Genomic DNA, 57,671 nt, shown 5'->3' with positions numbered 1-57,671 from the left:
TTGAAGTGGTTGCGGGCAGAGTTGGAGTTACAACGGATTGAGTATGCTTGATTGAATTTTATGGTGTACGCTCCCCTCTCCCCTTGGGAGAGGGCTAGGGTGAGGGTGAGGGCAAATTAAAATGGTCTTGGCAATAGTTTTGTGTCGCTATCGCGACGGATTGTTTTAATGCCGGTTCCCGCACCGGCGGGCGGGTTTCTTTTCTTTGCTTGTCCAAAGAAAAGAAACCAAAAGAAAAGACACCCGGATGCCGCTTTAATCCTGCGCGGCATAACGGGAATGGAATTACTCCAACGGTTATTTTGGTATAACAACGATATTTTGTAGTTTTGTAGGCTGGGTTGAAACGATAGTGTAAACCCAGCATTAATCAATTATTGCTGGGTTTCGCTCCGCTTTACCCAGCCTACGCCCCCCGCCGGCGCGGGAACCGGCATTAAAAACCCGTCGTAATAGCGACACAATTAAACAAAGTTCGCGTAGCTCCGATTAGCAAAGCGTAATCGGAGGAATGTTAAATAATCCTGTTCGTGCGATTGCTATCGCTAATCGCACCTACACAAGTAATTGCACGGGATGGTTTTCGTAGCGAAAGTATCCCGCCCGCCGGTGCGGGAACCGGCATTAAAATAAACCGTCGCATAGCGACACAATTAAACAAAGGCAAAACCATGTGCTTAGCCCTCCCCGCTCAAATCACCAAACTCCACCCCGACACCGGCATGGCCACCGCCTCGGTGGACGGCGTTAAAGTTGAAGTCTCGCTGGCCTTGGTCGACGACGTACAAGTCGGCGACTATGTGCTGGTTCATGTCGGCTACGCGCTGAACAAGATCGACGAAGACGAGGCCATCAAGACCCTGGCTCTGTTCGCCGAAGCCGGTTTAATGAGCACGCCATGAAATACATCAGCGAATTTCGCCAGCACGATCTGGCGCAACAACTGGCGCAGGCCATCGCCCAAACCGTGCATCCCGATCGCCATTACCGGCTGATGGAGTTTTGCGGCGGTCATACGCACGCGATTTTCCGCTACGGGGTGCAGGATTTGATGCCGGCCAATGTCGAATTCATTCACGGCCCCGGCTGCCCGGTCTGCGTGCTGCCGACCGGGCGCATCGATAATGCGATTCAATTGGTCGAGCAACACAACGTCATTTTATGTACCTATGCCGATTTAATGCGAGTGCCGGCCACCGGCCGTAACAGTTTGTTAAAAGCCAAGGCCGGCGGCGCCGATATCCGCATGGTGTATTCCACCCAGGATGTGTTGAAAATCGCCCGCGACAACCCGGAGCGGCAGGTGGTGTTTTTTGCCATCGGTTTCGAAACCACCACCCCGCCGACTGCGGTGGTGATCAAACAGGCGCAAGCTGAAGGACTGACGAACTTCTCCGTATTCTGCAACCACGTGCTGACACCAGCCGCCATGCAGGCCATATTGGACGCGCCGGTGCCGGTCGCCATCGACGCTTTTCTCGGCCCGTCTCATGTCAGCAGCGTGATCGGCAGCCGACCTTACGAAATTTTTGCCGAACAGTACGACAAACCCATCGTCATTGCCGGCTTCGAACCGCTTGACGTAATGCAATCCGCCTTGATGCTGATCCGCCAGCTCAACGACAAGCGTCATGTGGTGGAAAACGAATACAGCCGCGCGGTCACCCGCGACGGCAATCAAAAAGCCCAGGCTTTGACCGCCGAGGTATTGGAACTGCGGCCACAATTCGAATGGCGCGGCTTGGGCCTTATCCCCAACAGCGCCTTAAAAATCAAGGCCGCTTATGCCGATTTCGATGCCGAACAGCGCTTCGACATGCCGGCGATTCAGGCCAGCGATGTCAAAGGCTGCGAATGTCCGGCGATTTTGCGCGGCGCCAAAAAACCGCAGGATTGCAAGTTGTTGGGTACTGTCTGCACCCCGGAAAACCCGATGGGTTCCTGCATGGTGTCATCCGAAGGCGCTTGCGCGGCCTATTGGTCTTATGGGAGGCTTAGAAATAAGTCTGCTAAAAGTTAGAATAACCGTAAAAACTGCATCAGGAGCCATCCATGCCAAACAGTCAAGAAATTTACCAACAAGCCCGCCAGTTGCTGCCGCTGGAAAAATTACGTCTAGCGGAACGGTTACTTGCCGACTTGGATATATCGACTCCAGAAGTCGACAGCGTCTGGCATGACGAGGCTGCCAAACGCTGGCAAGCGTACAAAGATGGACAGCTAAAAACCATTAGTTATGAAGCCGTGATGCAGAAATATAAACCATGAGTGTTGAGTTCCTGGAGGCAGCTGAAATCGAACTTGATCAAGCTGTTGAATGGTACGAAACCCAGTAAGGCAATTTGGGCCTGCAGTTTTTGAACGAGCTGGATGCAGCAATAAGACGAATCGTTGCTTACCCTGACGCTTATGTTTCCATAGGTTATGGTTTGAGACGTTGTTTGGTAAATCGCTTCCCTTATGCGATTTTGTACGGCATCGACTCTAACAAAATCGTAATTGTTGCAGTTGCCCACTTACATCGGAAACCCCATTTCTGGCTGAACAGAATAACAAGCTAAGAGTGAATTCGATTTAGCAAACAATTTCTTCCCTCCAACCTGCATAACCGACACTAATTCCGTGCTTAAAGCTTACACCTCTTCTCTAAATCTAAAATCCGGTCACGTCGATCTCAGTCATGGCGGCGGCGGCCGGGCCATGGCGCAGTTGATCGACGACTTGTTCATCAAGCATTTCGATAATGCCTTGTTGCGCCAGCATAACGACCAAGCCCTATTCAACGTCCCAGCCGGCAGAATGGTGATCAGCACCGACGGCCATGTGATTTCGCCGTTGTTTTTTCCGGGCGGCGATATTGGTTCCTTGGCCGTGCACGGCACCGTCAACGATGTAGCCATGTCGGGGGCCAAACCCTTGTACCTGGCGGCGGGCTTTATTCTGGAAGAAGGCCTGCCGCTGGCCGATCTGGAACGCATCGTCATCAGCATGGCAGCCGCCGCCAAAGCCTGCGGCACGCTAATTGTCACGGGGGATACTAAAGTCGTCGAGCGCGGCAAAGGCGATGGCGTATTCATCACCACCACCGGAGTGGGTTTGGTGCCGGATGCGGTGAGGATTTCCGGCGACCGCGCCCAAGCAGGCCATGCCATCTTGGTCAGTGGAACTATGGGCGATCACGGCGTGGCAATCATGGCCGGGCGGGAAAATTTGCAATTCCAGACCAGCATCGTGTCCGATTCTGCCGCACTTAACGGCCTGGTTTCTGACATGGTAACTGCTGCGCCAGCCGATATTCACTGCCTGCGCGACCCAACACGCGGCGGCTTGGCCACGGCCTTGAACGAACTGGCCAAGCAGTCCGGGGTGGGCATGCTGATCGATGAAACCTGCATTCCAATGAAAGCCGAAGTCAAAGCCGCCTGCGAAATTCTGGGCCTGGACCCGTTGTATGTCGCCAACGAAGGCAAGCTGGTGTGCATTTGCTCCGCGCATATCGCCGAGCAACTGTTACAAGTCATGCGGGCGCATCCGCTGGGCCGGGATGCGGCCATCATTGGCGAAGTGATAGACGATCCGCACGGTTTCGTGCAAATGACCACCGACTTCGGCGGCCGGCGCATCGTCGATTGGCCGGTGGGCGAGCAGTTGCCGCGCATCTGCTAATGCCGGGCAAAGCCATCCGTGCTCGCGGCGTGGTGCAAGGGGTGGGTTTTCGACCGACCATCTGGCATTTGGCGCGCCAGCATCGCTTAACGGGTGAAGTGTGGAACGATGGCGAAGGTGTGATGATTCATGCCTTTGGCAGCGATGCCGACTTAAACGAATTCATCCGCCAAATCCCCCTGCAATTACCCCCTTTAGCCCTACTCGACAGCCTGGAGGTACAGGCTTTTGAGGGGGCTGCTAGCAGCACGGAATTTCGTATCATCAACAGTCAACACAATGACGTACAAACGCCGATTGCCGCCGACGCCGCCACCTGCCCGGCTTGCCTGGCCGAGATTGCCGATCCCAACAACCGTCGCTATGGTTATCCGTTCACTAACTGCACCCATTGCGGGCCGCGCTTGTCCATCGTTAAGCAAATGCCTTACGACCGCTGCCATACCAGTATGGCGGCATTTGCGCTGTGCCCTGAATGTCAAGGCGAGTATGACGATCCAGCCGACCGACGCTTTCACGCCCAGGCCAATTGCTGCCCAAGCTGCGGCCCCAGTTTGTGGCTTGAAGATAAGCAAGGACGCTTAACTAACCTATCAGACCCCATCAGTCACACGGCCGAACTGATTCGCCTAGGTTACATTGTCGCCATCAAAGGCCTGGGCGGGTTTCATCTGGCTTGCCATGCCGCCGATGCCGAGGCTGTCAACAGACTACGGCAACGCAAGCGCCGCTATGCCAAACCCTTTGCCTTGATGGCCCGGGATATTCAAACCATTGCTCGTTATGCCACTGTCAATGCGCTGGAATCAGCCGCTTTACAGGATAAAGCCGCCCCCATCGTGTTGCTGCACGCGCAATGCGATACATTGGCGCCAGGCATTGCGCCGGACGACGACAAGCTGGGCTTCATGCTGCCCTACACCCCGCTGCATAGCTTGTTGTTACAACATTTGTCGGCCCCCATCGTACTAACCTCGGGCAACATCAGCGACGAACCACAATGCATCGCCAATGAAGACGCTAAAAGCAAGCTGGCCGGCATTGCCGATTATTGGTTGCTGCATGACCGCGCCATCATCAATCGACTAGACGATTCGGTAGCCCGCCTGATGGATAATAAAATCCGCCTGTTGCGCCGCGCCCGCGGCTATAGCCCGCAAGCGTTGCAGCTACCAGCCGGCTTTGAAAAAACCGGCAACATTTTGGCCATGGGGGCCGAGCTGAAAAATAGTTTTTGTCTGCTAAAAAAGGGTCAAGCCGTGGTGTCTCAGCATATCGGCGACCTGGAAAGTGCTGCAGTGCAACATGATTATCGAAACGCCATCGCGTTATATAGACAGTTATACCAATTTGAGCCCGAGCACATCGTGATCGATCGACATCCGGGCTATTTATCCAGCCAATATGGCCAGTCGCTGTCTGCGCATGAAAACTGCGGTTTAAGCGCCGTTCAGCATCATCACGCTCATCTGGTAGCCTGCCTGGCTGAGCATGGCATTGGCTTGGACACTAAGCCGGTATTGGCTGCGATTTTCGATGGTTTGGGTATGGGGAATGACGGTGAATTATGGGGCGGCGAATTTCTGCTGGGCGATTATCGTGAATTTACCCGTCTCGGTCATTTCCAGCCCATCGCCCTGCCGGGGGGCAACCAGGCCATGCGCGAACCCTGGCGCAATTTATACGCACAATTGCAGCACTATTTCGCTTGGTCGACCTTGCAACAAGACTATGCCGAATTGGAGATGTTGAAATTTCTGCTCAACAAACCTCTAGCCACCCTGGATACCATGCTGGCGAAAAATCTCAATGCGCCGCTGTGCAGTTCCTGCGGGCGGTGGTTCGATGCCTTTGCCGCCGCGCTAGGCTTGCACGCCGCACAAATCGATTACGAAGGCCAGGCCGCCATCGCTCTGGAAACCCTGGCAACAACTCGCTTTGCAGGCCAGCAGGCCTATCAGGACGCCTGGGCGATCAGCAGCGATAACAGCATGGCGGTATTGGGTTGGCGGGGGCTCTGGCTGGCGGTACTGAACGATTTGAAAGGCGGCATCGATACAGCCGACATCGCTGCCCGCATTCATCACAGTCTGATTGAGGCCAGTGTGTCGCTGCTGATTAAATTCAGCACGGAAACCGGCACGGACTGCATCGTATTAAGCGGCGGTGCCTTCCAAAACCACTTGCTGTTGGAAGGCGTCAGCGGGCAGTTGCGCGCCATGGGTAAAACCGTACTGACGCCGCAAAGTTATCCGCTGAATGACGGCGGCCTGGCCTTGGGCCAAGCCGCGATTGCCGCGGCTAAATCGCTAACATGACCTCAGCCTTATGCGGCTGCCGGTTTGCAATAGGTCGGTATCCAGGTGCGTTCGAACATATGCTCGTGTAAACCATTAAAGTCGAAAGTTTCACCGTCCCGGATCATTTGTGGAATGTCGAATAATTCGGCGGTTTCCGGTATGTCTTTAAAGAACCCGGTGTAAAACGGCTTGACCAGATATTTAGCTATTTTGATGCCTAGCGAACCGATGTAATTTCGGCGCTGGCCCACATGCGCCACTTCATCAATAGTGATTTCGTCCAGCAACTGTTTCAGCCTGTCTCTGACTTCGGGTTCGTCGGCCAGAATGTCGTCGAACTTGTCGTACAAATGGAAATAAAAAGTAACGCCCATTAATTCGGTCACAAAGGCCGGGGCGTTGAGGATGAAACCCGGTAATTTCGGAAACATCCGGTAAATTTTTTCTTTAACCGGCGACAGCGGCACCCATTCCACTTTATCCAGGCCGCAGGTTTTCAACATTTCGTCGAATAAGCGTACATGGCAAAACTCTTCCGCCAAATGCACCCGGGAGATTTTAGTCTGCACCGTATGGCAATCCGCCATGTCGGGATGCACATCCCAGGCGGCCTTGATACCCACCCATTCATGGCGGGCAAATTTATAAATGGCGCAAAGTAGCAGTGTCCGCCGATCCAGGGTTTTTGGATCGTCGTGGAGTTCTACATAATTGCGGTAGAACGCCTCCGGATCAGCCAAAGGCCGCCTTAAACTGACCGGGTTATCCTGAAAATATTCCAGACGGGCGCGTTTTTTCTGCAAATCTTTTTTAGCTTCAAACAATTCACCGCCATGGTTTTGAGTAAATAGCCAATAATCGTCAAAGTTATGATTACGTTGCTGCTGAGTGGCATCCGTAAACACCGATCGATATTGCGTTTCAGTCATGATTCGTCCGTTTGTTATGATATTGGCCGACTCACTATACCGATTCAGGCCCGTTGCTGACATTACTTTCTAACTTCTGTAAGTCCGACAGCGTGTTAATGTTGGTAAAAATATCCGTTGCCAGGCTTAAGTCCACCTTAACGGTGTTATGCCGCAACAGCCAGTTTTGTAGTTTACGTTCGCCTTGCCGCAGATAAGCCTGTAAATCTATTTGCAAATGCGTTTTTAACGCCACGAATACCGGATGCAAACGCTCACCGTCAAAAGCAACCGCAACATCGGTCTCATCGCTAAGCGCGTCCAATAACTGTTGCAAATATTGGCAGGTAAAAAATGGGGAGTCGCACGGCATAACCAGTAATAACGGATAATGTGCGGCTTGCATGGCGGCTAACATGCCCGCGAGCGGGCCATCGAAATTGACGTTACTATCACTGATTACCGGAAACCCAAATAGTTCATACTGATTTCGATTTCGGTTGGCGCTGATAAACAGCTCGTCCGTAACCGGTTGCATGGCCGCCAAAGCATAACTAATCAGCGGACGCTGTTTAAATATCACCAATCCTTTGTCCCGCTGCTGCATGCGACTGGCCATGCCGCCGGCCAATACCACGCCACTGACTTTGTTTTGCCCGCTCATAATGATAAGCTTTTATGATGTTAAGAAAAGCCGCCATTTTCGCAAGCCTACCGCTGATTGCAAGCTGCGCCGCGCAGCCGGAATATAAGCAGTTGACCAGCGAGCGCGTCGACCATTACCAGGTAGAAACCGACAAACCCTACGACGAAGTGCTAGCCGAACTTGAAATTGCCATTGCCGAACATAATTTTCGCATCACCGGCCATAGTCGGGTCGGCAAAGTGATCCGCGATAGGGGCGCCAAGGCGTTTCCGGAATACGACACCGTGCAGTTTTGCAACCTGACCCTGGCCAAGACCATGCTGGAAATTACCCCGCACGCCATCGGTTACATGCCTTGCAACGTCGTAACCTATCAATTTTCCGGCAAAACCCGCATCAAAACCCATTTACTCCCGGAACACAGCGATAATCCGGCCTTCAATCGATTTGCCGCGCAAATGAACTCGCAACTGAAACAGATTGTCGATTTTGCCGCCGAACAATAATTTTTATCACTTAAGCTATCAGACACCATGAAACAGACATTATTACTCAGCGCTTTATTCATTGCATTAGCTGGTTGTGCCACCACACCAGAAAACGCTGCCGAAACAGCGGTTTCGGTCAACGACTACCCTACCCGCGACCGGGTCGATTACGTGCTGGAATGCATAGCCAAACACGGCGGCCTCAGTTACATCAACCAGTATGCCTGCGGCTGTAAAATCGACAAAATCGCCGAAAAGCTTAGCTTTGCCGAATACGAATCCGCCCGAACCTTTGTACAAATGCAAAAAACACCGGGCGAAGCCGGCTCGGCGTTCCGCGACCCCAAGCATGGAAAGGATTTACGCAAGCAATTGAAAGAAGCCGATGCCGCGGCCGAGAAAGCGTGTTTCGTGAAGTAACCCGTCAGCGTGCGATATGGGTATCGAGCCGAGATAAGCAAGGCATCGATACCCATAAAACCGCCGCTAAACCAAGCAAATCGTCATAATTTCCAGCGTTTTGCCCGCGCATGTCAAACCCACTATCCAGCCTGCAATACCCAAAATCCAAATTACTGATTCTGGCCTTGCTGAGTTTAAACGCCGTCATCTATGCCATCTTCGACACGCTGACCACCGCCATAGACGCCCTGACCTGGCTGATTTTACTGGTAATTTACGAACTGGAAACCCATGGCAACCAGCTGCCGGTGACCGAAAAGACCTTGCAGCGAGCCCGCAACGCACTGATCACGGTAATTATCTGGGTATTTTTTAGCTATTTACACGACAGCGAGTGGCTGGATGTGGGCAATTCCTTACTGTGGTTTGCACTTATCGCCTTGATGGAACTGGAAGTCCGCCGTCCGGATATCGTAATCCGCCACGCCAGCGTATGCTGGATATTGACCATCGGCCTCTTTGCCGGCCTGCTTGTCATGGCCGGCCTTTGGCTTTGGCAACAAGCCTGGCTGGATGCATATGACGCGTTGTTATGGATAGCCGCTTTCGGCTTTATTGAAGCCGATATTTTTCAATTGCTGAAACGCAAGCTGCCCAAGATAAATCCTCAATAACAAAACAGACTAAAGTCGGTGACGCAACGGCGGGGCACTTGAGGGTAGGCTTGGCGTAATGATCGCTATCCGCCTGAAACGCAGGCCAGCCGCTAAAACTCCATACGCGCGCCGACTGTAAACAAATGGCTTTCCACGCTTCTGTATCCCAGCAGCGCATCGTAATTGAAGAAGCCGCTGACTCCGTGCGCAAAGGTACCGGACACCCCGGTTCCGACCGTGAAATAATTGCGATCCGGCGAAGTAGTCACGGTATTAAAGTTCAAACCGCTAGCGGTATCGCCCAAGAAACGTACCGCAATATTGCGGCTGCCGTCTTTATATTGATGATGCCATTCGCCGCGAATGTTAGGCATTAACACGCCCCATGAAGTGCTCATCGCGTAGGAAACCTGCGTGCCAAGCGTGGTGGTGACCGACTCGACCGATTGATCGTTATACGCCATCCCCCAACCGGCACCGCCGGTTTCGCTAAAGCCGTCTACGTCCAGCTTAAGGTAATTGACTTTCGCGTAGGGATTAAACGTCCATTGTTGCATCGCATAGTTGTAACCGCTGCCGAAACTGATCGAATACTGATTACCGCCGGGCGTGCCTTTTGCCAATGTATTCACTGTCTCCGCGGGCACGCTGTATTGGATGTGCCGGGTGGATTCGTAATTGACGCCACCGACGCTGGCGATCCCGTCGAAATAAAGATTATCGGTAGCGTAGTAAGTGCCGTAAAACGCCCCGGTGTAGGCATTGCTGTTTAGACTGCCACCACTTCGATCGAAGCTGGATTCGCTGCGCATATAGGTAAATGCGGTACCGATCACCAAGGCATCGCTGAATCGGTAATCAAGACCGAAATTGACGCTGCCGCTATTGAAGTTATAGCCCAGCTGATTGAATTCCGTATCGACACTACCGGTATTGAAATTACCGTTAATAAAGCCGCCCAGCTTATCCCATCCGCTATCGATATCCCCGGCAGCGCCGCCGGCCGCGGAGGGAAGCGAGGCCAGATTGACCGGCAACACGGTTTTCCCCAGACCCGCCACTTGAAAGCCCCTGGCCCCGGACCGCAGTGCGGCTAACCGGCCAGCAATCACATTAAACGACGTGCGGGTGGCCGAAATACCTTGGGAAGGAATCTGCTCGGGCGACACTTGTTGCAGTGAATTTAACACATCGGATGTCGCTCCCTGAGATGCGGCATTTACAACAGCATTACAACGGGTCTGAAAGTCAGCCAGATTGGTTTGGGCAGGACAAGCGATTTCAATGACATCCGCCATACTTTGTTGCGAACTATCCAGCTGCGGTATCGTTTGCAGTAATCCTTCGATTGGCGATTGGGCGTGGCTGGATGCCGCAAAAACCACGCTCAAAACTATAGCGCTCGGTTTTAAAACTACTAACGGGCGACTACCCAAACTTGAATATTGGCTACTCGTATAGAGCGTAAGAACATTGGACATAAACTTTACCTGCTAAATAACGATCTCTGAAATATCGGCTCCGGGCGGCGGCGAGCAAACAAGCATTGACGGGCCTCTTGATCGGTAAGCTTAGCCGAAAAATGATTATGTGACCAATTTCACATCGGCGAATCCTTTGAACGAATTCGCCGGGACGAATGTAGCTAGCCCTCGGACTTTTCAGCGTCAACGGTAAAAATCGGATTATTTTTATCTTCTTCGGTCAGTTTGGCTTTTTCTTCCGGATAAATGTGCCAGAAGGATTGGTCGATGGCACCTTCGGTGTAGCTGTTTTTGCGGCTGTGTCCGAACGGGCACCACCAGTTTTCGACCACTTTTACTAGGTAGGCGTGCCATTCGAACAGGCCGACGCTATAGGGGCAGTACCAAGTGCAGTTCAGGATCCAGAATAATTTGGATTGCGCCATGCTGAGCTTAAACGAACCATCCATGACAATCTGATTTTTCATGCTGTAACGATGACTGGCCCGGTCCGGCAGAAAATCGCCCCATTTTTTGACATTTTGCGCGCCTACGAACTTCAGGCTGAAATAAGTCAAATAAGCGCTGGTAATCACAAACGGCAGGGTTAAGATCGGCAAATAGACGAACAATAGACCGATTGCTCTGGATGCCACTGACATTTGTTGATGATGGCAACCGATATTGACGCGGTCTCCACAGGATTCACAGGCTTTTATGCCCCCTTGGGTGTTCATGAAGTTTTCTCCGTTGATTGAGGGTTTAAGGGCTGCTCGGGATCGAGCAATTGAAAAATACGTAAACAACCTTCGCAACAAAATTGCTTTAACCCGGTTGGATGGTTGAAACTGAAGCCGGTCATTTTTACCGGTTGGCCGCAAAGGTCGCAGGAGTAGTGATTTTTTTTCATGTCGCCAGACTCTATATCCGCCCGGATACCGCGCAAAAAAAAGTTTTCAGATATTCCGTTTCCGGCATGGCAGGCAATACGGGATGGTCCGGCCCCTGGCCGCCGCTGGCAAAAAACACCAAATGCCGGTCTATATGTCGCGCCGAGGAACGCAAAATTTCGTGCAAATCCGACCGGCTCAAATGGTGCGAACAAGACGCTGAAACCAGCAGGCCGTCGTTGGCCAATACCTGCAATGCCAAATGATTGAGGCGCCGATAAGCTTCATAGCCGGCTTTGTAATCTTTCTTGCGTTTGATCAAAGCAGGCGGGTCCAACACAATGGCGTCGAAGTGCAGACCTTGTTCCCTGGCCTGTTTCAAAAAATCAAATGCATCGCTACGCACGAACTGCATGATGTCCCGCACACCATTCAAAGCAGCGCTTTCGGTCGCCAACGCCAACGCGGTTTCCGAACTATCCACGCAAGTCACTTCCGCCGCCCCCGCAACCGCGGCAGTAATACCCCAAGCTCCGGCATAACTGAACAAATCGAGCACTTTAAGCCCCTTAGACCAGCCGGCAAATTGAGCCCGGCTGCAACGATGATCATAAAACCAGCCGGTTTTTTGGCCTTCCGCGACGTCGATCAAAAATCGGGCGTCATTTTCTTCGATCACCAAGGTTTCCGGCAATTCGCCGTAGGCCACTTCCGGTTCTAAACACAGGTTTTCCAATTGCCGCTGGCTGGTGTCGTTTTTTAACAAAATAGCGGCCGGTTGAATCAAATCTGTCAACACTTTCACCAGCAATTGTTTGTGCACTTCCATGCCGGCCGTAGTGATTTGCACCGACAGCACCTCACCATAGCGGTCGATGACCAAACCCGGCAGGCCATCGCTTTCGCCGAATACCAGTCGGTAAAACGGCCGCTCGAACAAACGCTGCCGCAAGGCCAACGCCTGCATCAACCGGGTTTTAAAAAATTTTTCTCCGATATTGATAGCGGGTTTGCGAGTCAGTAACCGCGCGCAGATCAGCGCATTGGGGTTGACGTAAGCTAAACCCAGCGCCTTACCGCCACTATCGTTGACCACCGCCACATCACCGGCGCCGAAGCCATCCAGCGGACTGCGTTTGGTATCGACTTCATTACTAAACACCCACAGATGACCTTGCCGCAGGCGTTTGTCTTCGTGTTTTTTAAGGAATAACGCTGGATAATCCATGCTTTACATCGCAGTGAGAGTGAAACCGGCCACTTCGGGGACGGAGACGACTAAAGGTAAGTGTATCTGCTCGGTGCGACTGGCGGCCAATACAGAATCCCGCGCATAGCTTTTTGGCCCGAACACCCGCTCCGCCAACGGTTGACCGCTGAAATCAGTCAGCGTCAGCTTCAAGGCCGGAAAGGCTTGAGCAATCTCGGCTTGATTGGTCAAGGCGGCGGTCAGCAGATAACGATTATCTAAATGGGCGTGCCACTCGCTATGCGATATCGACCAATCCGCCGGGTTACTATACGCCGGCAAGCCGCAGCCTATAACCTGGCAAAATTGCGCTAACCCGCTATACAGCTGCGGCTGCCGCATCAATCTATCCCTTTCAAAATAACCCGCTTGCCCGAACAAAACCATTAACAGCAAGGCATTGCCTATCCGCCATCCCCGGACTGCAGGTTTATCCGGCACGGAAAGAACCAAATCCGCATGTTGCCGCGTATCGACGTGCTCTTCGGCCATTTCAGTCAATGAGGGCAAGGCGTCGAAAGCTTTGCCGCAGGAAACGCAATTCAATAACCCCCGGCAATCGCGCAATTGCCGGGTCGTGACCTGTTGCTGGCAATCGCAATGCTGACAACGGCTAAACATGTTTATGCCGGCTTCTCGGCATCCAAACGGCACCAGTCTTCCTGGCTGACCGGCTCGGCGACAGTAAGCCCCCGCGCCCGATAGGCCTCAGCTACTGCCTGGGCCTGTTCATTCAAGATACCGGATAAAACCAACCTTCCCCCCGGTTTCACCAAAGCGGCAATGACGGCGGATAATTCGATCAGCGGTTTCGCCAAAATATTCGCTACCACGATGTCGGCATCGGCTAGGGAAAGCTGTTCAGGCAAATAATAACTGATGCGGTCCAATACCCGATTTTTCTCGGCATTGTATTGCGTGGCGGTTAATGCCTGCGGATCGATGTCCACCCCATGAGCATGCTCGGCGCCCAGTAATAAAGCCGCTACCGCCAAAATGCCGGAACCGCAACCGTAATCGATCATGACTTTACTGTGCAAGTCATGTCCCGCCAGCCACTCCAGACACAGTGCCGTGGTGGGATGGGTGCCGGTACCGAACGCCAGGCCCGGATCGAGCGTCATGCAAACCTGATCGGGTTCATCAATTTCCTGACCGCTGGGACACACCCACAATGTGCCGGCGAACTGCATCGGCTGAAAATGCTCCATCCAAGCCCGTTCCCAAACCTGGTCCTGAATCACTTCGGCGACCCATTGCCGCAGGGGCTGGCCGATGAATTGATTCGCCACCAGGGTTTGCACCACATCGAGATCGGCATCCAGTTCAAATAAGGCGGTCACCCGGGTATTGCTCCATATTTGGGTCTGGTCGATGGCCGGCTCATAGACCGGTTCGTCCTCAGCATCGCTGTATGTCACGGAAACCGCACCCAGTTCGCTAAAAAAATCCGACAACTCCGGAGCGGTATGCTCGTCAGTCACCACTGAAAGCTGATGCCATGCCATAGTTTGCTTTGGAAAATAAGTAAGTAATGCACGCCGTACCTGGCGCGCAACATACTTTATTAATGAATACCCAGTTTCTTTTCCAGATAATGGATGTTTTGACTGCCCGCAGCAAAAGCCGAATCGGCCATGATACTTTGTTGCAGAGGAATATTGGTTTTAATACCGTCGATCACCATTTCGCTGAGCGCGGTTTTCATGCGGGCAATCGCGCTATCGCGGTCGTCGCCGTGCGCGATCAGCTTGCCTATCATGGAATCATAATAAGGCGGTACCGTATAACCATTATAGATGTGCGTTTCGCAACGGATACCCGGCCCACCCGGCATGTGGAACTGGTCTATCAAGCCCGGACTAGGCATAAAGGTTTTCGGGTCTTCCGCATTCAAGCGGCATTCGATGGCGTGACCGGTGAAGCGAACCTGCTCCTGAGTGACGGACAAAGGCAGGCCGGCGGCAATCCGTAATTGTTCCTTAACGATATCGAAGCCGGTAATCATTTCCGTGACGGGATGTTCCACCTGCACCCGGGTGTTCATCTCGATGAAGAAAAACTCGCCCTTTTCATATAAAAACTCGAAAGTACCCGCGCCTAAATAACCTATATCTATGCAAGCACGCGCGCAACGCTCGCCTATTTGTTTACGTTGCTCCGCAGTGATACCCGGCGCTGGCGCTTCTTCCACCACTTTTTGATGCCGACGTTGCATCGAGCAATCGCGTTCGCCCAAATGAATGGCATTGCCGTGCGAATCGGCCAGAACCTGAAATTCGATGTGTCGCGGATCTTCCAGAAATTTTTCCATGTAGACCGTGCCGTTACCGAAAGCCGACATTGCTTCGGCTTTAGTCAGCTCGATCGCATTGACCAGCGCCGCTTCGGTATGCACGACCCGCATGCCTCTCCCGCCGCCGCCGCCGGCCGCCTTGATAATCACCGGATACCCAACTTCTCTGGCCAATTTCAGATTGGCCTCGTCATTATTGGACAAGGGATCGCCATTGCCGGGCACGCAGGGTATGCCAGCCGCTATCATGGCTTTTTTTGCGGAAATTTTGTCACCCATCATGCGGATGGTTTCCGGTCTGGGACCAATAAACACAAATCCGCTTTGGCTGACTTTTTCCGAAAAATCGGCGTTCTCGGACAAAAACCCGTAACCGGGGTGAATGGCTTGCGCATCCGTCACTTCGGCGGCACTAATGATGGCCGGAATATTCAAATAACTTTGCGCGGACGGCGCGGGCCCAATACAGACGGCTTCGTCCGCTAAACGAACATGTTTTAAATCACGATCGGCTTCCGAGAACACCGCGACGGTCTTAATACCCAGCTCACGGCAAGCACGCAATACGCGCAACGCTATCTCGCCCCGGTTGGCTATAACAATTTTTTCAAACATAGTAGTCACCTGGCCTGTTATTCAATAATGAATAAAGGCTGACCGTATTCAACCGGGTGGGCATTTTCAACCAGAATTTGTTTGATCTTACCGCTTTTATCGGCTTCAATCTGGTTAAGAATTTTCATGGCTTCGATGATGCACAAGGTTTGGCCTACCGCAACCGACTGGCCGACTTCTACAAACGATGGCGAGCCCGGCGATGCCGAACGGTAAAAAGTACCGACCATGGGCGATTTAACCACGTGACCGCTGATTTTTTCTTCCGCCGGCACTACAGCCGCAGGGGCAAGCGATGCCGGAGCGGCAACAGGCGCGGCGGTGTATTGAAGCTGCGCGGCAGCTGAATAACGGCTAATTCTGACCGACTCCTCTCCCTCGCGAATTTCAATCTCAGCAATATCGGATTCCTCGATAAGATCGATGAGTTTTTTTATTTTTCTAATATCCATTGTTCTGAGTTCTCTCTTGTAATATCTGATGAGCGGCTTGTAAAGCCAGTTCGTAACCGCGTGCTCCCAGACCACAGATAACGCCTACGGCGATATCCGAGAAATAAGAATGTCGCCTGAAAGCTTCGCGGGCATGCACATTGGACAAATGTACTTCAATGAATGCAATCTTGGTGGCCAGCAAGGCGTCGCGTAGCGCCACGCTGGTATGTGTAAATGCCGCCGGATTGATCAGGATAAAATCGACACCTTGGCTATAAGCCTGGTGAATTTGATCGATAATCTCGAACTCGGCGTTACTTTGAAAAAAATTCAAATCATGACCAAGCGTCGCGGCTAGCTGTTCGAGACTGTCTTGAATATCCCGCAAGGTTTTATTGCCATATAAACCCGGCTCCCGTACACCTAACAGATTTAAATTGGGGCCGTTGAGAACGGTAATAGTCGCCATGCAATTATTAAACGGTCAAGAATTTTGAAGGTGCGAATTCTGCCTAATTTGTAGGTTTTTGTCCAGATAAACCAGCATTTTATAGTCATTTATCGCCTATTTAGTTATTGACCGCCATCAGCGGCTCTATAACTTGCAGAAACTGCTCTTTAGTCAACTCGCCCGGCTGGCGGTGTACTATTCGACCTTGTTGATCAACGATAACGGTAAATGGCACGGCATTGATAATATTTCCCAGTTGATGCGCCAACACGCTGCCTTCATCACCAGCGATTAAAATCGGATAATTTATGGCAATACCTTGCAAGTAGACGGAAACCGCGTCCCTATCCTCTATGGCGATACCGACAAATTGCAGGTTTTTCGCCCGATAGGCCTGTTGCCATTGGATAAATTCCGGAATTTCCTTTAAACAAGGCGGACACCAAGTCGCCCAAAAGTTGATGACTAAAATTTTGCCCCGCCACTGGGATACCGCTTGCAGCCGCCCATCCGCATCGGGAAACTGAAAATGCAGCCCGGGACTCGCCGTTTCCACGGCAACAGCCGGCCTATTTTGCTGATGCCATAAAAAACCAGCCGCCAAGGCGATACCGGCAACGATCAGAATCATTAGCGTGGTCTTCATAACTGCTTTAAGGTATTTAAGAAAGTAGCGGTATCTTGATAACCGATGACCCGCTTATTGCCGCGTTCCTGGCCGGCAGGGTCAAAAAAGATGATGCCCGGCGGACCGACCAGATTAAAGCGTTGTAATAAGGCTTTATCGTCATCGTTGTTTTCCGTGACATCGATCTGAATCAACACAAAGTTTTGTAATTGCTGCTTAACCCGCGCATCGGTAAATGTATAGGCCTCCATTTCCTTGCAGGACACACACCAGTCGGCATAAAAATCCAGCATCAGCCATTGTTGGTTGGCTTTGGCTTGCTGCAATGCTTGCTCCAGCGCCGCAATGCTGCGTACCCGCTGAAAGCGAATACCGGCATTAGCGGGCGTTTCGCCACCAACCGTCACGCCCACCAAGGGCTGCAAGGGATTGGTGTTTCCGGCGCTCAAGCCGATTAACTGCATCACACCGAACAGCAACATCATTATCCCCACCCCTTTCCATAATTTCTTCCAACCGGAACAGGGATGCGGTAGCGGTTCTACGGCATTCAAATAAATCGCCGGGATAATCAGCAACATCGCCGCCAACAGCATGGTAATCGTCGGCGGCAAAATTCGCGACAGCATCCATACCGCCACCGCCAGCATAATGACGCCGAATACCGCCTTGGTGGCGTTCATCCATTCCCCGGCCTTAGGCAGCAACTTGCCGGCGGAAGCCCCAACCAGCAAAAGCGGCAGCCCCATACCCAGCCCCATCACGAATAAAGCCGATCCGCCCAATACCACATCGCCGGTCTGGCCGATATAAATCAAAGCAGCCGCCAGCGGCGCCGCCACGCATGGCCCGACAATCAGCGACGACAAAGCCCCCATGATACCGGCCCCCCAATAAGAGCCATCCCGGTGCTGGTCGCTGGAATGATGTAATTTCGACTGTAACGCTGCGGGCATTTGCAGGTTATAAAAGCCGAACATCGACAATGACAGCAATACAAACAAGCCGGCAAAGGTAGAAATCACCCAGGGCTCTTGAAAGGCGGCCTGCAAATTACTACCGAACAAGGCGGCCAATATGCCGAACACGGTGTACATTAAAGCCGAAGCGAACACAAAACTGGCGGACAGCAGAAAGGCTTTGCGGGTGCTGATGCGATGACCATGCCCGACGATGATGCCCGACAAAATCGGAATCATCGGAAACACGCAGGGCGTCAGCGACAATAACACCCCAAAGCCGAAGAAACTTATCAGGGTTAACACCAGGCTATCGCTTTTTAATGCATTGACGATCTGATCCTGTTCGGATGCCGCCTCGGGCTCGGATTCGATTAGCGGGACCCGTGTTTGCGTTGCCGGTAATTGCAAAACCACCTTGCTGGTCATGGGCGGGTAACAAACCCCTCTGTCCGCGCAACCTTGAAACTTGGCGGTCAATTCCACGCTCTCGGCCGCCAGCGATTGTCTTTGCAAGGGTACATCAAGGCTAAGTTCGTTACGGTAGACTTCCACTTGGCCGAACTCTTCGTCCAGATGCGTTTCGCCCACCGGTAACGGCAGCTTGGCCAATTGGGTCCGGGTCGACGCATCCAGCTTCAGGTCCAGCTTGTGCTTATACAGATAATAACCGTCGGCGATTAACCAGCTAACATGCACGGTGTGATCGTCTTTTAGCGTGGCAAAAAACTGAAACGCCTGCTCGGGCGGCAGCAATTCGTCCGCAAACAAACTGGGGGTAAGTTTCTTTAGGCCGCCAAAAAATTGATTGACGGCATTCGTTGGCTCAGCCGACGGGGAGTCCGGCAAAGCAACCTCAATGCGTTTCTTTTGCGGCGGATAACACACCCCGATATCCGCGCAACCCTGGTATTTCACCTGCAGCGAGACCAGCGGCAAATTTTGCGGATTGATGATCGGCACGCTCAGCTTGAGGTGATTGCGGTAAACGCTCATGTCGCCAAACACAGCATCATGTTCCACGGTCCCCTCCGGCATTTGGAAGGCACCTATTCGAATAGCGTCGGTTTTGGATTCAACTTTGGTTTTATCACGGTACAAGTGATAACCCGGCTCAATTTGCCATTCAAGCTCAAGCTGTTGCCGGGATTGGCCCACCACGGTTAATTTGAACACCTGATCGGGCGGTAAAATATCCTCGCTGTTTAAAGCCAGGGCCGGCTGGAATACCAGCGACAACAAGCAAAATAAAATCAGTTGGTAGGCAGGCATGAGTCGATCCATTTCAAATACTCGGCTGAGCCGCGCTCAATCGCGACTGCAATGATTTCAGGAAGTTGATAAGGGTGCAGGGCCTTAATGGCTGCTTCGATTGCATCGTAACGGACCGATGGACTTTTGATCAGCAACAAATGTTCCTGCGCGGTCTCGATCCGCTCTTGCCATTCATAAACGGAGAGCACGCCCGGCAATATATTCACACACGCCGCCAATTTTTCGGAGATTAGTCGTCCGGCAATGCTTTCGGCGGTTTCCCGGTTCGGGCAAGTACAATAAATCAAATGATACATGCTGTTATTATCCCGCAAAAACAGAAGAATGCTTAGTTAAGCTAATCGACCATTATCGCTCAATAGTCGCAAACCGGAATAATCAGCGCCTAAATCGGTTAAACTGCAGGTTTTTAGTGATATCCATTCAGCCATTCCCATGAAAGCCATGCGCATACTTTTCTTGTTTTTTCTGATCGTGCCCTTTGTGGAAATTTACGTACTTCTGCAAGTCGGCGGTTTGATCGGCGCATTTCCGACTATTTTCCTGGTGGTGTTTACCGCCGCCTTGGGCGCCTGGCTATTACGCCGCCAAGGTTTTGCCACCTGGCAACGCTTTCAGACTAATCTGGCCCAAGGTACGATTCCCGCTTACGAAATGATAGAAGGTCCGATTCTATTGGTGGGAGGCGCCTTGCTGCTAACGCCGGGGTTTTTTACCGATGCGTTGGGCTTTGCCTGCCTGATCCCGGCATTACGCCGTAAAATCGCCCAATACATCATCGAAAATCATTTATTGGTCACGGAATCCGGCAGCATATTCAGACAACCCGCACGCCGCGATGCCGATGTAATTGAAGGGGAATACAGAAAAGAAGACAGCGATTAGAATCTGACCATCCGGACCCGCTGTAAACGCAAACCCGGATGGCCAAACGGTTTATTAAGCGTCGTTTTCAGTCTCAGACGACGCAGCTGTATCCGCTACTACCGCACCGGCTTCCAGACTATTTTTACCAAACCCGGAGTAAGCAGGGCACCAGCCGAAATAACTGGTGGCGACCAACACTAATCCGACCAGCAGCAATATAACGCTGGCGGTAAATAACGATACCGCCAGCAATACCACGCCTGAAATCAAGCGAATTTTTTTATCTTTTGCGCCGACGTTGTGTTCAAACTTAATCATGCGTTTATAATCAAAATTCATTTCCAACCCTCTCTGTGTAATATTTTTTTTTATTATCCTGACTTAAGGCTTTCCTTTATATAGAGCCAGCAAATATACACAGCTCATTGAAATCTGCAAACAAAAAAAATGGATGTCTCCTCAATTATTGCCCCATTAAACGATGCTCAACGTCTGGCAGTTTCCGCGCCGGAGCAGGCCATGCTGGTACTGGCCGGGGCCGGTAGCGGCAAAACCCGGGTACTGGTACACCGCATCGCCTGGCATATAAAAATCAATCATTTATCGCCCCAGCACATTCTGGCGGTCACCTTCACCAACAAAGCCGCCAATGAAATGCGTGGCCGGGTGGAAGCGTTATTGAACATTTCGGCCCGCTCGATGTGGATAGGCACTTTCCACGGCCTGGCCCATCGTTTGCTGCGCCAGCATGCCAAGCAAGCCAAACTGCCGGATAACTTTCAGGTCATGGATAGCGACGATCAACTACGCATCGTCAAGCGTTTATTAAAAGCCATGAATATCGACGACAGCAAATGGCCGCCTAAACAAGTGCAATGGTTTATCAATGCCCAAAAGGAAGAAGGCATCCGCGCCCGCCACATGGCTGACAACGGGGATTTTTACCACCGGCAAATGCTGACGGTTTATAAAGCGTATGAAGAACTTTGCGACCGCTCCGGTCTAGTGGATTTTGCCGAGCTATTGTTGCGTGCTCATGAATTGCTGCGCGACAACCAGGATTTGCTGAGTTTTTACCGGCAACGCTTTCAACAAGTGCATGTGGATGAATTTCAGGACACCAACACCATTCAATATGCCTGGTTACGCCTATTAACCGAAGGTAACAACAACCTGTTCGTGGTCGGCGATGACGATCAATCCATTTATGGCTGGCGCGGCGCCAAAATCGAAAACATTTTCGCTTTTCAAAAACATTATCCGCAGCACCAAGTGGTGCGGCTCGAGCAAAACTACCGCTCCACCGGACATATATTAAAAGCCGCCAACACCCTGATCGCCAACAACGACAGTCGCATGGGCAAGGAACTCTGGACCGAGGCCGGCGAAGGCCAGGCCATATCACTATACTCGGCCTTCAACGAGCAGGACGAAGCCTACTTCGTGGTGGAAAAAATCCGTCAATGGATCAAGGACGGCGGCTTGCGCAGCGAAGCGGCGATTTTATACCGCTCCAACGCCCAATCCAGACAATTTGAAGAACGCTTGATGACCACCGGCACGCCTTACCGGGTATACGGTGGCCTGCGTTTCTTCGAACGCATGGAAATCAAAAACGCCCTCGCCTATCTGCGTCTGGCCAGCCATCATGACGACGATGCGTCCTTCGAGCGGGTGGTCAACACCCCAACCCGCGGCATCGGCGCCAAAACCCTGGATGACATGCGCCTGCTGGCCCGGGAATTAAACCTGTCTTTGTGGCAGGCATCCGAGCGCATGCTGGCCGAAAACCGTCTGCCGCCCCGCGCCAATACCGCATTAAAGGGCTTTATCCAATTGGTCCTGCAACTGGGCGCGGAAACCAGCGGACTGGATTTGCACGAAACCGTCAAAAAGGTGGTAGAAACAAGCGGCTTGATCGAACTGTACAAAAAGGAAAAGCAGGACAAAGGCGAAACCCGAGTGGAAAACTTGCAGGAGCTGGTCAACGCCGCCCGCCTGTTCGATATTGACAACCAAAACGACGAAAACCTTAGCGAACTGGACATGTTTCTGACCCATGCGGCGCTGGAAGCCGGCGACATGCAGGCCGATGTCGATGAAGATTGCGTGCAGCTAATGACCTTACATTCAGCCAAAGGCCTGGAATTTAAACTGGTGTTTATGGTGGGCCTGGAGGAAGGTTTGTTTCCGTCCCAACAAGCCACCGACGACGCCGGCCGCCTGCAAGAGGAGCGCCGTCTGTGCTACGTCGGCATCACCCGCGCCATGGAACAGCTTTACCTGACCCACGCCGAATCGCGCCGGCTGTACGGTAAGGATAACTACCCCAGTCCATCGCGATTTTTGCGGGAAATTCCGCCGGAAACCCTGCAGGAAATCCGCATGCGCGCCAATATCAGCCGCCCGATAGCCAACAGCTACGCCAAGCAAGGCAACTTTAGCCAAAAGACCGGTAAATATAAGTTGGGACAAAGCGTAAAGCATGAAAAGTTCGGTGAAGGCGTGGTGCTGCAAACCGAAGGCGACGGCGAGCAGGAACGGGTACAAATCAATTTCCGCAATGCCGGCATCAAATGGCTGATGCTGGCTTATGCCAAATTAGAGACGGTGTAGGCTTATCCAAGCATACGACTCGAAGGATGATTGTTGGGTAATTTTACATTGCGCGGCAGCGCCTGCCGGCTTTCTGGAAAGTCATAATTCGAGGCACTGCTTACGTCGAACGAGCAAGATCCGCCCAGATCAAAAGGACGGATTACTCTCTTCCCAGCACTTTTTTGACTTTATCGAGATAATCGATACTCAGACCTGATCTGCCGCAGGTATTGCCTAACAAAGTTGCCTTACCATCCTTGCTTATCTCGCGCACAGCAAAAATATACTCCTGCCCGAACGAAAACAAGCTGATATTTGGCCTTTGATTGACAAAATCATAACTGACTTGCAACGTCTGTTCTTCCGTTTTACCTTTGAGGACTTCTATTACTTGGATACTAAATTGATGTTTGCAAATATCAACGCCACAGTTCGCGGAAACAAGACCGTCGCCATTGGAATGAATGACCTTACCGTGAACGATAAAGGGGATTTCGAAAATGGATTCAAAGAAATTGAAAGGCAAACATCTTGCAGCAGCGGTGCCGGGGCCTAACAAAACGAGCACGAATATAAGCAGCCGCAGCCCCCATCTCCCCGAACAGCGAAACAGTTCAGACACGCGTCACCCTCCCAGACCCGGGGTATAAGGCGTACGAGGATCGTCGACACCGGTTCGAAACTCAGAAAGCCTGCCCAACCCACAATGGGGTAGCGCATCTTCTGCTGCCGTGCTGCTACCGCCAGGTGCCCCATTGCAATGCGCAAGCTCGTGTATCAAGGTTGCCAGCACCGTCCAGCGACCGATTCTGAAGGCGGCTGGTCCAATCGCACACTCCGTAGCAAATCCACTACTCCCCGGCGTTACCCCGAAGTCGGTGAGTGTGGCATGATAGTTAACCCAGATAGAGCTGTCGGCCAGCAAAGCGGTGAGGGAGCGGGCTCCGCTGGTGATCCCGCGAAAATAGACGTCGGCCGACGGAATGTTCCTGGCGATCCAGAGCGCACGCTGCCGCGCCCACCGCATCGTCCCGCGGCGACTGTCTGGAAACGCAATAAATCCCGCATTTGGGCTAGCATGGTCGCCGATATTGATTTGGAAAGTCATAACGCCTCCTCATGAAAATGAGCTATTTGAATTATATATACCCACTTTCCTGTTGAAGTTGAGTCTACGGAGGGGCCGGTTAAATGTCAATCATGAGATTGAGCGCTCTAGATCACTGTGAAAGTCATGGCCACACGGCTTTCATTTGCCGGGGTGACAATGTAATTTAAATGCTTTTGAAAATCGCTTTCGTCCCGCAGACAATGCTCATAAAAACACGGTTGCCAAACCCTTTGAGAACCGTCTTTTTTGACATCAACGCGATAAGGTGCGCATTCCCGATCGAGGTTATGCCGAGCCATGCGAAGCGCAACGGTCGCGATCGATGCGCCTAACAGCGGCATCCTATGTGGCATTGAGATTTAGCGCATTGTATCGGGGTCTACCCATGTTACGAGTTGACTGGATTTTGAATCACTTAAACCACTTAAACACACTTTGGTGTTCAGTATTAACAGACATAAGTAAGGATTTAAAAATTTCAATAGCCTCTTTTAAAGAAATCGTAGCACCCGCTGTATCACCGTTTTTGATTTGACGACGCGCGTTTTTAAGCGCAGTGGAACCGTGTTGTTTTTTTGCTTCAATCGAACAAGCCCCCAAAATGTCGCCGGCAGAGTCCCGCGTGGCATCAATAAAGTCTTGCGCCGCATCCAACTTATTCTCCGTCACCGCTTTCAAGGCCGCTTCAAGGTTTGCAATGGCGGCATTAGTCGCTTGTTTCATCGCAGTTTGAGTTTCTGTAGCCGCTGTAACATGGTTCGCGGTTCCAAGAGACAGCACTAAAAAACTGGCAACCAAGTATTTTTTTAAATTCATGCTCATATTATTTCACCTTTATCTGTGTTGATGTTTTTATACGGCGCCTTTCCAACCCCTTAAATACCCATCCCCATAAGATTCAAGCGTGTCGGAAACGCTGTCACTTATTCCGGTCGACTTGGCTGGTTGGCAACAACAGGTAACCGAAGTACCGCCGGGAATATACAATCGTCGATAATCGCTCACGAGCCAAATTTAATCGGAATACATTAAAACGGGCAGCAGATTAGCCTGGCACAGCTGTTTCCGACAAGCTTGACATGTACAAGTTTAAAAAACTTGTAGGCCAGAATAAGCCGATAGGCATTTCTGGCGATTCAAGCGTGCCGGAAACGCTGTTACTTATTCCGACCTACTTGGCTGTGGGATTGCTACAGCCAACGGGACGGTTTCTCCCCTGATGCCGCGCCGAGCACCGGAGGGTTTGAGCGGATTTGCCCGACAGGGGCGCGGCAGGGAAGCCGCGCGTTTTTCGCAGGGGCTGGATGCCCCTTCGAAAAACCCCGTTCAAGCCCGAGGAGCGCAGGATCAACGCGGCATGGGGTATCGTTTCTTTTGGATACTTTTCTTTGAACAGCCGATAGGCTGGCCCGCAGGGCGAAAACCACGGATGGTTTTCGTAGCGAAAGTATCCCGGCTGCCGGTCCGCGAACCGGCATTAAATTAGGCTTGGCGGCAGCGGAACATCAAAGACAGATATTACTCGATTAAAACATGCGTCCGATTACGCTGCCGCTAATCGGACCTACGGGCCTGGCTAAAACATATTGCTAATCAGGTAAGGAAATAGGGCGCTTTACCATGCTTATGGTCGGTTAGGCTAAGTTATAAAGGCGGCTGGTTCTCGCGACTTGCGTGCCAAAACGCAAGTATATGAAGGAAACCGTCTTCAGCAAGGTAGTAGATGAAGTACCCAACGCGACTGAGAAAAAGTCGGCGTACGCCAACGGTGCGCGAGCCTTTATATTGGGCTCCGATTCCTGGTTGTTCGGCCAACAACGCCACTGCCTCGCCAAAATCAGTGGCTATAGCGTTTGGAGCGCTCGGACGGTTTACCGACCACCACTCAGCTGCCTTGCGAACTTGGTTTGCTGCTCGTGTGGCGATTTTTACCCGAAGCGCCATACTCAATTTTGAGCCGGAAGAGACTGTAACAACTCTTCCAGACTTAAATAATCGCCACGTTCAATTTCAGTCATGGCTGCAAGTAGTTCGTTTTCTTGGGCGTCGGTAAGTAAAAAGCTTTCGTCAGCTCCGCGCGTAACGACGGTTACCACGGCACCCTCGGTAAGAGAGACCCCTTCCAGCACGATTTTTCCGTTGATTACGGTTCCGGTAGCAACTTGCATAATATGAATGATTCTCCAACTGCTCAATTAAGTTGTTTGCTTAATGATACCACCAAGACTTGGTGTCTTAATAAAAGTGCACAACGCGATAAGGTGCGCATCCAGGATAGGTTGTGCCGAGCCATGCGAGGCGCAACGGCCGCGGATTGATGCGCCTAACGGCGGCATCCTATGCGGCATTGAGATTTAGCGCATCGTATCGGGGTAGCGAGACATCAAAAACAGACATTTTTCGATTAAAACATACGTCCGATTATGCTGCCGCTAATCGGACCTACGGACCTCCCCTGATGCTGCGCCGAGCACCGGAGGGTTTGAGCGGATTTGCCCGACAGGGGCGCGGCAGGGAAGCCGCGCGTTTTTCGCAGGGGCTGGGACGCCCCTTCGAAAAACCCCGTTCAAACCCGAGGAGCGCAGGATCAACGCGGCATGGGGTATCGTTTCTTTTGGATACTTTTCTTTGAACAGCCGATAGGCTGGCCCGCGGGGCGAAAACCACGGATGGTTTTCGTAGCGAAAGTATCGCGGCTGCCGGTCCGCGAACCGGCGTTAAATTAGGCTTGGCGGCAGCGGAACATCAAAGACAGATATTACTCGATTAAAACATGCGTCCGATTACGCTGCCGCTAATCGGACCTACGGGCTAGGCATTTGTTGATTCTACGGATTGAAGGAATTGATTCAATTTTTCCTCCATGCGGACAAGTTGCTTATGCATTTCTGCCTCGACTTCAGACAAGTCGCCAAGAAGCGCAAGATCTCGACGAATTTCAACCATGAACTTCATTTGCTGTGGCGCTATGTCCCGTAAACGTGAGAGAAGATGGCGCACGAAGGCTCCGTTGCCCATCCTGAACGATTCCCAGCCTTCTGATCGAGCGGCAGAATATTTGGATGTTTGCTCTTGGCCAAAGGCAAAGCTGCGTTGAAGTGCGTCAAATACTTGTTGATCGGGCTTTCCAGTTTCGTTTTGCTGGGACATCGCAGAGAGAACTCTCTGAACTTCGTTGTTTGCTTTTGTGTAAAGATCATCGGCAATTTGGATATCTGACTTTGCTTTTCCCAAAACCATGAGGTGTTGCATTAGCTCGATAATCAGCTCCCCGTAGGCTGAAGAAAGTCGCATGGCAAGCAGGGTCGTCTTCGGCTCTGCCACCAGTTGTAGCCTTGCAGAAGCTGATTGAAAGCCGACGAAACCTTCCCCAAGATTGCTTTTTGTGATGTCTTGTTGGGGTAATGAACCGAGAAAGGCATTGAGTTTGACAAGTTCTTCCGTGGCTTTGAGGTACACCTCTCGCCTCATGCCAGATGTGCGCTCTTTGGCCTTCTCTTCTCGATCGTGCGTGAGCTGTAGCGTCAAGCGCGTGGTATTGCTTCGATTTGAAATTAGAACGCCGCTAAGCGTCAGGACAGAAGCAATGATCCCAGACCAGATGACATCAGGAACGTTCTGAAAAAACTGTGCGATACACATATAAGAGCCTAACAAGGAATTAAATAGTTAGCCGCATATCTACCGAAAAACTCTCATTTTCAGGATAACATATTGATAAGTATGTAAATTCCATTTCCGTATATCATCGATTAAAACTGATAATGGCCGGTTACGAGAATAATATTCAGCAATTGAACCGGATAGTCCCGTTGTCTTATTAAAAGGACGCAGTCGCCATTCTATCAATCTAACCGCCGGTCCATCTGGAGTTAAAACAGACCCGCATCAAAACCCCGCCAGCCGCTGCTGCCAAACCGCCGCCCGCTGCCGAAGATCCTGCAAATCCAGCGTGGTGAGCTGGCGTTTGTTTAACAGCCGCTTGCCGGCCACCCAGACGTCGCTGACTTGGTGGCGGCTGGCGGCGTAGACCAGTTGCGCCAGCGGGTTGAATACCGGCTGGGTTTCCACGTCGCTTAAATCGATCGCCACCACATCGGCGGCTTTGCCGACGGCCAGCGAGCCGATTTTGTCGTCCAGGCCCAAGGCTTTGGCCCCGTTGAGGGTGGCCATTTGCAGCGCCTGCATGGCGGATACCGCGCTGGCATTGCCGGACACGCCCTTGGCCAGCAAAGCGGCTACCCGCATTTCCGCCAGCATGTCCTGATCGTTGTTGCTGGCGGCGCCGTCGGTGCCCAGCGCCACGTTGATGCCGGCTTCCATGCAGGCGGCAACCGGGCAAAAGCCGCTGGCCAGTTTTAAATTCGATTCCGGGCAATGCACGATGTGGCCGCCGGTTTCGGCATAAAAACGGATGTCGTCCGGACTCAGCTGAGTCATGTGTACCGCCATGAACGACGGCGTCAACAGGCCCAGTTCGTGCAAGCGTTGCAGCGGGGTTTGGCCGTTTTTTTTCAGTTGTTCGTCAACCTCATGCCGGGTTTCGTGTACATGCATGTGGATGGTTAAATCCAGCTCGTCGGCAAAGGTCAGCATTTTCCGTAGCGGTTCGTCGGAAACCGTATACGGCGCGTGCGGAGCGAACGAGGTGGTGATCAAGCGTTCGTGGCGCAGGCGCTCATGCAGGTCCAAGGCCTTGCTTAAATAAGCATCGGCGTTTTCCGCCCACACGGTCGGAAAATCGAACACAATAAGACCGATATTGGCGCGGATGCCGTGCTCGACCGCCTGCTGGGCGGCGATATCCGGGAAAAAATACATGTCGTTAAAGCAGGTGGTGCCGCCGCGCAGCATTTCCGCAATCGCCAAATCGGTGCCGTCGCGCACGAAGGACTCGCTAACCCATTTTTGTTCGGCCGGCCAGATGTGGTTTTGCAGCCAGTCCATCAGCGGCAAATCGTCGGCAATTCCCGACAGTAAGGACATGGCGGCATGGGTGTGACAATTGATCAGGCCGGGAATCAACACATGTTGATCCAGATTTTCCAGAGCGCGCGGCTGGTATTTTTGCGCGGCGGAGGCAGTATCCAGCAAATCGATAATTTTACCGTCGTCAACCACCAGACTGTAGTTTTCGTGGATTACCCCGGCCGGCTCAACAGGTATAATCCAACGCGCTTGAATAAGAAGATCGACTTGCATGTGTTTGCCCGAAAAAAAACTCGATTATACCTATTCACCCCTTTTAATCCTTAGCACAGAATTCAATATCATGAGTAACCCCAAGCAATTATCCGTACAAGCCTTGCAATGGACCGGGCACAGCCTGAGCGTATTGGACCAGCGCTTGTTGCCGGAAACAATCGCTTACGACAACTATCAGGATGCCGCCGGCGTCACCGAAGCGATTGCCTCGATGCGGGTGCGCGGCGCTCCGGCCATTGGTATTGCCGCAGCTTACGGCGTGTTGCTGTCCGCCATGCAACATTATCCGGCCGACAACTGGCAAAACGAGGTTGAGAACGACATACAACGACTTGCCGCGTCTCGCCCCACGGCGGTAAACCTGTTCTGGGCGCTGGACAAAATGCGCCAAGCATTAGCCACGCATAGTGCCGACCCGATCGCGGCATTAACCCAACTAGCCCAAAGAATCCATGCCGACGACATCGCCGCCAACCACGCCATGGGCGAATACGGTGCCGATATTTTGGGCGACGCCAAGGCGGTATTGACTCACTGTAATGCCGGTGCATTGGCCACCGGCGGTTACGGCACGGCGCTGGGCGTGATTCGTAGCGCGCATAAACGGGGGCATTTACAAAACGTCTATGCCGACGAAACCCGCCCCTGGCTGCAAGGCGCGCGGCTGACGGTTTGGGAACTGGCTCAGGATGGTATCCCGGCCACGTTGATAGCCGACGCCGCCGCCGCCTGGCTGATGAAGTCCGGCAAGGTCGACTGGATTGTAGTCGGAGCGGACCGCATCACCGCCAATGGCGATGTCGCCAATAAAATCGGCACCTATTCCCTGGCGGTGTTGGCCAAGCAACACGGGGTTAAAGTCATGGTGGCGGCGCCCTACTCCACCTTCGATTTTAGTTTGGCGTCCGGCGACAGTATCGAAATAGAAGAACGCAACCCCAGGGAGCTGTTGGCCGAGTGTTATCTGCAGGACGATTCCCTGGTCACGGCCTGGAATCCGGTATTCGACGTCACACCCGCCGCATTGATCAGCGCCATCGTCACCGAACGTGGCGTGGTTATCGACCCCGGCAAAAACGGGGTCGGGAGTTTACAGACATGTTAAAAATCAAAAGCGGCAACAATCCGCTGTTCGCCTTGAGCTGTTTGCTGCAAGGTATCAAACTGCTGAATCATCCGCAATTACGCAAATACTTGTTGATTCCTTTATTCATTAATATCGTGCTTTACAGCGGTGCATTCGTGCTGGGTTATCATTCCGTATCGGCCTTGATACATGAATTTATTCCGGACTGGCTGACCTGGTTGAACTGGATTTTATGGCCGTTGTTTTTCATCAGCTTTTTGGTGGTCGGTTTTTTTACCTTCACCTTGTTGGCTAACTTGATTGCCGCGCCCTATTACAGCGTGCTGTCCGCCAAGGTTCTGCAAATCATTACCGATCAGGATGTTCCGATCGTGGAACAAGCCTGGGACAAGGTGTTTGTGGGTGAGCTGAGACGGGTCGGCTACTTGCTGGTGAGAATACTACCGTTGCTTTTTTTATTTCTGATCCCGGTCGTCAACCTGATCGCCCCCATAATTTGGGCAATTTTTGCCGCCTGGGGAATCGCCATGGAATTTATGGCTTATCCACTGGAAAGCCGCGGCCTGACTTTTCCGGCCCAAAAACAGTTTTTACAGCAATCCCGCTGGGGTGCGTTAAGTTTTGGCGGCGTCACCGGCTTTGCCCTGACCCTGCCGGTCATTAATCTTTTTATCGGCCAAGCCGCCGTGATCGGCGCAACCATTTATATTCACAAGTTAGAAGAAGCCGGGCAACTCGATACGTCGAATTAGCTTAGAGAGCATTTGGCCCACCCGTCCGCCCGACCGGTTAGCTTAGACTTGCCGGTTTGGCCTTGCCGTAACATTAGCAGGCAAACCATTAGGCAAATTGAGTATGACTGGTGAAACGGCGCGAAACCCCAAGCCTAGCACTCCCAACTCTCACCCCCCAACGGCGCCCGATTCAACTCATCTCTTTGTCAGCGCCAATTCGGCATATGACTATCCATAAGCGCCATAAATCGATCATTGTGATGGCGTTCCAACAGGTGCATCGTTTCGTGCAACACGATGTATTCAAGGCATGCGGGGGCCTTCTTGGCCGGTTCGCTATTCAGCCGGATACTTTTGGGCATCGGGATTGCAACTGCCCCACTTGGTTTGCATACGCTGCACAAATAGCTTTTTGACCGTTACCGCTAGAATCGACGCCCATTTGGCAATCAAAGGTTGGGCCGCTTATTTCAGAATCTCTCGATACCACGCTTCAAGCATGGCTAGCTTTTTCTCTTGGTCACTATCTGCTGGTAAGAAATGGCTCAAATTGATTCGCCCTACAAATCCACTCGCATCATGCGACTGGATTTGTAGGGTCAATGGTCTTGCCTTATCAGTCAGGGGGAAGATTATTTAAAATGAATAAATTGCATACGCTTGGACCACACTATAAGCTTTATTATCGCCGAATGCTTCCCTTGCGGCTTCGCCTGGAAGAGAGACGCCGCCAAGCAGCACCGTATAGAGACTTTCGGTCGGATACCATTCGGCATACAGATTGATTTCATCTGAAAAATGCCTGTTTTTTACGGGGGTGCCGAGATAGTTGGGTTGATTCAAATAAAAATTATAGTAAACCGCTCCGAAGCCATAAGTCTCGCCTGGATAAATGTCCAGTTTCAACATATGGTTGTTTTGATTGTTGTTGAATAATTGGTAGTTTCCGGCAATTTCTGCTTGATACCAAGTTCCCCAAGCCCCTCTATCGACATTGAGTCCGTAAAAATAAGGATCGAAATCCTGACGCTTGTTGTCATTCGGGTTGTTATCGCCGGAAAATCGGGCATATCGGTAAGTCAATTTAGGCTTCCACGCGATGTCATCGAAAGTGTATTGGGCTTCCGTATACCACGCGTCGGCATCATATTTCGTACTGTCGCCTTGGCCAGTTTGTATGACGTATTCACCCCAGAATGCAAGATTAGGTGACCATGGTGTCTTGATTTCGGTGGCTCTCAAACTGATGACATCCATATCCTGTCTTGCGAGGGCCTTGTTAAAATTTTGGTCGATATCGATCGTTCGGAAATAGGTAGTGGCAAGCGTCCCGTAGTCGTGATCAACATATTCGAGATTGATACCGGCAATTTCGGTATTGCCTTGTTGATTGTCGCCTCGCAGCCAAAATAAATCGGCGCGGACCGGATCGGAGTTGATTTTAAGAATTGCTGTATTGTCGAAAGCAAAGCGCGGCACGCTCCAAAAGGTGCCATCGCCGGCCATATCGAAATCGCCATCGATGATCAAAAATCCATCACCGACCTGAAAACGTTGGCCGCCAAATGAAATATCATATATTGAATTTCGCCATCCTAAATAAACATTTTCTAAATCGATGGCCTCTTCATTGCCGCGAGTAAAGCCCCCGGCATCACCGTCACCCCGGGTCAAAGCGAATACTCCGGATATGCCGCCATAAATAGCGCCGATATCGGCGTGTTTAAACTCAAAATCCAAACCCGGCTTGGCCCATGCCTCAACCCAGGAGGCATCACCAGTGTTTTCACCGGTAAAAATGTCTATTCTTCCGGCACCATAATTGGTATCGTTTGTTATGAACCCTGCTGCAGCTATGTCTCCACCGAAGCTAAGTGAAAAATTGTCCAGATCGATCAACTTAGTTTCAGCGGCGGCGGGGTTCCCCGCGATTGCGCTCAGGATTAGAATACAATGTTTACGAAAGTGTGTGGGTCCTGGCCGGACTCGGCTCTGAGGTGATGGGGGCATACTTATCTCCTGTCACAATTGAATGAATAGAGGCGGGTGTTTCCCCGAATGGAAACGGCCTCCGTATTTCAAGGCAAAGGGCGCGGAACCATGCACTTTGTGCCGCATCGTATCGACGCACGATTGCCTTTAAATTCAGGTTTGGTTCGCGGCAACTGGAATTGGAAACTCTCATTGATACGCATCAACCCGCAATAAACCGCGAATACTCAAACACCTAATTCGAATGGTATTCGTGATCAAATTGAATTATTTTATTCAGTATTATCGGCACCCCCTTGCGCGCCGCAGTAACTGCGCCAGCCACCGAACGCAGTAATTTCCTCGGCATCTTGAATGACGTACGCCTCGCAGATGAAACCGGCAACCCAGCTCCCGCCAGCCGTTTCAATTTTGCCCATGCCCAAAGGGTGCGGTATCGCCGCGACAAATGATCCGAATCGATCGATGGGAAGCGACCAGACCTCGATTTCGATTGCAGCTCCGTATGTTTCGTCTCTGACCAAGCCGGGCCGGCCTAATGAGCTACCGGTCAGAGCGAATAATCGGTAGCGAGGGGCCGTCTGGGTTCGCGCTAACCGTTTCGCACCCCGATCGGTCAATTGATGATTCAGTGGCAGTCCTGATAAATGGGCACCACACACCGCGATTTCGATGACGGCCTGAGCATGGCAGGTCGGGGCGCCTGTGTTGATCGCGCTGAGCTCCATGTAGCGCTTGCCATAGGCCATCAACAGGCTATCTTCGAAGGTACGGCTGAACAGAGTGATGCCGTTGGGTAATCCGTTCGAATCGAATCCGGACGGTAAAGCCAGCGCCGCGAAATCCAGCAGATTCATGAAATTCGTGTAGTACCCCAAATTTGAATTCAGTTCGATCGGATTTTGAGTGATTTGATCGATCGTATAGATCGTGCCTGCGGTAGGGGTCAGCATGAAATCGACTGGGTTCAGTAAAGCGTCCGCTTGACGTTTTAAAGCCTGCAGTCGGTAAAACGCATTGAATGCATCTACCGCAGTCAACCGGGCTGCCGGTTCAATAATGCTTCGAGTTAAGGGATGGAGGGCCTCGGGATTTTGCTCGATGATGTCCGCCAGGGCGGCGTAACGCTCCGCGAGCCAAGGACCTTGATACAGCAGTTGGGCCGCTTCGAACAACGGCGAACAATCCAAAATTTGTTTATGCCCGCCCATTTGCTCGAAACGTTCAACGGCTTTTTGGAAGAGCGTAGCCGCGTCATCGTTACCAAAAAAACGCAATTGTTCCTGTTGGGGGACACCGAAATTAAAGGATGTACAAGCCTTACTTGCACTAACGGGTTGTTCGCGCGAATAGTCATCCAAAGGATCATATTCAACGATAAGTTCGGCCAGATGCTGCGTGTCCTCAACCGAAAGCGTAAACAGGTTGACGCAATCCAGTGTTTTACAGGCAGGCACAACGCCTGCAGTACTAAGAAGGCCACGCGTCGGTTTATAGCCGATCAGATTATTGAATGCGGCTGGGACTCTACCTGAACCTGCCGTGTCGGTCCCTAGTGCGAAACTGGCTTGACCTAAGGCCACCGCGACCGCGGAGCCGGAGCTTGATCCGCCGGCGATATAAGACGGATCGAAGCTGTTTTTACAGGGCCCATAGGGCGAACGTGTGCCCACCAAGCCGGTAGCGAATTGGTCCAGATTGGTTTTGCCGATCGGGATTGCACCCAACCCGATCAGTTTGGCTACGACCGTGGAGGAGTGTTCCGCCCGGTATTCGAACGCCGGGCATCCGGCGGTCGTCGGCTCCCCGGCTAAATCGATATTATCCTTGATTGCGAACGGAATGCCGTACAAGGGCAATGATTCAGGATCTTGAGCGGCCAAATTCTCAAGATAAGGTGTTAAAGCCCTACGATCAAGTACATGGATCCAGATGTTGTAATCCCGAGTTCGTGCGATGCGTCGATGTATTTCATCGATTAAATCGGATGGCGAGAGGCTTTTGCGTAAATACAGCTGGCGCAAACCTGAAATCGACAAATCATCGAGTCGTTCCGATTGAGTCAACATTACTTGTCTCCCTTTTCCAAAGTCATCATGACGGCACCAGCATTCAACTGTGCGCCCACCGAGCAAAACACACGGCCGACCCGCCCTTCGTCGATAGCGGTAACCGGGATTTCCATTTTCATCGATTCGACAATGGCCAGGGTTTGTCCGATTTTGACTCGGTCGCCCTCGGCGACTTCCAGACTCCAGACGCAGCCGGGGACTGGTGCTACCACGGCCTGCTCGTCATCGGCGAACTGCAGTTCAGCCTTTTCATCTTCAACTGTTATGGCTTCGTTGTGCGCGTGTTCCGATAGTTGCCAACGCTCCCGTTCGGCTTCGAATGCGTTCTGTTGTCTCAGTTTTGCGGCTTCGATCGAGGTGGCGTTGTCGCTCAGAAACCGGTTGTAATCGCACAAGGAAAAGTTTTCATAGTCGATCTTGAGTTTGAAGCGGCCACGCGGAAAATCCTCGCGCATACGCATCAATTCATCCGCACTGACCGGATAAAATTGAATCTGATCGAAAAAACGCAACAGCCAGGGTTTGCCGGGTTCAAAATCCTCGGTACTGCGATGACTGTTCCATACCTGCAACGTGCGACCGACGAATTGATAGCCACCTGGACCTTCCATACCGTAAATACAGAGATAGGCGCCGCCGATACCGACCGCATTTTCCGGTGTCCAGGTTCGCGCCGGATTATATTTCGTCGTCACTAACCTGTGTCTTGGGTCGATGGGTGTTGCGACCGGAGCGCCCAGATAGACGTCTCCCAGCCCTAACACCAGGTAGCGGGCATTGAAAAAAATTTCCTTGACTTGATCGATCGAGTCCAGCCCGTTAATTCGCCGGATAAACTCGATATTGCTCGGACACCAGGGCGCTTCCTTGCGCACCGACTGCATATATTTTTCGATGGCCAGATGCGTGGATGGATCATCCCATGAGATCGGTAGATGCACGATGCGGGTCGGGATTACCATGTCCTTGACCGGTGGCAGGTCATGTTCTAATTGCTGCAATAAATCAATCAATTTGACCAGACCGAGCGCTTCAGGGCGATATTGAATCTGCAAGGAACGAATGCCGGGTGTCAATTCGACGATGCCGGGGATATTTAGGGAATGAATGGCTTCCATCAGTGCGTGGACACGAAAGCGCAGATTGAGATCTAACGCTTGTGGACCATACTCGACCAGCACGGTGCGGTCGCCGCAGGGACGGTAAACGGCGGATGGTCGAGAAACATTATCACCACTCTCGGCCAGGACGGGAGTGCCCGGTAATTCGATGGCAGAACATGCTTGAGACATCGCCATCAAGCTTGCTATCGCATCATCCTGGGCTTTATTGAGTGCTACCGCATCGGCTATGGCAACCGGTTCGAACCGGACTTTACTGCCCGGCTGAAGTTGTCCAATTTTCCATAAATCCGCCTGAATAACGGTGGCGGGGCAAACAAACCCGCCCAGACTGGGTCCGTCCGGCCCCAAAATGATGGGCATGTCACCGGTAAAGTCGATTCCACCGATAGTGTAGGCATTGTCATGGATGTTGGAGGGATGAAGCCCCGCTTCGCCTCCGTCCTTACGAGCCCATCCAGGTTTGGGACCGATCATGCGCACTCCGGTCCGACTGGAGTTGTAATGAACTTCCCATTCATGGTTGAAAAAGGTGTCCATGTACTCAGGTGTGAAAAAATCGGGCGCGCCGTGCGGGCCGTATATCACCCTTATCGTGCGGGTTTGGCAATAATCGGGACGCAATCCATAAGGTATCATGCCGGAAGCGGGGCGGTCCGCGGAGATCGGAGCCAAGTGCAGGACGTCTCCAGCCATTAGGGCGCGGCCAGCATGCCCGCCGAATTTACCCAAGGTGAAGGTAGCGCGGCTGTCTAAATAAAGGGGCACATCGAAACCGCCTTGCACGCACAAATAACTGCGCACGCCGCTGTTCGTCAATGCGCCGATTTTAAGGATTTGTCCTGCCTTCGCCCGGATCACTTGCCAGTACGAAATGCCTTGACCATCCAATGTCGCTCCCATGGGCGCTCCGGTCAACACGATGCGGGTGTCGGTATTGAATTTAAGCGTGGGGCCGGAAAAACACAGCTCCAACGCGGTCGCATCGTCGCTGTTGTTCAGTAGCCGGTTACCTAGTCGAAATGCATAGTCATCCATCGGCCCCGAAGGCGGTACGCCGATATGCCAATAACCGACGCGTCCCGGATAATCTTGTACGGTGCTTTGTGTTCCACCGTCCAGCACGTCGATGCTTGGCGCGGCATAAACCAAATCGTTTAGCAAACGAGTGCTGATGGAACCGGACTGCACCAAGTCATTGGCAATGATTTGCCGCAGGTAGCGTAGATTGGTTTCAATGCCGTCAAAACGATACTGCGTAAGCGCAGTCTGCATATGGATGATGGCCTCGTCGCGGGTATTGCCTTTGACGATAATCTTAGCCAGCATCGGGTCATAAAAGGGCGGTACATGCGTCCCAGTCGCAACCCAGGTTTCGCAACGCACCTGATCGGCATGCCTGACTTGGGTCAGATCGCCGGAACTGGGCTGGAAGTTTTTGCCGGGATCTTCGGCATAGACACGCACTTGTATGGAATGGCCATTAGGATTATGCCGGTAATCGGCCAGAAACGACGCATCGTCCGATGCCAAACGAATCATCCATTCCACTAAATCGACGCCAGTGACTTCTTCGGTCACACCGTGTTCGACCTGCAAACGGGTATTGACTTCTAAAAAATAAAAGTCGGCGGATTCGACATCATAGATAAACTCGACGGTGCCGGCGGACTGGTAATTGACCGATTTTGCCAATCTGACCGCGGTAGTTACGATTGCTTGTCTGATGCCGTCGTCAAGATTGGGCGCCGGAGTCTCTTCCACAACTTTTTGATTTCGGCGCTGCAGAGAACAATCACGTTCGCCTAACGCGACGACATTGCCTTTTCCGTCGCCGAAGACTTGAACTTCAATATGACGCGCGCGCTCGATATATTTTTCCAGGAATACGCCGCTGTCTCCGAAATTGTTTTTACCCAGCCGCTGCACCGACTCAAATGTTTGTTCGAGACCTCGCCGGTCGTAGCATAAGGTCATGCCGATACCGCCCCCACCGGCAGTGCTCTTCAACATGACCGGATAGCCGATTCGCTCCGCTGACGTCAAAGCGTTTGCTAGGGAGTCTATTAGTTCGGTGCCGGGTAAAAGCGGAATTTGATTGTCCGCTGCCAGTTGTCGGGCGGTGTGTTTGAGCCCGAAGACGCGCATGTGCTCAGGCGTGGGGCCGATGAAGACAATGCCTTGCTGCGCGCAGGCTTCGGCAAAATGGGCGCTTTCGCTCAGAAAACCGTAGCCGGGATGAATGGCTTGAACATCGTGGAGTACGGCGATATCGAGAATTTTGCGGTAATCCAGGTAGGTTTCGGCGGCCAAAGCCTTACCGATGCAAACCGCTTCGTCGGCTTGCAGGACATGCAAGGAACCGGCATCCGCCTCAGTATAGATTGCGAGGGAACGAATACCCATCGATTTAAGCGTGCGAATGATTCGGCATGCGATTGCGCCGCGATTGGCAATGAGAACTTTAGTAAACATGATGTATGCTATTGGGCAATATCCTGAACGGATAAGCGGGCCGTCCCGCGTCAAATGAAAAGCGCTCGGGGTCGTCCCCGGCCTTTAGCCGACCTTTTCAGGCCTTGTCCCAGATGATCATTTGCACCGGTGTTGGATTGTAGGCGTTGCAGGGATTGTTCAATTGAGGGCAGTTGGACACCAAGACCAATACATCCATCTCGGCGCGCAATTCCACATATTTTCCGGCTTGGGAAATGCCGTCCTCGAAAGTCAGTGCGCCCTGTTCGGTGACCGGCACATTCATGAAAAAATTGATATTGCTACTAAGGTCACGTTTGTCCAATGCGTAAGGGCTTTGTGCAATCGCAGCCAGAAAATTATCGCGGCAGCTGTGCATGTGCTTTTTTTCGTGTGCATACCTAACAGTGTTGCTTTCGGCCGCGCAAGCCCCTCCCAATGTGTCATGGCGCCCGCAGGTGTCTGCCGTGATGGTCAGCAGGGTCCTGCCGAAATTGGAAACCAACTCGGAGCCGGTGGAAAGATAGATGCTTTTTTGTCTAAGCAGCGTATCGGTAGCACTATAGCGCTCCTTCGGATCGTCCAAATTGAAAAATAGCGTATCGACTGCTTGATTGCCTTCCAGGTCGAGAATACGCAGCGTTTGACCGGATTTGAGTTCATGCAGCCAGGGTTCACCGGCCGGAACCGTATGCGCATAGATCGCGTGTTCGGGAACGAGTGAGCTGGTCGTGAAAGATGAGGGCAACATAAGAATTCTCCTGAAGTGTCAAGCCGCTGATTGGCAATGATAAATAGCGTTGTTGGCGAAGCCGCGCTGATTCTCCGGGCAGCGGTCTCGGCAGATTGCATTATTCACGGCATTCGGTCGCCATAGCGTCAGTTGCACGGGTTTGGGCTGCCATTCGGATTTGGGGTCTAACGGATGCGGACAGGTATTGAGCACGACCAGCGTATCCATTTCCGCATAAAGATCGACATAGCTGCCCGGACTTGAATGATCGCTGCAAAAATGCATGCGGCCGGATCCATCAACGGTGACTTTACCGAAGAAGTTAATATTGGCGACGAGGTCTCGTATTCCCAGCCCCCATTTGCCCAGCTCGATTAAAAACAATTCCCGGCCGTTGCGGTAAAAGCCGTTACGTAATTCCTGATAGCGTCCCGCACCGTATCGCGCGGAGACACAAGCGGCATCCGAAACGCCACCGATAGGATCATGCCAACCACAGGTATCATCGGTGAGGGACATCAATATTCGGCCCATGTCCGAGTAACAGACAAAGCCTTTGGTCAGGTGCGCAGTATGCTGAGCTTTGAGGGTGTCGGCCATGTTGTAGCGCTCAATAAAGTTGTGAGCGTTAAACAAAAGCACCGAGCAATTAGCGCCGCCTTCCAAATCGGTTAGCCGCAAGGAATTGCCGCGTCTGACTATTAAAGAGTCGCTTGTTGCGCCGGTAAGGGTTTTACTGTGCAAAATCGAATCAATAGTAATAGGTGTATTTTCTGTCATTGTGATCTCTCGTTTTAGTACCTAATGGGTTACAAGGAATGAATGGCGGTGGCTTATTCGGGACCGGGACCGAAATCTAATAATTTTTTATCGGTTTTAGAAGATCCCGAACGTTCGAGCGATGCCGTGAGCTCCACCGGAAATTTACGTTTATCCGAGTTGAGTGGAATGTCGTACGTAATCCGAGCTCCGTAGGCATGGGGGGCTTGAGGATCGTTGCGCACCTTGTCGAAAACCAAAAGACGCGTGCCCATTTGAAAACCTTCCTTCAAGTCATGGGTAATCATAAAAACGGTCAGTTCAAATCGCCGCCATAAGTCGAGCACCAGTTTATGTGTGTCATTACGAATACCGGGGTCCAGCGCACCAAAGGGTTCGTCTAACAAAAGAATTTTGGGCTGCTTGATTAATGCTTGCGCCAAAGCTAGGCGTTGTTGCATGCCCCCAGATAGTTCCGCCGGGTATTTGCCGCAGGCATGTTCGAGGCCGACCGCGCTCAACATGTCCTTGGCCTGATCCTTAGCCCGCTGCCGCGATCGGCCGAAAAGCCTGCCTAAAATTGGCGATTCGCTCATTTCCAAGCCGAATAAAACATTGTCCTCGACAGTCAAATGTGGAAACACCGAATAACGTTGAAAGACGATGCCTCTGTCCGGTCCCGGCTCCGCGCGCAAGCGTTGTTCGCCCAGCATGATCGTACCGCGGCTGGGCGCTTCCTCGCCCAGTAGTAACTTGAGGAAAGTCGTCTTGCCGCAGCCGGAAGCGCCGACGATTGAACAAAATTCGCCCGCTTTGATATTGACGTTGAGTCGCTCCAACACAACCTGATCGTGGTAGGTCTTCCAAACATTCTTGAAATGAATATCGCTCATGCTGACGCATCCTTTCTCTGAGTACCGTGAAACCAGGGTGAAATGTGTTGCGATAGCTTCAACAACACGGTATCGGATAGATAGGCCAATAAGGTGATCCAGGCCACGTACGGCAAGATCACATCCATCGCCAGGTATCTGCGCACCAGAAAAATGCGGTAACCCAAACCGTCGGTGGCGGCAATGGCTTCCGCGGCGATAAGAAATAGCCAGGCGGTGCCTAGAGACAGCCTGACCGATTGAATCAAGCGCGGATATAATTGCGGCAGCAGCACACGGGCGATGATTTGCCAGGTCGAGGCGCCTAGAGTTTGCGCTTTTATGATTTGTTCGCGGGGAATTTCCAGAACCTGCTGCTGAAGATCGCGAATGATAAACGGTGCGATGCCGATGACGATCAAGATCACCTTGGACAACTCACCCAAATCGAACATAATGAACAGAATGGGCAGGATCGCCATAGGTGGGATCATCGACAACACCGCAATGAAAGAGGAGAGCAAGGAACGTGTGTAGGGTATTGCGCCGGTCAAGATGCCGAAAAACAACCCTAGCAATGCACTGATGGACACCCCCCAACTCAGCCGGGTCAGACTGGCTGCGGTATCAGTCCAGAGCAGAATATCACCTGTTCTTTTATTGGGAACAGTGGTCAGGCGCGTCAATGATTTAAACATCGCATCCAGGGACGGCAAGAGCTTGTCATTGGCGTTTTCGGCCAATCTCGCCTCGGAAGCAAATACATAGATGACTGCGACCGCGACAAAAGGTAGCAAGCTCAGCAATACTTGGACTCGCGCATTAGGATTACGATTAATGATACGCTTCATGTAAAACTAGTCTCCTCTATTAGAAAGGCTTGAATTAAAGCGCTTTTTCGGCCGCCAGTCGGGTATAGTCCGAATTGAATCGAAGCTTGATATTAGAAGTGTCTCCGGAGACTTTTTCGTTAGGATAAGAGATCCCGACATAACCTGCATGAGCGGCCGACTCTCCCAATAAACCATGTTCAAAGGAGAATTCGGCGACACGCTCCATGGTTTTGATTAAGTTATTACTGAGACTGAAATCAAGCGCATCGCCGGCTTGATAAAACATCCGTGTCGTATTTAGTTGGCTTTCGAATCCGGCAAGATCGGTTCCGGCCGCCGTAGCCATTGCGCCTTTCGCCGAATGGCCTTGCGCATCCTCTTTAGCCATGACAGTCATGATTTCGTACCAGGCGCCGACCAGCGCCTTACCTAAATTGGGATTTTGTTCGAGGGTTTTCGTGTTGACGACCAGCAGGTCGATAATTTCACCGGGGATTTTCGAGGAGTCAAAGACTTTATGAGCATCGGGCGTTTTTAGTATTTCGCTTAGCAACGGATTCCAGGTGACGACTGCAGTGACATCGGCGGAGGCAAAAGCCGATACCAGATCGGCATCGGAGGTGTTGACCACTTTAAGGTCGCGCTCACGAGAACCGATGGTGTCCAGCGCGCGGACCAACAAATAGTGGGACACGGAGAGTTCGACTAGATTGACTTTTTGGCCTTTGATTGCTTCTAGTTTATCGTGCCCTTTGAGGATAATGCCGTCATTGCCATTGGAAAAATCACCGACGATAAGCGCGGTAGAGTCCACACCGCCAGCGGCCGGAATGGTCAATGCGTCCATGTTGGTCATGACGCATCCGTCAAAACCACCCGTGGTGTATTGGTTGATGGACTCAACATAGTCGTTGACTTGAACGATATCGATTTCTATGCCGTATTTGTCGGCCCATTTTTTGACAATACCGGATTTGTCACCATAATCCCAAGGCATCCAGCCCACATAAATAGACCATGCAATACGGAATTTATTATCCTTGGCTGCGGCGTAACCGGGGGAGAATAACAGGCAAAATACGATTAACAGTCCTGAAATAATGCTTGTAGGGGAAGATGTTGTCGGTTTTGACATAGGGCGGGCCTCTCTTTAAGGTTAACGGCAAAATACGGGCGCAGGAAGATCTATGATGATCTCCCGGGCTTTTATCCCGCCGTGTAACCCCGCAAAAGAGGTCGGCAACTCTCGGTCCAGACGTTTATTAAAACCGGAACCCTAGTCACCTATTCAAATCGATCATAAGCCTCGAAAAGCATCATGATCTCTCTGCTATTTTTACTTTAGCAATTATAGTGCCATACTGTTATATTTTTTTAGTTGATTGTTTTATAATATAAAAATCCTTGCAGTGGATTTACGCTCAATAATAGCCGCAGTAAATTGCACCAATTTATTACAACTAGATTGGTTTCGCGAGTCAAATTGGTGCAAGAATGTTAACTACAGTACAGTAGCTGCACTAAGAGTCCGACCATTACATTCTTCTCACTAAACCTGTCAGCGTTGATTGTTCATGCCTGATAAACGTCGGTAATAGTGATCTTGTTAGCGCCCGCCGGATAGGGACCAAATAATGAATCGAATGCAATGCCCTTTTGCTTTTCTTGAAATGTTAGGTGTTTTTCTTTCATGACTGGCTCGGTGATATTCCGAGGTGATATCGAAGGGTTTTCAACCGATGAAGTGGGGATTTCTGATTGAAACAATTCCTGCTATGGCTAGATCGACACTTCTGATTGCACCGCATCAACTAACCCAAAGGCCACACTAGGACAATTTAACAAACAATTGAAAGAATACTGATAGCTCTTGAGGATAAAGCGAAAAATGACAGGTTATGGGACATTGAAGATGTTGCGTATTTTTTTGGAGCAGGTAGATCAAAAGCCAACGAGATAAAATCCCATCCAAATTTTCCGAGACCTATTAAGCCGTTCCCTGGAAGCCATCCAAAACACTTACCTAACGAGGTAAAAAAATTCGCTGAAAAACATCGGGAATAATTTTGTGGTCACATCAAATTTACATAAACCAAACCATAAGACTATGATTTTCTTAAATTTAATGGTGCCGAGGAGAGGACTTGAACCTCCACAGGGTTACCCCTACTAGCACCTGAAGCTAGCGCGTCTACCAATTTCACCACCTCGGCAATTCCGCTTTCAGACGGAAAGAGCGCCCATTATAAATATTTTTTTTCTGATGTCAATTTTTTGAGTAATGAGTATTGCGCAGCGTTTGGTGGAGATCAATTCTTTACATGCTTGGCAAGACTGATGTAAAAACCCGGCTTAGAGCGCCTCTCTGACTTTGCCATAGGACATCATTATGCAGAACAAACCCGCCATTAGTAGCACGCCCATTCATGACATCTTGCTGAATCGCTGGAGCCCCCGGTCTTTTGCCGCCGATAAAAGCATAGATTCCCAAACCCTGACTGCCTTATTGGAAGCGGCCCGTTGGGCGCCTTCCTGTTTTAATGATCAGCCTTGGCGATTTCTGGTTTGCGATAGAACTACGCACCTAAGTGCCTGGGAAAAATTATTCAGCGCGCTGGGCGAAAAAAATCAGATTTGGGCTAAAAACGCGCCTGTTTTAATATTGTCCCTGTCCATGCATGACTTTGGCCACAACGGCAAACCTAATCGCTGGTCTGGCTACGACACTGGTGCGGCAAGCATTAGCTTATGTTTGCAAGCAACCGCAATGGGATTGGCCACCCATCAAATGGGCGGTTTCGACGCCGATCAATGCAAACAATTATTCGACCTACCCGATACTTGCAGCCCGATGTCGGTGATTGCCGTCGGTTATCAGGCTGCCGCGGACCAATTACCGGCTGACCTCAAGGAAACCGAGCTAAAAGCGCGTGCAAGAAAACCTTTATCCGAATGCTTTTATTTGGGCAGTTGGGAGGCATAACCTGAATTGAACGGTCATATCGGCAACCGGAATAACTGTTCCGGTCCCAAACAAGTTTACCTGTGTTTGGGATCGGCTTTGCTTTGTTACAAACCGGCGATTTTGCTATCGTCCTCTTCCAGAAAATCGCGATAATTAATGGAAATTTTCAATCCAGCGAAACGCCCCGACATTTTCACCAACTCGCTGCTGGTTTTATCGAATGACAGCCTCACTTCGCTCAGCGCCCTATCTTCGTAGCCCTCTTCAATCTCGCGGGCATCCAGGCGGAACTGGTACTTGTAAATTTCCAGTTTTTCCTGATCTTCGATTTCCAAAGGCTCGCCCAACTTCTGAATAACAATGGCTTTTTTGGGCAAATCGGCCGCAATTTTATCAACCAATTCCGCTTTTGCACGCAACTGCTTTTTGCCTTCGTTTATCTCGGCACCTCCCAGGGATCGGAACGAAGCTTCCAGAAATTCGGGCGGGGCGATTTGTAAAAACAATTTGGAAAAAGACCATTCAGTGACTCTATCCTCTTTGTCGAAGGCCAAATCGCAATAAAAGCTGATTTCAGGATCCACTAAATTGCTATTTTGATCGATCTTCCGAAACCAATAGCGCCAACGCTTGCCGGCCGGGGTTTGTTCTTCACTACTGGCGTGCAACTTGGCCAAGGCCACAAAATCGTCGCTAACCAATCTGGGTTGTTTGAAATGCACCGTGAAATCTTCGTTAGCCGTTACCGTGAAATAGCGGTCGAACTCTTCCATTTGCAAATAGGTCTGATAAGCGTGCAGCCATTCCAGACAGCCTGTTTGCGTGACCAACAACCCGGTCAGCAAAATTAAGCGAACATAGCGATTCAGTTTTTTCATGACACCCTCAGTGTCGAGTCGGCGACTCGTTCTCATTAATGACGGGGTTAGACAGCAAGTTTTCCACGTCGATTCGGTCAAAGCCATATTGCGCACCGCAAAATTGACAGTCCACTTCCACCATTTCCCGCTCATGCAATATGCTTTCAAGCTCCGACCTGCCCAAGGCTGCTAAAGTGCCGCCTATTTTTTGTCGGGAACAGTTACATTTAAATTCGATGGGCTGAGGATCAAATAATCTGACCTTATCTTCATGGAACAGACGATGCAGTAGCTGTTCGCAATCCAGCGCCAGCATTTCTTCTTCCGTAATCGTGTCGACCAATATTTTGATACGCTGCCAGTCGGCTTTATCTCGATTGTCGTCGGGCAATTCCTGCAAAAACAAGCCGGCGGCAAACTCTTCATTGGCAAACAACCATAAGCGGGTATCCAACTGCTCGGACTGAACAAAATAGGTTTTCAACACGCCAGCCAAGCTCTGCTCTGCAACGCCGACTATACCCTGGTAGGGTTCGCCATGCTCGGATTCCACCGTTAACACCAAACGGCCGCCATCTCCCAGCATTGCCAGCAGATGATCCCCCGATACATTTTCCTCGCTCCTCACCAAGCCGCGGATCTTGCCTTCGTTAGTTGCTTGCGCCACCAGGGCTTTTAACTCGCCGCCGCCCTGAATTTGCATAACCATCGCCCCTTTAAATTTAATGGTGGCCGACAACAGTACGACGGCGGCTAAAGCCTGACCCAATTGGGATTCGACCGCATGATTGACGAGCACTTGGTGCCGTTTGGCTTGCTGCCAACTTTGATTAAGCCTTACCCATTCGCCGCGCACGCCTAATTCTTCAAATAAAAAACGTCGCAGGCAATCTTGTTGTTTCATAAATTAATATCAATATTAAATAGTATGGCGATTATAATCCGCTAACCTCATTCATTCGACTTCGGATCACCCGTTATGAGTTTTTTAATGAAAAAAACCAACCTTCCCACACCGGAACAAGCACTACCAGGCCGAACTCAAGTTATGCTGATTAACCCCCTGCATGTCGTTTCCGGCAACCCCACCCAGCCCCCTTTCCCCTCGCACCTTCAAAAAGCCCAATTCGGCATGGGCTGCTTTTGGGGGGCGGAACGCAAATTCTGGCAACAGCCCGGCGTTTTCAGTACCGCCGCTGGCTATGCCGGCGGTTACACGCCCAATCCCACTTACCAGGAAATATGCACCGGCCTGACCGGCCATAACGAGGTAGTACTAGTCATATTCAACCCCGAGCAAATAAGCTATCTGGACTTGTTACGACTTTTTTGGGAATCCCACAACCCCACCCAAGGCATGCGCCAAGGCAACGACACCGGCACCCAGTATCGATCAAGTATCGATGTATTCGACGAGGCGCAATCTAAATTGGCGTACCAGACGCTTGACCAGTATCAAGCCCATCTAACACAAGCGGGGATGGGCAAAATTACCACCGAAGTCCGTAACTCGGCGCCTTTTTATTATGCCGAAGATGAGCATCAACAATATCTAGCTAAAAACCCACAGGGATATTGCGGATTAGGCGGAGTGGGCGTCGGCCTTTGATTGATTAACGCGCTGTCGCACCAATCAAGCGACAACCAGCCACAGGGCTGTATCTAAAAACTAATATATACGGCATTTAAACGCCGGAACCGGGAAGCACCGCACAGCACCCAAATCGGTCATACAAGCCCTCTGTCCGGTTGTTTGCGGCCTAAATAATTTAAACAATGATTTTGTAAACTATTATTAGAGTTGGAATTATTTACCAGGCACCCTACTGCAAGACTTTTTCCGGTTGACTTTTAGGGAAAAATCCTTCAATTTACGCAACTGGTTTGGCTATCCAACTGCGCTCGGCAACTGCCGATAGAGCCTCTTAAGACGGTCATCCAACTCAGAGCTTTAAAACTAATATTAGTCTTAACAAAACAAAAACGTACTCTGTCTTTCAGCAGATTACCGGGAGGAAACATATGAAGCCTGTAAAAAACTGGCTGCTTGCTTCGACTGTAGCTACTTTACTTGCTGCACCAACTGTATCAACTGCGAATAGCGACCTGGAAAAATTGACTCAAGATCCCGCCAACTGGGCGTCTTGGGGTGGTGACTATGCCGGTACTCGCTACAGCAAACTGTCGCAAATCAATGCTCAAAACGTAAAAAACCTGCAACCGGCTTGGTCTTTCTCTACCGGCGTACTGCGTGGTCATGAGGGCGGACCTTTGGTTGTTAATGGTGTCATGTTTATCCATACCCCATTCCCTAACACTGTTTACGCAATCGACCAAAAAACCCAATCCGTGATCTGGGAATTCACCCCAACCATGGATGCCGACGTAACCATCCCTGTGATGTGCTGCGACACCGTTAACCGCGGTCTGGCTTACGGCGACGGCAAAATCTTCCTGCAACAATCAGACACTGTTCTGACTGCACTGGATGCCAAAACCGGTAAACGCGTATGGAGTGTACAAAACGGCGACCCAAAATTGGGTATGACCAACACCAACGCACCTATCGTTGTTAACGACAAAGTCATTACCGGTATTTCCGGCGGCGAGTTTGGCGTACGTGGCTTCTTGGCTGCTTATAACATCCGCACCGGTCAATTGGAGTGGAAAGGTTACAGCATGGGTCCGGACAAAGACACTTTGATCAACCCAACCAAAACCACTACCTGGAAAGACGGCAAAGTCACACCAGTCGGCGAAAACTCCAGCTTGAGCACCTGGCAAGGTGACCAATGGAAAATCGGCGGCGGCACCACCTGGGGTTGGTATTCTTACGATCCTAAACTGAACCTGGTTTATTACGGTTCAGGCAACCCATCTACCTGGAACCCAATTCAACGTCCAGGCGACAACAAATGGTCCATGTCATTGTGGGCTCGTGACGCCGACACCGGTGAAGTTAAATGGGTTTACCAAATGACTCCACACGATGAGTGGGATTACGACGGCATTAACGAAACCGTTCTGGTTGACCAAGAAGTGAAAGGCAAAATGCACAAAACCATCGTGCATTTCGACCGTAACGGCGTTGGCTACACCCTGGACCGCGAAACCGGTGAACTGTTGGTTGCCGAAACATTCGACAAATCAGTCAACTGGCTGACCCATGTCGACATGAAAACAGGTCGTCCTGACGTTGTGCCTGAGTTCTCTACCGAACATAACGGCGAAGACGTCAACACTGTAGGCACTTGCCCTGCTGCGTTGGGCGCTAAAAACCAACAACCTGTTTCTTACTCTCCACAAACCGGCTTGTTCTATATCTCAGGCAACCACTTGTGCATGGAGTACGAACCTTTCGAGGTTTCTTACACTGCGGGTCAACCTTACGTAGGCGCCACACTGAACATGATGCCAGCCGGTGCTGACGTTATGACCGGTAAAAAAGACGGCACTACTAACCTGGGTCAATTCACTGCCTGGGATGCCAAAACCGGTAAAATCGTTTGGTCCAACAAAGAACAATTCTCTGTCTGGTCAGGTTCGGTTGCTACCGCTGGCGGCGTGGTATTCTACGGCACACTGGAAGGTTACCTGAAAGCGGTTGATGCTAAAACCGGTAAAGAATTGTACAAATTCAAAACCCCATCAGGCATCATTGGTAACGTCAATACCTGGGAATTCGAAGGCAAACAATATGTTGGCGTTCTGTCGGGTATCGGTGGCTGGGCTGGTATTGGTATCGCCGCCGGCCTGGATGACGGTTCCGATTCTACCAACACAGAAGGCTTGGGCGCTGTAGGTGCATACAGAAGCTTGGGTTCTTATACCAAATTGGGTGGTACACTGACTGTGTTCGCTCTGCCTAACTAAGCTAATTTATTTAGTTGTAGTGAAGCAAGCCTTGGCCGAGCAATCGGCCAAGGCTTTTTTATGTACCCGAAAAAGCTAAAGGAAACTGCGATGAAAAAATTCTCAACCCTGGCGCGCTACTTGGTTTTAACCGGCCTCGCCACCATGACTATCACCACCCAAGCCGAAGATAAATTTAAAGTCTGTGCCGATCCTCTCAATCCGCCCTACTCCAACAAAGATTTAAGCGGCTATGAGAACAAAATTGCCGCCTTGTTCGCCGAACAGCTAGGACAACAGGTTGAGTACACATGGCTACCAGCCCGGATTGGTTTTATTCGCAACACCCTGAAAGCGGAAAACGATAATGGCGAAGGCTATAAATGCGATGTGGTAATGGGCGTGCCGGCCGGTTACGATCTAACCGAAACCACCAAACCCTATTTTCACTCCACTTACGTTTTACTCATCGCTAAAGGCCGTGGCTGGGATGACATTTCCGACCCGTCGCAATTGATGAACTTACCGTTACAAAGACAAGAAACTCTCAAAATCGCCATGTTCGATAGAGGGCCCGGTACGGCTTGGTTACAAAAGAATGGCTTGCTGGAGCAAGGCGTCCCCTACCAAACCATGACAGGAGACAGCGAACACAACGTGGCGATGCAAATCGATAAAGATTTACGCGCTGGCCTGATCGACATGGTGATTTTATGGGGACCCATGGCGGGTTATGTTGAGTCTCAAAGCCCCAAAGGCAGCTACACCACGCTAGAGATGAAATCGACACCGGGCATGAAATTCGACTTTTCGATTGCCATGGGCGTCAGACACGGCGACAGCAGCCGAAAACAGCAACTCAACCAACTGATCGATAAAAACCTGCGGCAAATTCAAAGCATTATCGGCAGTTACCACATACCCTTGCTGCCAATTCCCGCGCAACCGACTGCAAAGGATGACGATGATTAAGGCATCGTATTAAAGATGCCTGCCAAACATACCCACAAAATGCGCAAAACGCCCGGCATTTTCTTCAGTCAATTGTGACCAATTGAGTCGCCAGCGCCAATTGCCTTCGATTGTGCCTGGCGTATTCATTCTATCCGCCGAACCTAACCGCAAAATATCCTGCATCGGTATCACGGTCAGATTAGCGGCCGAACCGAGCGCGGCATGCACCAACGCATCCGGCATGGGCAGAGTGGACCAACCCAAATAATCATACACCCGCTGTTTTTCGGCATCGTTTAAGCTTTCGAACCAGCCCAAAGTGGTATCGTTATCATGTGTGCCGGTATAGGCCACTGCATTATGGTCGAAATTCATCGGCAAATAGGGATTATCCGGATGACCGTCGAACGCAAATTGCAGGATTTTCATGCCGGGCAAGTTAAAGTCGTCCCGCAGCGCTTCAACTTCCTCGGTAATAATCCCCAAATCCTCCGCAATTAATGCCAGGTTAGGAAATGCGCTCTGAATAGCTTTCAACAGCTCATGGCCGGGTGCCTTGACCCATTGTCCGTTTATGGCGGTGCTTTCATTGGCCGGAATTTCCCAGGCCGCTTCCAAACCGCGAAAATGATCAATTCGCAGAATATCGAACATCTCGTTCTGACTTTTGATGCGCTCGATCCACCATTGAAAATCAGTCTTGCTTAAATAGTCCCAATCGTAATGAGGATTCCCCCAACGCTGTCCAAATTCGGAGAAATAATCCGGCGGTACTCCCGCCACCACATCCATATCGCCCGCTGTATTCAGTTTGAACACCTCGCGGTTAGCCCAAACATCCGCACTATCGTAAGAGACAAAAATCGGAATATCGCCGAACAATAATACGTTCTTGTCCATGGCGTAAGCTTTTAATTCATACCATTGCCTAAAGAAAACATACTGCTCAAACTTGATACTTTCTATCACGGACTTCAACAGCTCTCTTGATTCCTTCAAAGCCTGCGGACGCCTTTGCTTCAAGGCCTCCGGCCATTGATTCCAGCATTTATGCCCAAACACGTTCCGCAAGGCAATGAATAAGGCAAAATCATCCAACCAATCGGCTTTTTCTTTACAAAAGCGCTTAAAGTCCTGTTGATCTGCCCTTTTTGCCGATGATTGAAAGCCATAAAAGGCCTTACCTACCAAACAACTCTTCCAAAAAGCATGGCCACCATGACAGTCCGAACAGTTTTCTTCGCTGGGTAACCAACCCTTTTTATCCAACCACTCGATACTAATAAAGGCGGGATTGCCGGCATGCGCCGAGAGGCACTGGTAAGGAGAGCCGTCACCATGCGGCATACCTAACGGCAAAGTCTGCCAAACGGTTGCACCTACATCGTGCAGAAAATTGATAAAATTGAATGCCTCTTGGCCCATATCACCACACTCGCCTTTTCCGGGTAGGGAGCTAATGTGTAGCAATACCCCGGCACGGCGTTTATTTAAGAGAGCACTCATATATTCCTATAGTTAATAAATTGCGTTACCACGCCTCATGGCACCACCCATTGCAGGAGTGCCGTTACCTTGTGTGAAGGACAATGCCAAATAAGTCGGCGGATCTTCACCTAACAGCCGGTATAGATTGGTTAAATTAAGCCTATACTGTTGTTCAAAATCGCTGACCGCTTCACCCGGATTGTAATCACCAAACCACCAAAACCAATCCGAACCTTCACAGATTGCCAATTGTTGTTCCGCTAATGCCAAGTCATGCTCTGATAGTGTGCCACTGGAAACGACTTTATCAAATGCATTTTTAACATCGCCCAACATGTCCCAGCCACAGTTTTTATCGGCATCGCCTATCCAGGTCGAAAATGTACCGTAAACCCAACTACCCGCGACTAATTTCGGCAATATTATAGCGGGTATATTTTGCTCGAGACATTCGGAAAAGGTAGTTAATTCAATGCGTGGATGCTCGGCCAAACGTTGGTACAAGGCACTTAGAAAATGATAGCCATTATCGGGAAAATATTCCCAGGCATTTTCACCGTCCATAATAATGGACACCAGCGACTCTTCGTCCGAAAAGTCTGCAATGTTTTCCAAATGCTGAATAAAATCAGCCACCGCATCATCCGCATGCCATTTGGAATACTCAAAACCAATCAGATCGGACAAACCATCATCCCGAAAGAAACAGTTAATCTCGGTAGAACCCAACCGAAAAGGGTGATGTATGGAAGTATACGCCGCCGGATTGGCGGCATCTAAGCTATTACGCAAGACATTGCCGCCGCTTGCGGTCCATTTAAAACCAAGCTCCGATAACACCTTAAGCGTCGCTTCACTGACACTTCCTTCCGACGGCCAACATCCTTTGGGCTCAAATCCGAAAAAATGCTTAAACGTCTGTACGCCTTTGGCCAAATGCCAGCGAACACGCGCCTCACCGCCGGCATATTCCTCCAAGGCGGGCATTTGCATATCCGGCATGGCTTCCAGAGCACTACGCATATCCAACATCAAAGGCATAATGGGGTGGGCATAAGGGCTTACGGATAATTCGATACGCCCCTTTCTGGCCAGGGATTTATAGCGATACAATACTTTGGACAACAAGTCGCGAATGATTTCCAGCATTTCTATCCGATCATGTAGCGAGAAACCGCTACCTTTTTCGATCAGGCGCTGGACGCGCGAATCAGTCAACTTAACCGTCTCGCCCATCCAGGCTAAGTGGTACCAAACAATAATATCCGCTATGAATTGCGAGTTAACGTAGTTGATCGCATCATGATGGGTTTGAATCCATTCCGCCATCTCAGTCAATTTGCGAAAAACCGGATAGCGGTCGATTTGGCGCTCGCGGTTGGCTTTGCGGCAATCGTGCAATAATTTTAGGCGCTGTTCAGGATCGGCGGAAACACTGGGATCGGCCAACGCCGACATCAAAGGATCTTTGATAGCGATACGGTCATGCAAAAAGCTATTGACCTGATTGGAATAGTCTTCGATCTGCTCAAGCAGGATAGGCGCAAAATTAATCACCGCCTTGGCGGATGGCACTGCTTCCAAATGCGCCACCATATCGACATAATCTTTAATCACATGCAGATAAGTCCAAGGTAACTTGAACTCACCCGTTTGCCTGTCCCTGTATTCAGGCTGGTGCATATGCCAACATAGCACCAGCCTAAGGGGTCTATCTGACATAATGGCGTCTTTGACCCAACATTTCCGCTGTCACTAACACCACCCCGCCGTCGCTGACGTGAAAACGTTTTTCATCTTCAGCCCTATCCTCGCCTATCACCGTTCCTTCGGGAACTTGGCAGGCTTTTTCAATAATCGCCTTGGTAATACGGCAATGGCGGGCAATATTCACTTCCGGCAGTATCACCGAGTCATTGACCTCACTGTAAGAGTTAACCCGGACCTGCGAAAACAATAAGGAATGCCGCACGGTGGCACCGGAAATAACACAGCCGCCCGACACCATGGAATCGATGGCTTGCCCGCGTCTGTCGTCGTCGTCGAATACAAATTTCGCCGGCGGCGTTTGCGCCTGATGCGTCCAAATCGGCCAAGTGTTATCGTACAGATTCAAATCGGGCTTGACACCAATTAATTCCATATTGGCTGACCAGTAGGCATCAATGGTTCCCACATCGCGCCAGTAACTTTGTTGGCCGCTTTGCAAGTCCAGAAACGGATAAGCGTTAAGTCGGTATTTATCTATAACAGCTGGAATGATGTCTCGACCAAAATCGCGACTGGACTCTTTGGTATCGGCATCCTTGATCAGCTGTTCCCACAAGAAACCGGCATTAAACACGTAGATACCCATTGAGGCCAAAGCGGTATTTTCACGGCCCGGCATGATAGGTGGATTTTCCGGTTTTTCTACAAACGCCCTGACCCGGCGGTTATCGTCCACATCCATCACCCCGTAAGCTTTGGCGTCTTCCAAAGGCACTTCGATACAACCGATGGTCAGGTCCGCTTTATTGGCAACATGATCGGCAATCATGGCTGCGTAGTCCATCTTGTAAATATGATCACCGGCCAGCACCAAGACAAATTCAGGATTACGCGCTCTCAGAATGTCGATATTCTGAAATACCGCATCCGCGGTGCCTTGATACCAGGAATGCTCATCATGACGTTGTTGAGCCGGCATCAGATCGACATATTCACCGAACTCGCCCCGTAAAAACCCCCACCCTTGCTGAATATGACGAATCAGAGAGTCCGCCTTATACTGGGTTAAAATACCGACTTTGCGAATATCGGAGTTGATGCAGTTAGACAAAGGAAAATCGATGATACGAAACTTACCGCCGAACGGGACTGCGGGTTTAGCGCGCCAATCCGTCATTTGCTTAAGCCTAGAGCCGCGCCCACCAGCCAGGATTAGGGCAATGGTATTACGGGTTAATTCGTTGATCCGTCTTTGCGATTGCTGTGTATTGACGACTGACATTATATTTATCTCCAAATTTGAACGAATTCCAGGCTGAAAACCGGCTTGTGCATTTTTTTAGTAGATTTGTTTTTGACTTCCACTTGCCGCTTGGGTCCATTATCGTTACTCTTCACAGAAAAGTAAAAACCCAAGTGTACTAATCTTGTAATCCCATCATCCATTAAGATTGCTACCCCTTAAAAACAAACCTAACTATAACTGAGGCATTGCAAAATGACCAAACCAAGCAAAAAAGCCCTGCTTGATTCTGACCTGATTAGAATTATCGAAGCCAAGCATCACGATCCATTTTCGGTTCTGGGCCGCCATACCTATAAACAAAAAACCGTGATCCGCGCTTTCTTGCCATATGCGGAAACCGTCAGCATTGGTAAAAATGGACCCTCAATGCCGCGCGTTCCCGGTACGGACCTATTCGAATACTATCCCGCCGCAAGTCAGGATATCGCCGAGCACTACGAGCTATCCTGGACCGACAAAGACGGTCACGATCATTTGGATATCGATCCGTACACATTCGGACCGGTTCTGGGCGAATTCGATCAACACCTGTTTGCCGAAGGCAGACACTGGCACATCTACAAAAAACTGGGCGGTCATCTGCATAGCATGGATGGAGTAGAAGGTGTTTATTTCGCCGTGTGGGCACCGAATGCCGAGCGCATCGGCGTCATCGGCGATTTCAATCGCTGGGACGGTCGCTGTCACCCGATGCGTAATCTGGGTGGTTGCGGCATTTGGGAGCTGTTTATTCCTGGTTTGGAAATCGGCAGCCTGTATAAATTCGAAATCCGCAACCAGCACTCCGGCGAGGTTTTGGTCAAAACAGACCCCTACGGCCAACAATTCGAATTTCGCCCGCAAACGGCCGCGATCATCGTTCAAGAAGATGCCTATCAATGGGAAGATACCGAATGGATGGAACGCCGCCCCCATCACGACTGGCTGCATAAACCCATGTCGATTTACGAAGTGCATCTGGGCTCGTGGCAACGCGACAACCGTGGCAACTTCCTAAATTATCGCGACCTGGCCAGCAAACTGGTTGATTACGTCAAAACCATGGGTTTTACCCACATTGAATTATTGCCTATTACCGAGCACCCGCTGGACATCTCCTGGGGTTATCAGACCACCGGCTATTTTGCACCGACCAGTCGGCATGGTACGCCGGACGACTTCCGTTATTTCGTGGATCGTTGCCATCAAAACGACATCGGCGTCATCCTCGACTGGGTTCCGGCCCACTTTCCGAAAGACAGTTTCGCCTTGGGACGCTTCGACGGCACGCCCTTATACGAACACGAAGACCCGCGTAAAGGCGAGCACCGCGACTGGGGCACCTTGATCTACAACTACAGCCGCAACGAAGTGAAAAACTTTTTACTATCCAGCGCCTTCTTCTGGCTGGAAGAGTTTCACTTGGACGGCTTGCGGGTCGACGCCGTGGCCTCCATGCTGTATCTCGATTATTCCCGCGACGCCAACGAGTGGATTCCCAACATGTACGGCGGTAACGAAAACCTGGAAGCCATCGACTTCCTGCGCAACATGAACGCCGTCACTCACGAACAACACCCCGGCACCGTAATCATGGCCGAAGAATCCACTTCCTGGCCGCAAGTCACCCGCCCCACCTGGACCGGCGGCTTGGGCTTTTCGATGAAATGGAACATGGGCTGGATGCATGACATATTGCATTACATGCAGGAACAACCCATACACCGCTCCTATCATCATGACCAACTGACCTTCGGCTTGTTGTACGCCTTTACCGAAAACTTTATATTGCCGTTTTCGCATGACGAAGTCGTGCACGGCAAGGGCTCGTTATTGAATAAGATGCCGGGCGACGAATGGCAACGCTTCGCCAACCTGCGCCTGCTCTACACGCTGATGTTCACCTATCCGGGCAAAAAACTGTTGTTCATGGGCTGCGAATTCGGCCAGGGCACCGAATGGAGCGTCAATCGGGACCTAGACTGGTACGTGCTGGATTACGCCCACCATCGCGGCGTGCAAACCCTGGTCAAAGATTTGAACAAACTGTATCAAGCTCATTCGGCTTTATATCAATACGATTTCGATCATCAAGGCTTCGAATGGATAGATTGCCACGACTATCAACAATCCATCATCAGTTACCGGCGTAAATCCGCCAGCGAAGACCTGATCGTGATTCTGAACTTTACCCCGGTGCCGCGCGAAAATTATCGGATTGGCGTGCCCAGGGAAGGTGTTTATCTGGAAATATTCAATTCGGATTCCGAATACTATGACGGCACCAACAAAGGTAACGGCTATGTGCATTCCGAGCCTCAGCCATGGATGAACATGCATCATTCCATTACCGTCACTCTGCCGCCACTGGCCGGGATAGTACTGAAAATGTGAGTGCGCCGAATTGACTCCCACCAAGCCGAGGTCATACAAAACCACAGGGACAACCTCTGGTTTTTCGGCTTTGTGGCACTTTCATGCGATGAATAGAAACCATGCACACCATAACGATACTATTGTGTAACTTATGAAAAAAATCCTCTTTGCCAGCAGCGAAACTCATCCCTTGATTAAAACCGGCGGACTCGCGGACGTCGCCGGCAGCCTGCCGATTGCCCTGACCGCCTTGGGTCAGGATGTACGCATCATCATGCCCAATTATCACGGCATCAAAAATTGCGAGCCCGGCCGCTATTTGTGTACCGTGCGGGTCAACAATTGCGATGTCAATCTGTTGGAAACCCGCTTGCCGGGCAGCGACGTAATCGTCTG

Annotated in this window: 56 protein-coding genes, 1 tRNA gene and 1 riboswitch (1 of these 58 running past the window's edge); of the genes, 20 read left to right on the top strand and 37 right to left on the bottom strand. The window is 51.0% G+C overall.

The window, feature by feature from the left end:
• From hypB to hypF, 7 genes are all read left to right on the top strand, one after another.
• Positions 1–51, top strand: partial view of a hydrogenase nickel incorporation protein HypB gene (gene hypB, locus M0R33_RS13475; protein ID WP_292569971.1) — the 3' portion only. It extends 762 nt beyond the left edge of the window; only the last 51 of its 813 coding nucleotides appear in the window; its start codon lies off the left edge, out of view; its stop codon occupies positions 49–51.
• Positions 52–671: 620 nt separating this feature from the next.
• The gene (locus M0R33_RS13470) at positions 672–902 is read left to right on the top strand and encodes a HypC/HybG/HupF family hydrogenase formation chaperone (protein WP_292569969.1); all 231 of its coding nucleotides are present in this window, start codon (positions 672–674) and stop codon (positions 900–902) included.
• Positions 899–2,020 carry a hydrogenase formation protein HypD gene (gene hypD, locus M0R33_RS13465; protein WP_292569967.1) on the top strand — a complete coding sequence of 374 codons (1,122 nt, stop codon included), beginning with the start codon at positions 899–901 and terminating at the stop codon, positions 2,018–2,020. The genes M0R33_RS13470 and hypD overlap by 4 nt, the downstream gene beginning before the upstream one ends.
• Positions 2,021–2,052: 32 nt before the next feature.
• Positions 2,053–2,268, top strand: a complete 216-nt coding sequence (locus tag M0R33_RS13460) for an addiction module protein (RefSeq protein ID WP_292569966.1) — start codon at positions 2,053–2,055, stop codon at positions 2,266–2,268.
• Between the two features lie 74 nt (positions 2,269–2,342).
• The gene (locus tag M0R33_RS13455; protein ID WP_366043843.1) at positions 2,343–2,561 is read left to right on the top strand and encodes a type II toxin-antitoxin system RelE/ParE family toxin; all 219 of its coding nucleotides are present in this window, start codon (positions 2,343–2,345) and stop codon (positions 2,559–2,561) included.
• 61 nt (positions 2,562–2,622) lie between these two features.
• Entirely contained in the window at positions 2,623–3,666 is a 1,044-nt protein-coding gene (gene hypE / locus M0R33_RS13450; protein ID WP_292569961.1) for a hydrogenase expression/formation protein HypE, read from the top strand.
• Positions 3,666–5,984, top strand: coding sequence for a carbamoyltransferase HypF (gene hypF, locus M0R33_RS13445; RefSeq protein WP_292569958.1), 2,319 nt, complete (start codon positions 3,666–3,668; stop codon positions 5,982–5,984). Before hypE ends, hypF begins: the two co-directional genes overlap by 1 nt.
• An 8-nt stretch (positions 5,985–5,992) precedes the next feature.
• On the opposite strand, the gene M0R33_RS13440 is transcribed toward hypF, so the two are convergent.
• On the bottom strand, positions 5,993–6,895 hold the full coding sequence (locus M0R33_RS13440; RefSeq protein ID WP_292569955.1) for a hypothetical protein: 903 nt from the start codon (positions 6,893–6,895) through the stop codon (positions 5,993–5,995).
• A gap of 34 nt (positions 6,896–6,929) precedes the next feature.
• On the bottom strand, positions 6,930–7,538 hold the full coding sequence (mobA, locus tag M0R33_RS13435) for a molybdenum cofactor guanylyltransferase MobA (protein WP_292569952.1): 609 nt from the start codon (positions 7,536–7,538) through the stop codon (positions 6,930–6,932).
• A gap of 17 nt (positions 7,539–7,555) precedes the next feature.
• On the opposite strand from mobA, the gene M0R33_RS13430 reads away from it, so the two are divergent.
• The 3 genes from M0R33_RS13430 (at position 7,556) to M0R33_RS13420 (ending at position 9,084) form a co-directional block, all read left to right on the top strand.
• The gene (locus tag M0R33_RS13430) at positions 7,556–8,026 is read left to right on the top strand and encodes a DUF302 domain-containing protein (protein ID WP_292570128.1); all 471 of its coding nucleotides are present in this window, start codon (positions 7,556–7,558) and stop codon (positions 8,024–8,026) included.
• A gap of 27 nt (positions 8,027–8,053) precedes the next feature.
• Positions 8,054–8,428 carry a hypothetical protein gene (locus tag M0R33_RS13425; protein ID WP_292569949.1) on the top strand — a complete coding sequence of 125 codons (375 nt, stop codon included), beginning with the start codon at positions 8,054–8,056 and terminating at the stop codon, positions 8,426–8,428.
• Between the two features lie 110 nt (positions 8,429–8,538).
• Positions 8,539–9,084 carry a hypothetical protein gene (locus M0R33_RS13420; protein WP_292569947.1) on the top strand — a complete coding sequence of 182 codons (546 nt, stop codon included), beginning with the start codon at positions 8,539–8,541 and terminating at the stop codon, positions 9,082–9,084.
• Positions 9,085–9,176: 92 nt separating this feature from the next.
• On the opposite strand, the gene M0R33_RS13415 is transcribed toward M0R33_RS13420, so the two are convergent.
• The 11 genes from M0R33_RS13415 to cutA form a co-directional block, all read right to left on the bottom strand.
• Complete coding sequence (locus M0R33_RS13415) at positions 9,177–10,547, bottom strand: autotransporter outer membrane beta-barrel domain-containing protein (protein WP_292569944.1); 1,371 nt, start codon at positions 10,545–10,547, stop codon at positions 9,177–9,179.
• Between the two features lie 164 nt (positions 10,548–10,711).
• Positions 10,712–11,266 (bottom strand): hypothetical protein, encoded by a 555-nt coding sequence (locus M0R33_RS13410; RefSeq protein WP_292569941.1) that lies wholly within the window; start codon positions 11,264–11,266, stop codon positions 10,712–10,714.
• Positions 11,267–11,450: 184 nt separating this feature from the next.
• The gene (locus M0R33_RS13405) at positions 11,451–12,647 is read right to left on the bottom strand and encodes a class I SAM-dependent rRNA methyltransferase (RefSeq protein WP_292569938.1); all 1,197 of its coding nucleotides are present in this window, start codon (positions 12,645–12,647) and stop codon (positions 11,451–11,453) included.
• 3 nt (positions 12,648–12,650) lie between these two features.
• The gene (locus M0R33_RS13400) at positions 12,651–13,289 is read right to left on the bottom strand and encodes a DUF3426 domain-containing protein (RefSeq protein WP_292569935.1); all 639 of its coding nucleotides are present in this window, start codon (positions 13,287–13,289) and stop codon (positions 12,651–12,653) included.
• A gap of 2 nt (positions 13,290–13,291) precedes the next feature.
• Positions 13,292–14,176 (bottom strand): 50S ribosomal protein L11 methyltransferase, encoded by an 885-nt coding sequence (gene prmA, locus M0R33_RS13395; protein ID WP_292569932.1) that lies wholly within the window; start codon positions 14,174–14,176, stop codon positions 13,292–13,294.
• 59 nt (positions 14,177–14,235) lie between these two features.
• Complete coding sequence (gene accC, locus M0R33_RS13390; RefSeq protein ID WP_292569929.1) at positions 14,236–15,579, bottom strand: acetyl-CoA carboxylase biotin carboxylase subunit; 1,344 nt, start codon at positions 15,577–15,579, stop codon at positions 14,236–14,238.
• Positions 15,580–15,596: 17 nt separating this feature from the next.
• Positions 15,597–16,031, bottom strand: coding sequence for an acetyl-CoA carboxylase biotin carboxyl carrier protein (gene accB, locus M0R33_RS13385; RefSeq protein WP_292569926.1), 435 nt, complete (start codon positions 16,029–16,031; stop codon positions 15,597–15,599).
• Positions 16,021–16,482 (bottom strand): type II 3-dehydroquinate dehydratase, encoded by a 462-nt coding sequence (aroQ, locus tag M0R33_RS13380; RefSeq protein ID WP_292569923.1) that lies wholly within the window; start codon positions 16,480–16,482, stop codon positions 16,021–16,023. The genes accB and aroQ overlap by 11 nt, the downstream gene beginning before the upstream one ends.
• Before the next feature lie 100 nt (positions 16,483–16,582).
• A complete protein-coding gene (locus M0R33_RS13375) occupies positions 16,583–17,110 on the bottom strand; it encodes a TlpA disulfide reductase family protein (protein WP_292569920.1) in 528 nt (175 codons plus the stop codon).
• Entirely contained in the window at positions 17,107–19,323 is a 2,217-nt protein-coding gene (gene dsbD / locus M0R33_RS13370; protein ID WP_292569917.1) for a protein-disulfide reductase DsbD, read from the bottom strand. The genes M0R33_RS13375 and dsbD overlap by 4 nt, the downstream gene beginning before the upstream one ends.
• Positions 19,305–19,622 carry a divalent-cation tolerance protein CutA gene (gene cutA, locus M0R33_RS13365; protein ID WP_292569914.1) on the bottom strand — a complete coding sequence of 106 codons (318 nt, stop codon included), beginning with the start codon at positions 19,620–19,622 and terminating at the stop codon, positions 19,305–19,307. Before cutA ends, dsbD begins: the two co-directional genes overlap by 19 nt.
• Before the next feature lie 139 nt (positions 19,623–19,761).
• Here cutA and M0R33_RS13360 point away from each other — a divergent pair, with 139 nt between their 5' ends.
• Positions 19,762–20,211 (top strand): FxsA family protein, encoded by a 450-nt coding sequence (locus M0R33_RS13360; RefSeq protein ID WP_292569911.1) that lies wholly within the window; start codon positions 19,762–19,764, stop codon positions 20,209–20,211.
• 54 nt (positions 20,212–20,265) lie between these two features.
• On the opposite strand, the gene M0R33_RS13355 is transcribed toward M0R33_RS13360, so the two are convergent.
• Positions 20,266–20,532 carry a DUF2892 domain-containing protein gene (locus M0R33_RS13355; RefSeq protein WP_292569909.1) on the bottom strand — a complete coding sequence of 89 codons (267 nt, stop codon included), beginning with the start codon at positions 20,530–20,532 and terminating at the stop codon, positions 20,266–20,268.
• A gap of 108 nt (positions 20,533–20,640) precedes the next feature.
• On the opposite strand from M0R33_RS13355, the gene uvrD reads away from it, so the two are divergent.
• Entirely contained in the window at positions 20,641–22,809 is a 2,169-nt protein-coding gene (gene uvrD, locus M0R33_RS13350) for a DNA helicase II (protein WP_292569906.1), read from the top strand.
• A 142-nt stretch (positions 22,810–22,951) separates the two neighbouring features.
• Here uvrD and M0R33_RS13345 read toward each other — a convergent pair whose 3' ends face one another.
• From M0R33_RS13345 to M0R33_RS13315, 7 genes are all read right to left on the bottom strand, one after another.
• Positions 22,952–23,413 carry a hypothetical protein gene (locus M0R33_RS13345; protein ID WP_292569904.1) on the bottom strand — a complete coding sequence of 154 codons (462 nt, stop codon included), beginning with the start codon at positions 23,411–23,413 and terminating at the stop codon, positions 22,952–22,954.
• Between the two features lie 3 nt (positions 23,414–23,416).
• Entirely contained in the window at positions 23,417–23,899 is a 483-nt protein-coding gene (locus M0R33_RS13340; RefSeq protein WP_292569901.1) for a hypothetical protein, read from the bottom strand.
• A gap of 414 nt (positions 23,900–24,313) precedes the next feature.
• Positions 24,314–24,724: a hypothetical protein gene (locus M0R33_RS13335; RefSeq protein WP_292569897.1), complete on the bottom strand. Its 411-nt coding sequence runs from the start codon at positions 24,722–24,724 to the stop codon at positions 24,314–24,316.
• Between the two features lie 822 nt (positions 24,725–25,546).
• A complete protein-coding gene (locus M0R33_RS13330) occupies positions 25,547–25,846 on the bottom strand; it encodes a type II toxin-antitoxin system RelE/ParE family toxin (RefSeq protein WP_292569894.1) in 300 nt (99 codons plus the stop codon).
• Positions 25,847–25,848: 2 nt separating this feature from the next.
• Positions 25,849–26,070: a hypothetical protein gene (locus tag M0R33_RS13325; protein ID WP_292569892.1), complete on the bottom strand. Its 222-nt coding sequence runs from the start codon at positions 26,068–26,070 to the stop codon at positions 25,849–25,851.
• Between the two features lie 643 nt (positions 26,071–26,713).
• The gene (locus M0R33_RS13320; protein WP_292569890.1) at positions 26,714–27,544 is read right to left on the bottom strand and encodes a hypothetical protein; all 831 of its coding nucleotides are present in this window, start codon (positions 27,542–27,544) and stop codon (positions 26,714–26,716) included.
• 246 nt (positions 27,545–27,790) lie between these two features.
• The gene (locus M0R33_RS13315; protein WP_292569888.1) at positions 27,791–29,104 is read right to left on the bottom strand and encodes a TRZ/ATZ family hydrolase; all 1,314 of its coding nucleotides are present in this window, start codon (positions 29,102–29,104) and stop codon (positions 27,791–27,793) included.
• Between the two features lie 70 nt (positions 29,105–29,174).
• Here M0R33_RS13315 and mtnA point away from each other — a divergent pair, with 70 nt between their 5' ends.
• Together mtnA and cysZ are read left to right on the top strand one after the other, a co-directional pair.
• Positions 29,175–30,212 (top strand): S-methyl-5-thioribose-1-phosphate isomerase, encoded by a 1,038-nt coding sequence (gene mtnA, locus M0R33_RS13310; RefSeq protein WP_292569886.1) that lies wholly within the window; start codon positions 29,175–29,177, stop codon positions 30,210–30,212.
• The gene (cysZ, locus tag M0R33_RS13305) at positions 30,206–30,946 is read left to right on the top strand and encodes a sulfate transporter CysZ (protein ID WP_292569883.1); all 741 of its coding nucleotides are present in this window, start codon (positions 30,206–30,208) and stop codon (positions 30,944–30,946) included. The genes mtnA and cysZ overlap by 7 nt, the downstream gene beginning before the upstream one ends.
• Positions 30,947–31,134: 188 nt before the next feature.
• On the opposite strand, the gene M0R33_RS24420 is transcribed toward cysZ, so the two are convergent.
• The 11 genes from M0R33_RS24420 to M0R33_RS13260 all read right to left on the bottom strand — a co-directional run bounded on the left by M0R33_RS24420 (position 31,135) and on the right by M0R33_RS13260 (position 43,998).
• Positions 31,135–31,290: a YgjP-like metallopeptidase domain-containing protein gene (locus M0R33_RS24420; RefSeq protein WP_366043830.1), complete on the bottom strand. Its 156-nt coding sequence runs from the start codon at positions 31,288–31,290 to the stop codon at positions 31,135–31,137.
• Complete coding sequence (locus tag M0R33_RS24415; protein WP_366043828.1) at positions 31,265–31,381, bottom strand: hypothetical protein; 117 nt, start codon at positions 31,379–31,381, stop codon at positions 31,265–31,267. Before M0R33_RS24415 ends, M0R33_RS24420 begins: the two co-directional genes overlap by 26 nt.
• Positions 31,382–31,564: 183 nt before the next feature.
• Entirely contained in the window at positions 31,565–32,938 is a 1,374-nt protein-coding gene (locus M0R33_RS13300) for an alginate export family protein (protein ID WP_292569880.1), read from the bottom strand.
• A gap of 254 nt (positions 32,939–33,192) precedes the next feature.
• Positions 33,193–34,989, bottom strand: coding sequence for an allophanate hydrolase (gene atzF / locus M0R33_RS13295; protein WP_292569877.1), 1,797 nt, complete (start codon positions 34,987–34,989; stop codon positions 33,193–33,195).
• On the bottom strand, positions 34,989–38,588 hold the full coding sequence (uca, locus tag M0R33_RS13290; protein WP_292569874.1) for an urea carboxylase: 3,600 nt from the start codon (positions 38,586–38,588) through the stop codon (positions 34,989–34,991). Before uca ends, atzF begins: the two co-directional genes overlap by 1 nt.
• 97 nt (positions 38,589–38,685) lie before the next feature.
• Positions 38,686–39,339, bottom strand: coding sequence for an urea amidolyase associated protein UAAP2 (locus M0R33_RS13285; protein ID WP_292569871.1), 654 nt, complete (start codon positions 39,337–39,339; stop codon positions 38,686–38,688).
• Between the two features lie 18 nt (positions 39,340–39,357).
• Positions 39,358–40,101 (bottom strand): urea amidolyase associated protein UAAP1, encoded by a 744-nt coding sequence (locus M0R33_RS13280; RefSeq protein WP_292569868.1) that lies wholly within the window; start codon positions 40,099–40,101, stop codon positions 39,358–39,360.
• Positions 40,102–40,154: 53 nt separating this feature from the next.
• Positions 40,155–40,973 carry an ABC transporter ATP-binding protein gene (locus M0R33_RS13275; protein WP_292569865.1) on the bottom strand — a complete coding sequence of 273 codons (819 nt, stop codon included), beginning with the start codon at positions 40,971–40,973 and terminating at the stop codon, positions 40,155–40,157.
• A complete protein-coding gene (locus M0R33_RS13270) occupies positions 40,970–41,803 on the bottom strand; it encodes an ABC transporter permease (RefSeq protein ID WP_292569861.1) in 834 nt (277 codons plus the stop codon). The genes M0R33_RS13275 and M0R33_RS13270 overlap by 4 nt, the downstream gene beginning before the upstream one ends.
• A gap of 34 nt (positions 41,804–41,837) precedes the next feature.
• Positions 41,838–42,920 (bottom strand): putative urea ABC transporter substrate-binding protein, encoded by a 1,083-nt coding sequence (locus M0R33_RS13265; RefSeq protein ID WP_292569859.1) that lies wholly within the window; start codon positions 42,918–42,920, stop codon positions 41,838–41,840.
• A gap of 58 nt (positions 42,921–42,978) precedes the next feature.
• A riboswitch (guanidine-I (ykkC/yxkD leader) is annotated at positions 42,979–43,076 on the bottom strand.
• Between the two features lie 835 nt (positions 43,077–43,911).
• Positions 43,912–43,998 (bottom strand) — tRNA-Leu (locus M0R33_RS13260).
• Between the two features lie 176 nt (positions 43,999–44,174).
• On the opposite strand from M0R33_RS13260, the gene M0R33_RS13255 reads away from it, so the two are divergent.
• The gene (locus M0R33_RS13255; RefSeq protein WP_292569856.1) at positions 44,175–44,768 is read left to right on the top strand and encodes a nitroreductase family protein; all 594 of its coding nucleotides are present in this window, start codon (positions 44,175–44,177) and stop codon (positions 44,766–44,768) included.
• Positions 44,769–44,854: 86 nt separating this feature from the next.
• Here the strand turns inward: M0R33_RS13255 and M0R33_RS13250 are convergent, their stop codons facing one another.
• Together M0R33_RS13250 and hslO are read right to left on the bottom strand one after the other, a co-directional pair.
• Positions 44,855–45,628: a hypothetical protein gene (locus M0R33_RS13250; RefSeq protein WP_292569852.1), complete on the bottom strand. Its 774-nt coding sequence runs from the start codon at positions 45,626–45,628 to the stop codon at positions 44,855–44,857.
• 7 nt (positions 45,629–45,635) lie between these two features.
• Positions 45,636–46,514, bottom strand: a complete 879-nt coding sequence (gene hslO, locus M0R33_RS13245; protein WP_292569849.1) for an Hsp33 family molecular chaperone HslO — start codon at positions 46,512–46,514, stop codon at positions 45,636–45,638.
• Positions 46,515–46,589: 75 nt separating this feature from the next.
• Between hslO and msrA the strand changes: the two genes are divergently transcribed.
• The 3 genes from msrA (at position 46,590) to M0R33_RS13230 (ending at position 50,434) form a co-directional block, all read left to right on the top strand.
• Complete coding sequence (gene msrA / locus M0R33_RS13240) at positions 46,590–47,219, top strand: peptide-methionine (S)-S-oxide reductase MsrA (protein ID WP_292569846.1); 630 nt, start codon at positions 46,590–46,592, stop codon at positions 47,217–47,219.
• Between the two features lie 413 nt (positions 47,220–47,632).
• Entirely contained in the window at positions 47,633–49,483 is a 1,851-nt protein-coding gene (locus tag M0R33_RS13235; protein ID WP_292569843.1) for a methanol/ethanol family PQQ-dependent dehydrogenase, read from the top strand.
• Between the two features lie 90 nt (positions 49,484–49,573).
• Complete coding sequence (locus M0R33_RS13230) at positions 49,574–50,434, top strand: quinoprotein dehydrogenase-associated putative ABC transporter substrate-binding protein (RefSeq protein WP_292569840.1); 861 nt, start codon at positions 49,574–49,576, stop codon at positions 50,432–50,434.
• A 9-nt stretch (positions 50,435–50,443) separates the two neighbouring features.
• Here M0R33_RS13230 and malQ read toward each other — a convergent pair whose 3' ends face one another.
• From malQ to glgC, 3 genes are read right to left on the bottom strand one after another with little or no spacing between them, the layout of a single operon-like run.
• Positions 50,444–51,922, bottom strand: coding sequence for a 4-alpha-glucanotransferase (gene malQ, locus M0R33_RS13225; protein ID WP_292569838.1), 1,479 nt, complete (start codon positions 51,920–51,922; stop codon positions 50,444–50,446).
• Positions 51,923–51,934: 12 nt separating this feature from the next.
• Positions 51,935–53,626, bottom strand: coding sequence for a glycoside hydrolase family 57 protein (locus M0R33_RS13220; RefSeq protein WP_292569835.1), 1,692 nt, complete (start codon positions 53,624–53,626; stop codon positions 51,935–51,937).
• Complete coding sequence (gene glgC / locus M0R33_RS13215; protein WP_292569832.1) at positions 53,616–54,896, bottom strand: glucose-1-phosphate adenylyltransferase; 1,281 nt, start codon at positions 54,894–54,896, stop codon at positions 53,616–53,618. Before glgC ends, M0R33_RS13220 begins: the two co-directional genes overlap by 11 nt.
• Positions 54,897–55,112: 216 nt before the next feature.
• Here glgC and glgB point away from each other — a divergent pair, with 216 nt between their 5' ends.
• Positions 55,113–57,293 carry a 1,4-alpha-glucan branching protein GlgB gene (glgB, locus tag M0R33_RS13210; protein ID WP_292569830.1) on the top strand — a complete coding sequence of 727 codons (2,181 nt, stop codon included), beginning with the start codon at positions 55,113–55,115 and terminating at the stop codon, positions 57,291–57,293.
• Positions 57,294–57,426: 133 nt separating this feature from the next.
• On the top strand, positions 57,427–57,671 hold a 245-nt coding region (locus tag M0R33_RS13205; RefSeq protein ID WP_292569827.1), incomplete at its 3' end, for a glycogen/starch synthase.

The sequence above is a fragment of the Methylomonas sp. genome (genome assembly GCF_023228165.1).
GTDB lineage: Bacteria > Pseudomonadota > Gammaproteobacteria > Methylococcales > Methylomonadaceae > Methylomonas.
This window is presented reverse-complemented; position numbering and strand designations above follow the sequence as displayed.

What these genes read in the sequence shown, in the direction of transcription:
- M0R33_RS13470 (WP_292569969.1), top strand. Translation starts at nt 672, where the DNA reads ATGTGCTTAGCCCTCCCCGCTCAAATCACCAAACTCCACCCCGACACC.
- hypD (WP_292569967.1), top strand. Translation starts at nt 899, where the DNA reads ATGAAATACATCAGCGAATTTCGCCAGCACGATCTGGCGCAACAACTG.
- M0R33_RS13460 (WP_292569966.1), top strand. Translation starts at nt 2,053, where the DNA reads ATGCCAAACAGTCAAGAAATTTACCAACAAGCCCGCCAGTTGCTGCCG.
- hypF (WP_292569958.1), top strand. Translation starts at nt 3,666, where the DNA reads ATGCCGGGCAAAGCCATCCGTGCTCGCGGCGTGGTGCAAGGGGTGGGT.
- M0R33_RS13440 (WP_292569955.1), bottom strand. Translation starts at nt 6,895, where the DNA reads ATGACTGAAACGCAATATCGATCGGTGTTTACGGATGCCACTCAGCAG.
- mobA (WP_292569952.1), bottom strand. Translation starts at nt 7,538, where the DNA reads ATGAGCGGGCAAAACAAAGTCAGTGGCGTGGTATTGGCCGGCGGCATG.
- M0R33_RS13430 (WP_292570128.1), top strand. Translation starts at nt 7,556, where the DNA reads ATGTTAAGAAAAGCCGCCATTTTCGCAAGCCTACCGCTGATTGCAAGC.
- M0R33_RS13425 (WP_292569949.1), top strand. Translation starts at nt 8,054, where the DNA reads ATGAAACAGACATTATTACTCAGCGCTTTATTCATTGCATTAGCTGGT.
- M0R33_RS13420 (WP_292569947.1), top strand. Translation starts at nt 8,539, where the DNA reads ATGTCAAACCCACTATCCAGCCTGCAATACCCAAAATCCAAATTACTG.
- M0R33_RS13415 (WP_292569944.1), bottom strand. Translation starts at nt 10,547, where the DNA reads ATGTCCAATGTTCTTACGCTCTATACGAGTAGCCAATATTCAAGTTTG.
- M0R33_RS13410 (WP_292569941.1), bottom strand. Translation starts at nt 11,266, where the DNA reads ATGAACACCCAAGGGGGCATAAAAGCCTGTGAATCCTGTGGAGACCGC.
- M0R33_RS13405 (WP_292569938.1), bottom strand. Translation starts at nt 12,647, where the DNA reads ATGGATTATCCAGCGTTATTCCTTAAAAAACACGAAGACAAACGCCTG.
- M0R33_RS13400 (WP_292569935.1), bottom strand. Translation starts at nt 13,289, where the DNA reads ATGTTTAGCCGTTGTCAGCATTGCGATTGCCAGCAACAGGTCACGACC.
- prmA (WP_292569932.1), bottom strand. Translation starts at nt 14,176, where the DNA reads ATGGCATGGCATCAGCTTTCAGTGGTGACTGACGAGCATACCGCTCCG.
- accC (WP_292569929.1), bottom strand. Translation starts at nt 15,579, where the DNA reads ATGTTTGAAAAAATTGTTATAGCCAACCGGGGCGAGATAGCGTTGCGC.
- accB (WP_292569926.1), bottom strand. Translation starts at nt 16,031, where the DNA reads ATGGATATTAGAAAAATAAAAAAACTCATCGATCTTATCGAGGAATCC.
- aroQ (WP_292569923.1), bottom strand. Translation starts at nt 16,482, where the DNA reads ATGGCGACTATTACCGTTCTCAACGGCCCCAATTTAAATCTGTTAGGT.
- M0R33_RS13375 (WP_292569920.1), bottom strand. Translation starts at nt 17,110, where the DNA reads ATGAAGACCACGCTAATGATTCTGATCGTTGCCGGTATCGCCTTGGCG.
- dsbD (WP_292569917.1), bottom strand. Translation starts at nt 19,323, where the DNA reads ATGCCTGCCTACCAACTGATTTTATTTTGCTTGTTGTCGCTGGTATTC.
- cutA (WP_292569914.1), bottom strand. Translation starts at nt 19,622, where the DNA reads ATGTATCATTTGATTTATTGTACTTGCCCGAACCGGGAAACCGCCGAA.
- M0R33_RS13360 (WP_292569911.1), top strand. Translation starts at nt 19,762, where the DNA reads ATGAAAGCCATGCGCATACTTTTCTTGTTTTTTCTGATCGTGCCCTTT.
- M0R33_RS13355 (WP_292569909.1), bottom strand. Translation starts at nt 20,532, where the DNA reads ATGAATTTTGATTATAAACGCATGATTAAGTTTGAACACAACGTCGGC.
- uvrD (WP_292569906.1), top strand. Translation starts at nt 20,641, where the DNA reads ATGGATGTCTCCTCAATTATTGCCCCATTAAACGATGCTCAACGTCTG.
- M0R33_RS13340 (WP_292569901.1), bottom strand. Translation starts at nt 23,899, where the DNA reads ATGACTTTCCAAATCAATATCGGCGACCATGCTAGCCCAAATGCGGGA.
- M0R33_RS13335 (WP_292569897.1), bottom strand. Translation starts at nt 24,724, where the DNA reads ATGAGCATGAATTTAAAAAAATACTTGGTTGCCAGTTTTTTAGTGCTG.
- M0R33_RS13330 (WP_292569894.1), bottom strand. Translation starts at nt 25,846, where the DNA reads ATGGCGCTTCGGGTAAAAATCGCCACACGAGCAGCAAACCAAGTTCGC.
- M0R33_RS13325 (WP_292569892.1), bottom strand. Translation starts at nt 26,070, where the DNA reads ATGCAAGTTGCTACCGGAACCGTAATCAACGGAAAAATCGTGCTGGAA.
- M0R33_RS13320 (WP_292569890.1), bottom strand. Translation starts at nt 27,544, where the DNA reads ATGTGTATCGCACAGTTTTTTCAGAACGTTCCTGATGTCATCTGGTCT.
- M0R33_RS13315 (WP_292569888.1), bottom strand. Translation starts at nt 29,104, where the DNA reads ATGCAAGTCGATCTTCTTATTCAAGCGCGTTGGATTATACCTGTTGAG.
- mtnA (WP_292569886.1), top strand. Translation starts at nt 29,175, where the DNA reads ATGAGTAACCCCAAGCAATTATCCGTACAAGCCTTGCAATGGACCGGG.
- cysZ (WP_292569883.1), top strand. Translation starts at nt 30,206, where the DNA reads ATGTTAAAAATCAAAAGCGGCAACAATCCGCTGTTCGCCTTGAGCTGT.
- M0R33_RS24420 (WP_366043830.1), bottom strand. Translation starts at nt 31,290, where the DNA reads ATGCCCAAAAGTATCCGGCTGAATAGCGAACCGGCCAAGAAGGCCCCC.
- M0R33_RS13300 (WP_292569880.1), bottom strand. Translation starts at nt 32,938, where the DNA reads ATGCCCCCATCACCTCAGAGCCGAGTCCGGCCAGGACCCACACACTTT.
- atzF (WP_292569877.1), bottom strand. Translation starts at nt 34,989, where the DNA reads ATGTTGACTCAATCGGAACGACTCGATGATTTGTCGATTTCAGGTTTG.
- uca (WP_292569874.1), bottom strand. Translation starts at nt 38,588, where the DNA reads ATGTTTACTAAAGTTCTCATTGCCAATCGCGGCGCAATCGCATGCCGA.
- M0R33_RS13285 (WP_292569871.1), bottom strand. Translation starts at nt 39,339, where the DNA reads ATGTTGCCCTCATCTTTCACGACCAGCTCACTCGTTCCCGAACACGCG.
- M0R33_RS13280 (WP_292569868.1), bottom strand. Translation starts at nt 40,101, where the DNA reads ATGACAGAAAATACACCTATTACTATTGATTCGATTTTGCACAGTAAA.
- M0R33_RS13275 (WP_292569865.1), bottom strand. Translation starts at nt 40,973, where the DNA reads ATGAGCGATATTCATTTCAAGAATGTTTGGAAGACCTACCACGATCAG.
- M0R33_RS13270 (WP_292569861.1), bottom strand. Translation starts at nt 41,803, where the DNA reads ATGAAGCGTATCATTAATCGTAATCCTAATGCGCGAGTCCAAGTATTG.
- M0R33_RS13265 (WP_292569859.1), bottom strand. Translation starts at nt 42,920, where the DNA reads ATGTCAAAACCGACAACATCTTCCCCTACAAGCATTATTTCAGGACTG.
- M0R33_RS13255 (WP_292569856.1), top strand. Translation starts at nt 44,175, where the DNA reads ATGCAGAACAAACCCGCCATTAGTAGCACGCCCATTCATGACATCTTG.
- M0R33_RS13250 (WP_292569852.1), bottom strand. Translation starts at nt 45,628, where the DNA reads ATGAAAAAACTGAATCGCTATGTTCGCTTAATTTTGCTGACCGGGTTG.
- hslO (WP_292569849.1), bottom strand. Translation starts at nt 46,514, where the DNA reads ATGAAACAACAAGATTGCCTGCGACGTTTTTTATTTGAAGAATTAGGC.
- msrA (WP_292569846.1), top strand. Translation starts at nt 46,590, where the DNA reads ATGAGTTTTTTAATGAAAAAAACCAACCTTCCCACACCGGAACAAGCA.
- M0R33_RS13235 (WP_292569843.1), top strand. Translation starts at nt 47,633, where the DNA reads ATGAAGCCTGTAAAAAACTGGCTGCTTGCTTCGACTGTAGCTACTTTA.
- M0R33_RS13230 (WP_292569840.1), top strand. Translation starts at nt 49,574, where the DNA reads ATGAAAAAATTCTCAACCCTGGCGCGCTACTTGGTTTTAACCGGCCTC.
- malQ (WP_292569838.1), bottom strand. Translation starts at nt 51,922, where the DNA reads ATGAGTGCTCTCTTAAATAAACGCCGTGCCGGGGTATTGCTACACATT.
- M0R33_RS13220 (WP_292569835.1), bottom strand. Translation starts at nt 53,626, where the DNA reads ATGTCAGATAGACCCCTTAGGCTGGTGCTATGTTGGCATATGCACCAG.
- glgC (WP_292569832.1), bottom strand. Translation starts at nt 54,896, where the DNA reads ATGTCAGTCGTCAATACACAGCAATCGCAAAGACGGATCAACGAATTA.
- glgB (WP_292569830.1), top strand. Translation starts at nt 55,113, where the DNA reads ATGACCAAACCAAGCAAAAAAGCCCTGCTTGATTCTGACCTGATTAGA.